Source organism: Acidobacteriota bacterium (assembly GCA_003225175.1).
Taxonomy (GTDB): Bacteria; Acidobacteriota; Terriglobia; order Terriglobales; family Acidobacteriaceae; genus Gp1-AA112.
Genome location: QIBA01000050.1, coordinates 57672 through 115342, shown reverse-complemented (window position 1 = coordinate 115342; position 57671 = coordinate 57672). Strand labels below are relative to the sequence as shown.

Sequence of the window (57671 nt, the reverse complement as noted above, 5' to 3'; positions counted from 1 at the left end):
ATTTCCGGCGAGGAGTCAGTGGAAGAGGCTGGCGAACGCATTCTGGAGCTGATCCTTAAAGTTGCCGGCGGCGAGACAAGGACCAAAGCGGAACTCCTTGGACAAGACGATTTCATTCCCTGGAAACGAGGTGTCTCACTCTGAATCCGAACGGTAACAATTCGGCCTTATTTCGGCTCGACGGTAAGACCGCAGTCATCACCGGTGGCGCCAGCGGTATCGGCCAGGCGATCGCCGTTTGTTTCGCTCAGCAGGGCGCGGCGGTCCACATTCTCGAACTCGACAAGACCAACGCCGAGCAGACTGTGACGACGATTCGCGACCAGGGCGGCGCCGCAGAGTGGCACACGTGTGACGTCTCAAGCCAGCAGCAAGTCAAAGATGTGTTCTGCAAGATTGGGGCCCGCAATGCGATCCATATCCTCGTGAACAATGCGGGAGTTGCGCACGTCGGCAAGCTCGAAACTACCAGCGAAGAAGATTTCGAGCGCATCTTCCGCATCAACGTAAAGGGCATTTATAACTGCATGTACGCGGTCATCGATTACATGAAGACGGGCGGCGGAGGAGTCATCCTGAATCTCGCTTCGATCGCCGCCACCGCCGGATTGGCCGATCGCTTCGCGTACTCCATGAGCAAGGGGGCAGTGCTCACGATGACCTATTCGGTGGCGCGCGACTACGTTACTCAGAACATTCGCTGCAACTGCATTTCCCCGGCGCGTGTTCACACCCCTTTTGTCGATGGCTTCGTCCGCAAGAACTATCCCGGCCGCGAGCAGGACATGTTTCAGAAGCTGGCCCAATCGCAGCCGATGGGCCGGATGGCCCAGCCCAGCGAGGTAGCGTCCCTCGCGCTGTTTCTCTGTTCCGACGCCTCCAGTTTCATAACCGGAACCAATTACCCGATTGATGGAGGATTTCTCAACCTGCACGGCTAGCCCGTAGGGCAGGATTCTTTCATGCAGATCGACGCCCACCAGCACTTCTGGCGTTATGACCCGGTACGAGACGGCTGGATTACAAACGAAATGACAGTCCTGAAACGGGATTTCATGCCGGAAGAATTGATTCAACGAATGAACGAAGCCGGGATTGATCGGGCGATCGCAGTTCAGGCGGATCAGTCAGAACACGAAACCAAATTCCTGCTCGATCTGGCGGAAAAGAATTCCGCCATCGCCGGCGTCGTAGGATGGGTGAATTTACGTGACCCCAGGATCGAGAAACGGCTCGAATATTTCTCGCGTTTTCCGAAGCTACGCGGATTTCGGCACATCGTTCAAGCCGAACCCGACGATCGCTTCTTGATGCGCGATGACTTTCAGCAAGGGATACGCGCTCTTGCTTGCCACAACTTCACCTACGACATTCTTATTTATGCGCGGCAGCTTCCGGTAGCGGTCGAGTTTGTTAGCCGATTTCCGAGGCAGAGGTTCGTGCTGGATCATCTTGCCAAGCCATCGATCGAGACCGGCGAAATCGATACGTGGGCCCACAACATTCGCGTGCTGGCACAATCCCGAAACGTGCACTGCAAGTTGTCCGGCCTGGTGACCGAGGCTGATTGGAAGAGCTGGAACGCTGAGACTTTTCGTCCGTACCTCGATGTTGCATTTGAGGCGTTCGGCACCGATCGGCTCATGTTCGGCTCTGATTGGCCTGTGTGTCTGCTGGCCGGCAGTTATGCGCAAGTAAAAGACGTCATCGAGAGCTACACCCGCGATCTCTCTGTGACTGAGAAAAAAAAGATCTTTGGGTTAAACGCCGCTCGATTCTATGGACTTGCAGCTTAAGGATAAGGTCATCGTCATTACCGGAGGCGCGAAGGGGATTGGCGCGGCGATCACGCGCACCAGTGTCGACGAAGGTGCAGTTCCGGTAATCGTTGATCGTGATGAAAAGACATTGCGGCAAATCGAGAAAGAGCTGAAAGCGAAACACAAGCAAGCTGTTTGTATTCAGGCAGAGTTGAGCAAGCCGGAAGAGTGCAGGCGAGTTGTCTCCGAAGCTCACCGACAGCTTGGTCGGATCGATGCGCTGGTGAACAACGCCGGCGTCAATGACAAGATCGGGCTCGAAGAAGGGAGCCCCGAGAAATATGTCGAATCTCTGGAACGCAACCTTCTCCACTACTACAACATGGCGCACTATTCGCTGCCTTATTTGAAAAAGGCGAGCGGCGCGATCGTCAACATCAGTTCCAAAACGGCGATCACTGGGCAAGGCGGAACTTCAGGCTATGCCTCTGCCAAGGGAGCCATCCTGGCACTCACACGGGAATGGGCGGTAGAGCTCCTTCCCTATGAAATCCGCGTCAACGCGATCCTCCCAGCTGAAGTGATGACGCCGCTTTATCGCCAGTGGCTCGATACTTTTTCGAATCCTGCTGAGAAGCTGGCAAGTATTACCGCAAAAATCCCGCTGGGCAAGCGGATGACCCTTGCCGACGAGATCGCCTGGACCGCGATCTTTCTGTTGAGTCCACGCTCGGGCCATACCACAGGACAGCAGTTGTTCGTGGATGGGGGTTATGTGCATCTGGATCGCGCAATCACTTAGAGAGGCCGCACTGCATGTCGACTCGATCTCAAGCCGCCATATCAGCGCACATTACGGAGCGAAGATTTCTGAGGCCGTTTGTACTGATTACTTCGCTCTTTTTTCTGTGGGCCTTTGGCGTAAATCTGAATGACATCCTGATTCCACGGTTTAAAACGGCATTTGCACTCACAGATTTTCAATCTTCATTTATCCAAGTCGCATTCTTTGGAGGCTATTTCCTAGCCGCTTTTCCCGCCGGCAAATTGATGGAGCGCATCGGCTATAAGCGCGGCATATTGTTTGGACTGTTGCTGTGTGCAACAGGCGCATTGCTTTTTCTGCCGGCTGCTTCGATCGGCGTCTATGCATTCTTCCTGGTTGCACTCTTTGTGATGGCCTGCGGCCAGAGTTTTCTTGAAGTTGCGGCCAATCCTTACGTGACCGTTCTCGGTCCTGCGGCGAGTGCAGAGCGGAGATTGAACTTCGCGCAGTCGTTTAACGCTGTCGGGGCGACAATCTCTCCTCTGCTGGGCCGTGCGCTGATTCTCACAGGCGTGGAATACACTCCGGCGCAACTTGCTCTGATGAGCGCTGGACAGGTGCAAGCCTATCGCGCCGTTCAGGCAGGCACGGTCAAGGTGCCCTATCTATTGATAGCCGGAATATTCCTGGTAGTCGCTGCTGCCACTTATTTTACGCATCTGCCTGACGTGATCGAGGAAGCAGACAAATCCACTGCCGCGGAGCTGCACTCCGACTCTGTTCTTTCACATCCTCATTTGGTGAAAGGTGTGATCGCCCAGTTCTTTTACGTAGGAGCGCAAGTGGGAGTTGCCAGTTTTGTGATTCGATTTGCGCAGCACACGGTGCCCGGTATGACTGCCGCTATCGCTGCATACTACCTGCTCGGACACCAGTTCGGATTCATGATTGGGCGCTTTACTGGATCGGCGCTGATGAAGACCATTGCTCCTGCGCGCCTGCTTTCGATCTTCGCCATAGGATGTCTTGCCTCTGTCTCGCTAGCCCTGCTTGCTCATGGCAGCCTGCCGGTATGGGCCGTCGTGTAGATCGGCTTCTTTCACTCGATCATGTTCCGGACCATCCTTGCGCTTGGAATCAAGGATCTGGGACCGTTAACCAAGCGGGGCTCCTCGCTCATGGTAATGGCGATTATCGGGGGCGCGATCTTCCCTGCCATCATGGGACGTATCTCCGACGCCACCAATATCCAAACCGCCTTCATCGTTCCGCTGATCTGTTATCTGTACATCCTGTACTTCGCTGTCGCGGGGTACAAGCATTCTGGAGCATCGAGTATTCGTCCGGCGGTCGAGGCGCAACGCGCATGAATCGGCGCTACTGCCTCACTCTCGATCTCAAGGACGATCTCCAGCTGATCGCCGAATACAAGAAATATCACGAGAGGATCTGGCCGGAGATCACGCAGAGCATCACGCAAGCGGGAATCGAAGATCTTGAAATCTATCTACTTGGCACCCGGATGTTCATGATTATGGAAGTGAATGACCGTTTCTCATTTGAAGCAAAGCGAGCCGCCGATCGCAAGAATCCTAAAGTGCAGGAATGGGAACAATTGATGTGGAAGTTCCAGCAGCCTCTCCCCGAGGCGAACCCAGGGGAAAAGTGGTTGCTGATGGAACGCATTTTCAAGCTTGAGAAGTAGCTCACTGTTTCAAGAAAAATTTCCCTCACAAGGACTCCCCAATGAACGATAAGACTATCTCCCGGCGAGCGTGGCTGAAAGGCGCTGGCGCTTCGCTAGTCACGGCAGGAGTGCTCAAGGCGCAGACCGCGACCCAGCCTCCCGCCCAGCAGATTCCTGAAGGACAAACCTCCATTCACATGCTCGATCCACAGGAGCAGGTTGGCGAGCCGCCGGCGATCGCCGCGAATCGCGAGCAGCGCATGCAGTGGTGGCATGCGGCAAAGTTCGGCATGTTCATTCATTGGGGGCTCTACAGCGCGCGAGCTCGTCATGAATGGGCGATGGAGAATGAGGCAATCCCGATTGAGGAATACACGGCGCTCACGAAGCAGTTCAAACCAAAGCCGAATGCGCCTCGCGACTTCGCGCGGCTGGCCAAGGCAGCTGGACAGAAGTACATGGTGATGACAACGAAGCATCACGAAGGATTCTGCCTGTGGGATACAAAATTCACGAACTACAACGCCGCCAAACAAGGTCCGGGACGTGATTTGGTACGCGAGTACGTGGAAGCAGCTCGCGCCGAAGGCTTACGTGTTGGCTTCTACTACTCGCTGATGGACTGGCATCATCCCGACGGGGCCAACTGTGCAACAGACGAAGCCGCACGCAGGCGATTCGTCGATTACACCCACGGACTCATCCGTGAGCTGCTCACCAACTACGGAAAGATCGACGTTCTCTGGTACGACGTGGCCTGGCCTCTCGACGCAGCAGGGTGGGAGTCAGTCAAGATGAACGAAATGGTCTTCCAGCTTCAGTCGGAGATCATCGTGAATAATCGCAATAAACTGCAGGGAGATTTCTCCACTCCCGAACAGCGCATCTCTGCAGAAACCGGCGGTCGCGCGTGGGAGTCCTGCATGACGCTGAACGATAGCTGGGGATACCAGCGTGCGGACGATAACTGGAAGAACGCAAGAACGGTGATTCGCAACCTGATCACATGCGCGCGCGACGGCGGCAATTATCTCTTGAATATCGGTCCGCGAGCAGATGGTTCCATCCCGGAAGCGTCGGTTCGCATTCTGCAGGAAGTCGGCCAGTGGATGAGCAAGAATGGAGACACGATCTACAAATCCGATCACTGCGAACCACGCCGTTCCGCATATGCCAGCTACACGCGCACCGGGAACACATTATTTATGCATGTTCATTACTGGCCCGGCGGCGACGTGAATATGTGCGGCCTGAAGGTGAACGCGAAATCCGTGCGGCTGTTTGCGAGCAATCAGAAAGTCGAATTCAAGCAGGATGCCTATCAGCTCCACATGTATAACCTGCCGCAGCAGGCGCCGGATCATCCCGTAACAACGCTGGCGATCGAGTGCGATGCGGAACCGACGCAGGACAACATCTTTGTCCGCAATGAGAAGCCCCGGGACGGAGTGTAAGGATCGCTTTGCGCACTCTAGAGACGTGTATGCTACGTCTCTACCATGCAGCTTGGCCCCTTATAGTTTTTTGCACCTCTACGCAAAAGCCCGGCTTGGGAGTATCTTTCGTAATCGTGAGGAACTCCCTAAAAGAGTTCCTCGTTTTGAGGGGTTGAATGAACATCCTTCTGCTCTCGATGCCTGATTCGTTCGAGCACATGCCCACCGTGGCGATCCGCATGCCCAATGGTGCGCTCACCTCGCTAGCCGGCAATGTTGACGGTCATCATCGTGTCGCGGTGGCCGACCTGATTCTTGTTCAAAAAGAGGTGCGCTCGACTGTAGAACGACTTATTGGTGAGATCAAACCTGACTTGGTTGGGATGTCGGTAATGACATTCCAACGCAAGACCGCACTGAAGATCGCTGCTTTGATCCGATCACTCATACCGGATGTGCACATCGTCGTCGGCGGCTATGATCCAAGCCTCGCGCCGCAAGCTTACATGGACCTGGGATCAGGGGTGGACTTCATTGTGCACGGCGAAGGTGAAGTCACATTTCGGGAATTAGTACGAGCCATTGAGAATGGCCGCAGCTTGTTCAACATCGCAGGCTTGTCCTATCGCTGCGAAGAGAAGTGGCACGAGAATCTCCCACGTTCTGTGCACAGTTTGGAGGATGGCGAAATCCGATTGCCGAATCGCAGAGCTCGCGTCCTTCACGGTTACACAATGCTGGGGCGCCAAGTAGACGTAATCGAGACATCGCGCGGATGCACCTTCGACTGCAGCTTCTGTTCGATCATACAGATGCGGGGACGCAACTTTCACACTTATTCATTTGATCGCGTGCTGGCTGATATCCGCGACGCCCGCGAACATGGGGCGCAGACACTCTTTCTGGTCGACGACAACATTACGCTGAATGTTCATCGTTTCGAGGAGCTGTGTAAAGCGATCGTTGCGGCTGATCTTGACGACGTCGAGTACATCGTTCAGGGCATGACTTCAGCCATCGCGAATTATGGTGAAACGCTGGCTCCGCTCATGCGAAAAGCCGGATTCAAGTACGTCTTTTTGGGAATTGAGAACATTCTTGAGGACGATCTTCAGTTTCTCCGCGCCAGCTCGAAGAACATCATGCGCGACAAGGGAAAGAAGGTTGGGAACGCGACGCTGCAAGCTATCGACTATATCCATCGCAACAAGATGTACGTAGTTGGTGGACTGATCGTCGGAAATCCCAATGATACGCGCGAATCCGTCGAGGCGAACTTGAGCTTTGCCCGACGCTACATCGATTGGCCATACATTCAGCATCCCACACCGTATCCCGGCACACCGATGACCGAAGACTTTCGCCAGCGCCAGCTCATCATCAACGATCATGTTGAGGAGTACGACGGCACCACCGCCATCGTACGATCAGAGAAGTTGGAAGCGGAAGAGATTGAATTTCTGCGTTGGCGTGCAGAACGATGGATGAAGGCTGCCCACTTTCCAGTCGCGCTATTCCGCAATCCGAAGTTCGTCTTGCGGCAAGGTAGAAAAATGCTCGCTCACACATTCCGCGGATGCACTCTGAAAACCGTCCTGGGATTGGAAGATGAGCGGCAGGCCTTCCAGCGCTACCGTGCGATTCGACGAGCCGAACGCGCCTACGTGTAGAAGACGTTCTGCCCGTGCCGCGCGCTAAAACTGAAATCTAGAGCTGATCTCATCATCTAAAGGACTTACAACACTAGATCTTATGGAATCTCGTCGTGATATCTCATGATACAGGTGAGATATCTCATCCGGTCTCACCGTGATTTCATGAGATATCACATTCATCTCATCTCCGCGCGTTCTGCCAATTCCCATTTCGAGACACGGCGAGGCCTTTCACATTCTCTTGGTGCGACGAAACGCGGCGAAAGTCAATATGAAACTGCGGATCAGTGTGGATGGGAGCTAGTCGGTCCTCGTGCCGGCTTCAAGTGAGACGAGACTTACATTGCGATGTCCTGCCGCTAGTTTTTTGGCCGCAGCTTCGTATTTCGGATCTTTGTAAACCTGTGCGGCTTCCAGCAATGGCGCTGCAATCTCATCCGGACGCATATTCTCAATCTGCCTATAGGGCCACTGCTTCTCTCCCATGGCATAAGGGAGAAGATAATCGAGGGCCTTTCGTATACTCCGGCCATCGGCGGTCTGGAAGTGCCATAAGTCAACCCCGACTTGATCAGCGAGGGTAGCCAGCTCGGTGAGAGCACGCAAATTGAACGCGCTATATCCAAAGGATTTTGTGCGTGCAAGTTCAAGTGGCTGCCTGCCATCGGGTTCAATTTGAGTTGCGATGCGCTTCTGGGCAGCTTTGCCTGCGATCTCATGAGCCAGATCGCGATGTCCAACGAACAAAGCGAAGTCAACGACCTGAACGTCGTAAAAGCTGCCGTGGTTATTCTTGGCATTTGATTCGTCTTGTCCATGCTTGCTCGTTTGCAGCCAGTCGAGGAAGCTCTCAAACCATTTTCTCAGTCCAGATTGATCCTCAGTCTTCCAACTGCTGGAACCTTCTAACAACCCGGCAGCATCCACGACCGCTGTAAGCCCGTGCGTTTCGATAATGCCGATTCCGCGGCCAGTGTTCACGCCGCGTATCCCCTGAGCAAATTCCAGATTGGGATTCATTTTCGTTTTCGGATCGAGAAACCAGGTGCGCAACAGCAAGGCTGCCCGCGCAGCGTAGTCTTCATTGCCAGTAAGGTAATAGGCAAGCGCGAGTGCGCGCGTGGCATTGCACATCTTGCTCATGTTTTCGTGGTCGGCGATCTGCTTGATCTCGGGATTGCGCTCGCCATCGCGGCGAATGTACGGCAACCGATTGGGGGTATCTGGATTCGGCCAGAAGTACGGAGCGAGGCTCATGTAATCGTGTTTGTCGCCGCTGGAAGGAGTCGCATTCTTCTGCATTACAGAGAATGGGCCTTCGCTCATGGCTTTGTCGGCCTCAGCGCGCGCGGCTCGAACTACATCACTTCGCTTGTCAGCGTGAACCTGGGCGGATTGACGCTCCTGCTGGAGCACTCTGGCGTTGAGCAAGAAGACTCTCGAGAGTTTGACATCAGCAGGCACTTGAAGAATTAGGACTAAAAACAAAGTCAGAAAGTACATGATCGATTCCGTGGTTCCGGCCGCCCTCGGCCGGGACGCTGCTCAAGAGTTCTATGATGCTCGGGTAAAACAAGCCACGTGCAGACGCGACGCATGGTCCTTACAACGCATTAGCTTGTTAAGCCGTGTACCGGCCGAGGGCGGCCGGAACCACACAATCTGAAAGCTTACTGTGCATCTAAAGCCATCAGCGTCTCAAGCAAATAGTACTGCCCGTAAATCAGCATGCCGTCCGCTGGACGCGTGCCGCTGCCGTGTCGCAAGATTCCTGGAGGTGAATTATCTCCCGGATATGCGGGAGTCAAATAGCGATCAATTAGGGAATGTGTAATGCGATCGGCCTGACTGCGGTAAAGCTGAGCCTTTTCTCCATTTTGCATGAGGCCTGCGAGTTGCAGCAATCCTCCCGCTGCGATCGCAGCGGCCGATGAATCCCGATTTCGGAACATTACGCCTTCATCGTAGAAGTCATACCAGGGAACGCCATCTTCCGGCAGCTCCGAAAGAATGTAGTCGGCAACTTTCTGCGCAGTCGCGAGCAGACGCGGATCGTGACTCTCGCGATAGGCCGTCGCGAAGCCATACAGTGCCCAGGCTGTTCCCCGTGACCAGCTCGTCTCCCACGAGTATCCCTGATGTGTGTGGTAGAAGACACGCTCGCCTGGCTTTGCGTCGTTGGGAAAGGCAAACGGCTGGTCGGGACTGGCTCCGCCTCCATGCAAACGAAACTCTTGCCGATTGTCACCGGGATTGTAGTGGACCGACTGGATCACGGATCCATCCGGCCGAATGAACCAGTCAGCGGTCCGCAAGGCATGTTTGAGTCCGACATCTTTATATTTGGAATTACCGGTTTCACGGCTCGCCCACCACAAAAGCTGGAGGTTCATCATCGTATCGATGATGGAGTCGTCTCCGTTTTTTCCCCAGGCGGGAATCAGCTCCGTGGTTGGGTTGTACATATCAAGGAGGTGATCTGCGCCGCGAATCGCGCTGTCTCGGAGCTTTTGATCATGAATCAGCTGATAACCGGCCACGGACGAATAGAAGTAAAGGAAGCCAGTATCGTGATTCTGCTGCGCTTCCTTCCCCAACATTGGGGATGTCCAAAGCTCCGCCCATCGGCGATATTTCTCGTCGTGAGTGCGCGCATACATCTTCCACAGTTCACCTACCCAGAACCCACCAGTCCAGAAGAATCCTTTCTGGGTTTTCCATTCTCCCGTTTGGTTGTTGCCATCCGTAAAGAATCCGGAACCCGTCGAGGCGCCGACGATGGCAATCTGATCCAGCTTAAGATCGTTCTTGTGTTTTTCCGCAGTGCGATCTATCTCCTTCTGGAGGAGATCTATTGCTTGCTTGTATGTGCGTGAGCTTGGCGGATGCAGGGTATCGGCTGGCGCCGACTGCAGTTCTGGTGAACTAGAGAGAATCTTCACCGTCGCCGGGGACTTCATCCGTGCAGCGATGTCCTTCACCGTCGCCAGGAGTTGATCCTGATTTTTGATTGCATCCACTCCGGCTACGCGAGCGACATGCTCGCGCGGTTCGCGTGCTCCGACCACGGGTACAGGATTATTACTGCCTTCCTGGTCCCATGCGGCGAGAGAGTACCAACTGGCAGCTCCATTCTTCAGCGGGAAGGTGAACAGATAATCTTTGCTGTCCTTATTGGGAATGGCTTCGGAGCCGGGAGCCATGATAATGGCTAATCCTAAATTGGTTCCGCGCAAAATTGGAGAGACTGCTTTATTTCCGCCTTCGACCGCCTGTTCTCCCCACATTGCGAGCCATAATGGATCATCATCAGCTCGCGAGCGAACTTCAGGAATTCCCTGCTGCTGAGTGAGGCCAGTGGCGAGAGTCAGATCGCCGGCATCTGTGGATGTGACAGTCTGAAGAAAGCCGCGCTCACCAGCCCACTGTGTCGCACGCACGCGCAGGTTCACGCTCTTACCCGCGATCCTCCACCCTTGATAAGTAAGCTCCACGATCGCGCGTACCGGACCGGTAGAAATGATGCGCCAACTGCGATTGTCCACCTCAGAGATGTGCTGCGCCTCTCCATTTACCCATGCGCCGGGAGCGCCGATGCCGAGCGCGTCGGCCACCAGGTAGATGTCGCGGCCGTCGGGCGAGTAGTTGTGGTAGATGTATCCAGGAGTGGCGTAGCGTTCCAGTTGCAAAGTGGGACGTGGCTTGCCGTAAAGATCAATGGCATTGCGCTTGTCGAAGTAAAGACGAAACGACTCTCGCTTCGACTCCCAGCCCATACCATCAATCTTCTTCGTGAAGACAGCGTTGGTTTGGGGCTCGTAGTCACCTCGCAAACGAAAGATGCGATCCGGCGGGCCCCAGGTGATTGTCACGATTCGCGTCTGATGAGGCCGCAGATCGATCTGGAAGGCCAGCTCGTCGGGCTTCAGGTCGCCGTCGATATCGTCGACCTGCGAGGGGAGCTCCTGGGTACGCAACGCCGCCGCATCTTCTGCAACTGTGCTTGCGTCTGTGGCCGTCACGATATGTGAGCCAATGTAGATATCCGGCGCGACTTTTCGCAGCTCAGCCACCGAAAGGACGATGTTTTCGGCTGAACGATTCTGATCGGTTGGATTGGTGATCGCGATTTTGATGCATTTCAGATGAGGTTCCGCCCAAAGTGGGCCGATGACGCAGAACAATGCTGCGCAAAGCCAGGGAGCTTTCTTGAGTTTCATTCTCTTCGGTCTTTGAATACGAATCAGACACTCACACAGCCGTCAGCGCTGGCTTCTCCGCCTCGCGTGTCTGCCGGACAATAGCTAGATATTTTTTTGCGAGTTCAGTGATCTGTCCTGTGTCGCCAGTGTTAAGGGCTGCGGGCAGAATTAACTCGCCACCGACTCCGAGCGCGGCTGCTCCAGCGCGGATAAAGTCGGCGGCGGTATTCAGATTCACGCCGCCAGTGGGTACCAGCGGAATCTGTGGAAGTGGGCCACGCAACGATTTCAAATAACTTGCTCCTCCGACAGCGCTTGCAGGAAAAATTTTGACGAAATCTGCTCCACCTTTCCATGCGGCGATTACTTCTGTGGGCGTGAGCGCTCCCGCCATGATGACTTTGCCGGCATCATTTGCAGCTTTGACAGTCGCAAGATCGAAACCGGGAGTCACCAGGAACTCCGCGCCCGCCTCGAAACACTGGCGAGCAGCATCTGCATCCAGCACTGTACCGGCTCCGACGAGCACCTCATTCCCAAGGTTCTTCACAAGCTGTCTAATTGCATCAAGAGCGCCGGGCACGGTCATCGTCACTTCTAGAATGGTGATGCCACCAGCCGCTACTGCGTCCGCCGCCGCCAAAGCTTTTTTCGCAGACGCTGCCCGGATCACCGGAACGATTCCCACTTCCCGTACTCGTGCGCGAACCTGTTCCCTGGTCATTTTCTATTTGGCCTCAGCTTCAATAACCGCTGGCTCCAGTCCCGGGACCAGCAGGTGGATAACGAGCAGTGCAGACAAATATGCAGAACCCGCAATAAGCATAAGTAGTGAATAGCTGTGTGTGTATTGAAGGTGATAACCAGTGAAGCTGGCAATGCACATTCCCCCTACAGCACCTCCAAAACCTCCAATGCCAACCACTGAACCGATGGCACGGCGCGGAAACATGTCGGACGCCGTGGTGAATATGTTGGCCGACCATCCCTGATGCGCGGCCGTTGCCAAACTGAACAGCGCAACCTGGGGCCACAAACCAGTTAAGTGGGGAATGAACACTACTGGGACCACACACAACGCGCAAATCAGCATGGCGGTCTTACGCGCTCTGTTCGCGCTCCAGCCTCGCTTGAGGAGGCTGGATGAAAGCCAGCCTCCAGAAATACTGCCAACATCAGCCGCAAGATAAATGACTACTATCGGCGGGCCGAGTTTGGTCAAAGTCAGGCCATGAGCTGAGGCGAAGAACTTTGCCAGCCAGAACAGATAAAACCACCAGATTGGGTCCGTCATGAACTTACCAATCGCGAATGCCCATGTCTGACGGTGCCGCAACAAGTGCGCCCAAGCAATCTGCGTGGTCGGTTCGACTGGTTCACTCAGGATGTATTGGAGCTCACTAGCGGAGATTCGCGAGTGCTCCTGCGGACGCCGGTAAAGCACAAGCCACAGAAGCAGCCAGGTTGCGCTAAAAAATCCGGTGAACAGAAAAGCCCAACGCCAACCAAGGTTCACTGCAATCCACGGAACCGTAAGCGGCGCAACGATGGCTCCTACATTGGTCCCAGAGTTGAAGATGCCGGTCGCGAGCGCTCGTTCCTTTTTTGGGAACCACTCAGTAACGGTTTTTATCGCAGCCGGAAAGTTACCGGATTCGCCCAAGCCCAAAAATCCACGAGCAACAGCGAATCCAAATGCGGAATTCGCTAATGCATGCCCCATAGCCGCGAGGCTCCAGATGCAGATGGAAATTGCATACCCCAGGCGCGTCCCCAGTCGGTCCATAAACCGGCCCATGAGGAGCAGTCCCAGCGCGTACGTGGTTTGAAACGTGGTGACGATATAGCCGTACTGGATCTCATTCCAACGAAAAATTTTCTGCAGGTCCGGCGCGAGCAGGCCGAGTACCTGTCGATCCATATAGTTGATGGTGGTCGCAAAGAACAGCAGAGCGCAGATACCCCAGCGATAATTCCCGCCAGCACTGGCTTGAACGGCGGCCCCAACCGATGGCGGCGCGTACGCTGACTGATCAACCTTCGTCTGATGCAACTCGCGCTCCTTTATGTGTTGCCGCTTTCACCTGCCCATCCAACCACCATCAACAACCAGAACGTGACCGTGAACGTAATCACTTGCTCGAGATGCAAGGAATACGGCAGCTCCACAGATATCAGCCGGCTCTCCCCATCGCTGCGCCGGAATTCGCTCGAGAATCTGGCGATTGCGTGTCCCATCTCTCTGTAGAGCAGCCGTATTATCCGTACGCATGTAACCAGGCGCGACGGCATTCACGTTTATTCCCTGCGATGCCCATTCATTGGCCAAAGCTTTCGTTAACTGCGCCACGGCTCCTTTTGAGGCAGCGTAAGCCGGTACTGTGATGCCTCCCTGAAAAGCCAGCAGCGAGGCGATGTTCACGATCTTTCCGCCAGACCGCCTCGCAATGAATGATTTGCCCGCAGTCTGGCATAGTTTCCAGAGCGAATTCAGATTCACTTGGAGGACAGTCGTCCAATCCGCATCGCTGTAGTCCACCGCGTTAGCACGGCGAATGGTCCCGGCATTATTGACAACGATGTCTACTGGCGCAAGTTGCTGCGCCTTCTCAAACAGAGTCTCTGCCGCTCCCGCCTGCGCCAAATCAGCTTGAATTCCTGTTGCCCGCCGCCCGAGCCTCTCGATCGTCTTACAGGTTGCCTGCGGAGAACGGGAATTGCCGTGACAAACGACGTCGGCTCCGGCTTCCGCAAGCGCGATTGCCATTGCTGCACCGAGCCCGGCTGATGCCCCAGTGATTAGTGCCGTTTTGCCGTCAAGTCTAAATTGTTCGAGGATCAATTTACTTTCTGCTCGCCTCGAGCCCTGAACCCGACTGACTGAACTCCGGCTGTACGTTCACGACGCCAAATTGCCGATCTTCCTTCTCCCGGTGCGCAGCCATCGCCCACAGGAACCCAATGCGATGTCCAGGCGCGGCCACGTTGGGATGATAGCCGCGCGGCATCAAGACCGCGTCGCCATCGCGCACGATCGTGGCTAACTCCGGCTCTTTCGTGTCGGTATAAACAAACTGAATGCCGAATCCCGGCGGAGGCATGTGTGTGTATACGTACATTTCCTCCAGCATTGCGGCGTGCTCATGCGGAGGCCAGCTCGTCCAGTTACCCGGTTCCGAAATGGTAAGACCTGCGAGGAGACGCCCCGCCTGGACATTCTTTCCGATCAGAATATTGAGATCGCGAGTGGTGGCCGCTCCGCCTGCCGTGAAATGGAGCGATTTGTCGTTTTTCACATCGGAATAGCGCACGATGTGAAGTGGATACTTCTGGTCCACCTCCGCTGAGAATTCCGCAATGTCCGCCGAGCTCTGAGTTTCAAGACTAATAGCTGAGCCGCGCGGAATGTATACGGAATCCCGTTCCCCTAAACTGAACCGTTCCGAACCAACTGTGACGTGAACTTCTCCCGACAGACAAATGAACGCAGTTTCCTGCTTCCCATTGTCAAACTGCACTTTCGGGGTGCTCTTGTCCAGGATGATTCGCGCGTAGCACAGATGCTTCATCGTGCTATTCGCCGGAGTAATGAAGACTTTGCGGCCTTTGTGCGCATTGGTCCTGCGAAAGACATTGCCCTCACGAGTGACCGGCTCATCAAAGATCTGGGGCTGAGTGCTCATGATTCCTGCTCCGCTGACGGCGTGAAGAGCTGCCGCGAATAGAGATTGCGAACGAGCCGTACCGCGCGAGTGCGAGTTCACGCTATATAGCCCGTTCGTTTCCGGCCTCCATTATCCGGTTAGATGAATGGAAACCGCTACCGAGTCGTCAAAGGCCGTGCATGGTGAACTTCCGTTCAACAGGCTTTCCATTGGCGGGATTGTGCCCTGCTGGTGTTTTGAACCGCACGAACGCATTTGAATCAGACTTATTTTCCATGTACCGCATTGCAGTACGTCGTATCGCCTTAATAAATGGGCACACAAAAACTCGGCTCTCGCCGAGTTCTGCCCAACTTAAGCCCTAATTTCTTGAGCCTGGACTACCTGGCTCATACTTCCAGCAATTGCCGCTGGAATTGTCCGCATTCCTAATTCTCTCGACAGCGCGTGGGCTACATTGACAATCGATTGTGCCACCATGGGAATCTTCTCGGCTGTCATGCGAAATGTCGGACCTGAAACGCTGATTGCTGCTATCGGATGCTGCCCGAATCCCCACACCGGGCAGCCGACACAGCAAACGCCCTCTTCGTTCTCTTCATTGTCGACTGCATATCCCAGTTTGCGAACCTTTGCCAACTCAGCACGCAGCTCGAGCATGTTGCTAAGGGTCTTACGCGTGAGCTGGCGAAAGCCGTGCTTCTGGGCGGCGATTTCAACCTGTGCCTCCGGCAGAAACGCCATCATTGCCTTGCCAACCGAGGTGCAATAAGCCGGATTTCGCCTTCCAACGCTCGACGCCAAGCGCACGCTGCGCGCGGGTTCCACCTTGTCGAGGTACACGACCTCGCCATCATCGTAAACACAAAGGTGGACTGTCTCGCCGGTGTCGAGAACCGCGCGTTCAAGATATGGACGCGCGCGCTCGCGCAGATCGAGTTGGCCAATAGCCTTGGTACCAAGCTCAAAGAGCTTCAGGCCGAGCCGATACTTGCCGGTGTTTGAATTTTTTTCGATGAGGCGATGGCGCTCGAGCACCATGATCAGGCGGTGTGCCGTGCTCTTGTGCAACTTCAACATCTCGGAAATTTGCATGAGCGTGAGATCCGGTCCCTGATGGGAGAGAACCTCCAGCAAGGCCAACGCCCGGTCCACTACCTGGATTTGGTAAGGAGATCGGGAATCCCGCTTTGTCTTAGTATGTGACACGGCGACTCATTATATGGGAGGAAGAACTGCAGTCAAGCCATATGGGAGGAAGAATTGCAGTCAAGCCGAAACTTGCTGTATTTTGTTGCTGAAAACGAGCCGCCGGGCGCCTTTTCAGTTATAGACAAGATGCTCTTCACTTGCGAGCCGCAACCACTCCGCTTGGCCCTGCGCTCTTGCGCAATTGTTCGTTCATGATCAGGAAAGCGCCCATCCCGTGAAGATCGTTTGTTTTGCGCGCTCTGCCCAAATAAAAATCGAGATCTCCGACATTAGTTCCTTCACAGATGTTTGGCATCTCGATCGTTGTATCCGGATTTCGCGTGATGCTTGCCAGCACGCCGCGATACCCCTTCTGCGCGAATTTCTCATAATCCTTGCTGACGTATCCGCGCTCCACCGCGCGCGAGATCGTGTACGTGTACATCGCTGAACTGGAAGTCTCGAGCCAATTGTCGGGCACGTCTCCGCGGTTGACGACTTCAAACCAGAGACCGGTCTGCGCGTCCTGATACTTCGCATACGCTTTCACCAGTTGTTGGAGCTGCGCAATGAGTGCGGGGCGCTGCGGATGGTCATTCGGCAGCATGTCAAGGATGTCTACCGTTGCCACACCGTACCAACCCATGGCTCTCGCCCAGAATTCGGGAGAATGATGGGTTACAGGATCTGCCCAGGGCTGCTGGCCGCTTTCGTCATAGGCGTGGAACATCAGTCCCGTTTTGGGATCATTCTGATGTTTCGCGTAGAGCAGAATCTGCTTGGTAGCCTCGTCGTCAGCGTACTGGCTGTCGTTAAAAGTTTGCCCATAACGAACCAGCAGCGGCATGGACATAAAAATTCCGTCGAGCCATGTCTGCCATTGCCGAGTGCTTCCATGCCAGAATGCGCCTTCTTTGGTGCGTGGATACGTATCGAAGCGCTCACGAATTTGGGTCGCAGCCCGTTTATAGCGATCGTCTTTGGTTTCGCGGTAAAGAATCACGAACAGATTTCCTGCCATCATAGAATCCAGGTTGTCGAGTCCGTGCTTCAGTTTGCCGTCGGCGTCGATGTACGAGTCGACCCAGCCCTTGATGAAATCGAGATACGCAGGATTCCCAGTGCGCTTGTAGACGAGGTATTCGCCGTAGAGAAAGAGTCCGCGTTGGTACGACCATGGGCCAAAGTCCGCTGGATTCTGATAGGGACCTGTGATGGTCTTGATAGCTGCGACTGAATAGTCGAAATCTGCCGGCGCGGGCAGTCTGCTGAAATCAGTTGGATTTCTCTTCAGCGGCGCATAACTCTTTTCGAAATTGTTGCGCGAATTCTGGATCGTAAACGATCCGTCAGCTTGCGCCACCAGCTTGAAGTAGTTTGCTTCGGAGTCGTTCACGTTCGCAATCAGATTCTCTGCGCTGTTGTGAGCTTTGTCGGAATCCATCGCATAGTGAAGCTGCCAAAGATCTTCAACCCCGGGGGTTTCGTGCACTGTTTGCCATGCCTGAGGGCTGCCGCCCTTGTGAGGACCGTTATTCATGATGGCCACGCGCGGATGGATGGCTCGCACCAGCGCCTTCGAGTTCGATTGATCGAGGCCATGATGGCTCACGAGAAAGACATCGACTCTTCCGATGGGATTATTTGGGCAAACCATGGCGATTTCCGCCTTCTTAGTGAGGTCACCCAGATCCAGGAATCGGAACTTGCCATAAGTGACGAGCACGCCGAGAGAAGCCGAATTCTCGGTTGGATCTTCAGGGGGCGCAGGCTCAGAGGCGCAGAACGAGTTTGATTGTCCACCGCCTGGCAGAGGATGATTGATGTGCTGCCGCGCCGCAGTAAGCACCTGGACATCGATTCCGGACATAGGAATCCGATCACTAGGCTTTACAGTCAAGCGCTTACCGTGCATTTTCGAAATTACAGCGAGATACTCGTTATATCCAGTCCGCGTTTGATCGGCATCCTCCATGTTGTCGCCATGGTCAATGAAGTTTGCGATCTTGATTCGATCTGCGAGCTGAGAGACACCTCCGACATGATCGCGATGGTAGTGCGTGATCACTAGGTAATCGATCTGCTGGACTCCAGCCAGCTTTGTCGCCGCAATGATGCGATCGGCGTCCCTGCCTTCGAATCCCGGCCAACCGGTATCGACCAACATGGATTGACCTGAGGGACTCACGAGCAGCGTCGCTTGGCCGCCTTCAACGTCGAGTGAGTAGATTTGAAGCGCCTTGCCTGGCGTCTGTGCGGCAAGGTATGACAAGAAAAGTAGAACAAGCAGAAGTGGCAGTCTTGCCTGGCTGTGAACTCGCATTTTTTTGCCCATAAGAAGTGATGTGTGAACCTGCTAAGGATTTTTCACCTTCACTACGAAATACAACAGCGTACCCTCCACATCTTTCATCCAATGCGGAATGCCTGCAGGAATCACAGCCACATCTCCAGCGGAGAGCCGCCGTGTTTCGCCTCCCTCAATCGAGTCGCCGCGTGGTTCGTCAGGATTCGTCGCTTTTTCGCCGATCACCCTTCCACCAGTAACCAAATTCGTGCTGCCCTGCACAATGTAGAAGACGTCGGTATAACTGCGATGTATCTCAACGTTTCCGGATTCTGTGCGGTGAGCAGTCATCACTCTGTAATTGTTTTCCGTGGCGAGCGTGCCGCCTTTGGCAAACGATGCCGAAACATCGTCTTTGGAGAAGTACTTCACATTTCCACTGGCAGAGGGCTGAACCGTCGCGCTAGGCTTTTCCGAGCTGGCGCCTTGAGCGAGGGCCATAACGCCGGCTGTCAGCAACGCCAAAATTCCGCTTACGTGAGACACGCTCATATGCATTGATCTGACTCTCCTGAGGATTTCACAGCACAAAATGACGAATTGATTCCAAACAGCAAGAGAGTGTACGGAATCTTCCAAATAAAATCTTCAACAAAGCTGTAGAAATCCCGCAATACGAGATAGGCACTCATGGTCCAATCAGCGGAGATTCGCGTCCCCTACCACGAACTTATCGATGTGCTCGCCCGCATCTTAATGAAGGTGGGATTCACCGGGGATCGCGCCCGTCGCGCTGCCGGCCTGTTTGCCGATGCGAGTCGCGACGGAGTGTATTCCCACGGCGTGAATCGTTTTCTGCGATTCCTACGCGCACTGCGCAGCGGAATCGTGGATCCGCAAGCCACACCAGTACTGATGTCACCATTTGGAGCGCTCGAGCGGTGGGACGGACGTTTGGGTCCGGGCATGTTGAACGCGCAGCAGTGCATGGATCGTGCAATCACGCTGAGTCGTACCCATGGCATCGGCTGCGTGGCCCTTGCGAATACCAATCACTGGATGCGCGGTGGGAATTACGGATGGCAGGCTGCAGATGCGGGCGTAATCGGCATCTGCTGGACGAATACGATGCCTAATCTGCCGCCCTGGGGTGCTAGCGACCCTCGACTGGGCAACAATCCGGTGATCATTGCAGTTCCGCGCAGGGAAGGTCACATCGTCCTCGACATGGCTATGTCGCAATTTTCTTATGGAGCGATCGAATCGTATCGGCTTAAGGGAGAGAGGTTGCCAGTGCCGGGCGGTTTCACTGTGGAGGGCGAGTTGACCAGCGATCCCGCAGCGATCGAAAAATCCTACAGACCATTGCCGATCGGCTACTGGAAAGGATCGGGACTCGCGTTGATGCTCGACCTGCTCGCCAGCTCGCTTTCTGGAGGCAAGGCTACACACGAGATCCCAGGCGACCCGGAACAGGAAACGCGCCTCTCCCAAGTGTTCATCGCCATTGATCCTGCTTCGATTGGTTCAGCGGAAAAAGTAAATGAAATAGCAGATGCCATCGTCGAGGATCTGCATCGGGCGAAGAACAAGGGAGAGCCCGTGCGCTATCCAGGCGAACAGGTGCTGAAGACGCGCGGCGAGAATCTTGCGCAGGGCATACCTGTGAATCCCAACATCTGGAGCGACATTCAGCGGCTTTAGGAAGAATGGCAGGGTTGTGCCACTCTGGTCCGTCGGTCAGTGCTATCGAAGAATCTTTGCTATAACTCCTGCGAACGTGCGACAAATATAGTTGCGGTCACTTTTGGGACGACTGAATGGAGCGAAGAAAGCAGCAACGCCGAAAAGGGCAAAGGCGCGCAGCACGCGACCGTCGTTTGAGACCTGCTTATAGTGGCCCGGAGCATCGTGTGGCTGATCGCCGCAGCGGTCTTGATCGCCGCAAGCTCGACATGATCGTGGACTATCAGGTTCAATCGATTCCTATTCTGCGCTGTTCGGGGCGTATCACGATCGGTGATACCGTCACCTACTTTTCTTCCAAATGCCTGGAGATGATGCAGCGAGGACGTCCGACTTTTGCCCTCGATCTAAGCGGCATCAACCACATCGACAGCACCGGGATCGGGAGGCTTGCCTCCCATTTGACCTCTGCCCGAACGCGCGGCGGTGACCTGAAGCTGGTTTCCCCATCGCGTAAGGTCGAAAGTGTGCTGCGAACCACCTGCTTGTACGATCTCTTTCACATATTTTCGAGTGCTCAGGAATTGGCGGAGTTCAGCACGGTCCATCGCTGACGACGGAAGCGACTGGATCAGGAAATTGGCGGATAATAGTGAGAACTATGTCCATCGCCAGCCCGCGTGCGCACAATCTGTTGTCGATACAGAACTTCACTTCCGAACTCCGGAAATTCGATCCTTCAAGTTTTGAGCACGTCCATGTCGTGCAGTCCTTTTTGCGCGAGCATCCAGTTGACCCCAAGACACTTTCCCCATATCTCGCCTGGGACTGGCAGCACTACACTCGAAACCTCATCGACAAGAGCAGTCTCTATGAATTAGTCGCGATCTGCTGGGAAGTTGGGCAGGGGAGTTCGATTCATAATCATCGTGATCAGAATTGTTGGATGGCAGCGCCGATCGGCGCTTTGAGGGTTCAAAACTATCGAGTGCTTGCACAGGATATTGACGCCGGCACATGCAGGATCGAGCCCACTGACACTTTGGAAATGAATCAGAGCAATCCCGTCGCCGTCGATCCGAAAGAACCTGTTCATCGAGTCTACAATCCGGCCGAACTAAAGCAGCGTGCCGTGAGCTTGCACATTTATTCACGTCCTTTTGATACTTGTGTGGTCTACTCAGATCAGCAAGGCACTTGCGGCGTCATCAAGCTCCACTACACGACGCAGTACGGTCATTGACTTGGTCTGCGTGAGCTGGAAAGTCAGCTTGCGGTATCATTAGTGCTTTATCCCAAATTGGAACCAAGCGCTATTTTCCCGGGATAAGAGGCGGTCCGCATGCAACCGACAAATTCACTTGAACGTATGTAGAAGGATCGGTAGAGTGTTCTTGATGATCACCTCTGGTCACACTCCGCAATCGTCCGGCACGCACCACGAACCAAACCTCTACGCAAAATAATTCCTACAAGATTTAGGGAACATTTTCGTTCCACTTCCGTCTCACTAATTAGGCCGATTCAATCGATAGGAGTAGCTGTCTCATGGAGGATTCATTGCAATTGAACCTGGAAATCCTTGCAGAACAGGGAATCGCACTCATCCGTTGCCGCGGAAAATTGAAGTTCGGAAAAGAGTCTCAAGTATTAAAGGAATGTGTCGATAGTATGCTCTCGCAATTTTCGATTTGCGTGTTGAGTCTCACGGCCATTCAGCAGATTGATGCACGCGGATTGGGGACCCTGGTTGCCTGTGTGGAGAAAGCGCGTTCCCTCGGCTGCCTGTTGTTGATTGGCGGAGCCTCGGAGGTTGTTCGCGATCTGCTTCGAATTACGAAACTGAACACCGTGTTTGAAATTTATTCGTCTGAGTTCGACGCGATGCAAGCTTGCGGGCAAGCCGCATGAATTCATGGTAAAGGTTCGCAGCCGGGCGACTTGACAGCTCGCATTCGTCGTTTGAGAATTCGCGGGTGTCTTTCAGCGCCAGGCTTGCCGAAATTGTGCTGCCGGATAGTGACGGCCTGCAGGTAAAGTTAAGCACCCTGTGGGTCGACAATCCGGCAGTGATTGTCTTCCTGCGCCACTATGGCTGAATTTTCTGCCGTGAGCACATTGCGCAGTTGAGCGCAAATCAGCAGGCATTCGTCTCAAGGGGAGCACGCCTGGCATCGATCGGCCTCGGCGATATGAACTATGCCCGTCTTTTTCGGGAGGAAACCGCCATCACCTTTCCGTTACTAGTCGACGAGCGGCATGAAGCCTACGACGCAGCTCAGCTACAGCGAGCGTCAGTATTGCATCTACTTCGTAAGGACAACGCGATTGCCCGCAAACGTGCAAGAGAAGCTGGATATCGTCAGCACCGTTTTGGAAAAAATCCTTTTCAACTCGGAGGCAGCTTCGTCTTCGGGCCCGGCAATGTTGATCACTACACCCACATCAATAAGACTTTCAGCGATAATGCTCCTATTCCCGAATTACTAGCGGCTCTTCCGTAGTTTTTTCTTTATATACCGACGGAAATAAGCAAGAGGCCGGCGCCGCCTTCTGTTCTTTATTTGCCTCCCCTGTTCTCTGTCCCCTGTTCTCTGTCTTTTATCTTCTGTAAGCTATGCCGCATGCAAACTGCCCTGCTCAGAGTTGTTCTGATTCTCATCTGTGCTTTACCGGTTCGCGCAGCGACCTTTTCAGTTGGGACCGCGAGCGCGGACTCTGGTCAAAAGGCGACCGGCTATCTTGAAGTGCCGGCCGGATCGGATGCTGCCACGAGCATTCCTGTAATCGTAGTAAATGGAAGCAAGCCGGGTCCCATTTTGGCGCTTGTCTCCGGAGCGCACGGCACAGAGTACGCATCCATCATCGCGCTGGAGAAGGTTATCCAGACCATCGATCCCACGCAACTTTCAGGAAAGCTGATCATCGTTCCGCTCGTGAATCTTGGATCCTTCGAGAAGAAAGTGCCTCACGTAAATCCCATTGACGGCAAGAGCATGAACCGCTTTTATCCTGGCAATCCGAACGGCACGCAAACCGAACGCGCATCCTGGCTGATCACTGAGGAGGTAGTCGAAAAATGCGACTACCTGATTGACCTGCATGGCGGAGACCTCGACGAGAGTCTGCGTCCATATTCCTATTGGTCCAAAACAGGAAACGAGAAGCTCGACGCAGCTTCGCGCGGAATGGTGCTCGCCTTCGGCCTTGATCACATCATCGTAGTAACCGATCGGCCGAAAGACCCCCATGCATCGCGCTATCTTGACAGCACGGCCAGCACTCGTGGCAAACCTGCGATTGCTGTTGAAGCCGGCTACTCGGGGACTACAGAACCCGAAGACGTGCAGAAGCTCGTCGATGGCTGTTACAACGTGATGCGAAATCTGAGAATGCTCGCGGGCGAGGCGACGCCCGTCGAGAGGCCCGTCTGGATTGGAAGAGTCTCCAGTGTCACCAGCCCGAACGCAGGCTTCTTTTATCCACTTGTGAGGCGCGGCACCTACGTAGCTGAAGGAATGAAGATCGGCTACGTGACCGACTATTTCGGCAAAACAGTATGGGAAGTGCGGGCGCCCACATCAGGTGTGGTTCTCTACATCTGCTCTGTGCCCTCGATGAAGAAAGACGATAACGTCGCGAATATCGGCCAAATAACAACAGAGCCATGATCGAGCGAATGGGCAGTTCCTAGCGGTGCTGATGGCTGGGAGTCTTCCGAAAATCGGCTGATTACTTTGAAAGCTGTGAGGACGGATACTCCTTGATCAAAGGTTGTGACAAGAGGTCGATGCTTCGGTCACTGTCGTCGTAATCGGACAGAGACGTTTCGTCTCGGCCTGATTTGCCGCCAAGGAAATTCAGCAAAACAGTGAACGCAGCAGCGATCGCCAGATTCAGCGCCAACGCATTTACGGCGGCGTAGGAGGAGAGGGTCACACCTGCAAGATGCAAGGGAAATACAGCCGTGAGTTTCTGGGAGATCACCATTGCCGTTCCGGCGACCATGCCTGCTGCCCATCCAGCCAGCAGCGCTCCTGAAATGAACCAGCGTGTGAACAATCCGAAGATCACCGTAGGAAGTGTTTGCACGATCCAGATCCCGCCGAGCAATTGCAGATTGATCGCATATTGGGTTGGAAGGAAAAGTACAAACAGAAGACCGGCTACGCTGAGCAGAAGCGAGAGCAGCTTTGCCAGCCGCGTTTCTTCGCGTTGGGAGAGATCGCGCCACAGATATTCGCGGCAAATGTTGCGCGTGAACAGACTGGCCGCAGCGATTGACATGATGGCTGCGGGGACCAGAGCTCCCACCGCAATCGCAGCAAAGGAGAATCCTGCGAACCACGAAGGAAAAATCTTCACGAACAGTGCTGGAACCACGTAGCTCGATGAGCTAACCGAAACTCCCGCAGCCAGTGCTCCGTAGCCGAGCAGAGCCAGCATTCCCAATAAGAGACTATAGGCCGGCATCAGAGCCGAATTTCTTTTGATGACCGCTGCGCTCGACGAGCTGAGCACGGCCGTGATGCTGTGTGGATATAGGAACAAGGCCAATGACGATCCGAGAACCAGCGTCGAGAACGGCAGGTACTGCCCCGGCCGCAGCACGAGCGACGCGGGATTGGGCCGGTTTCCAAGCGCCGCGGCGGCGGAGTGGAAGATATTTTCGTATCCGCCCAGTCTTAGCGGGAGCCAGATAATCGCGGCCAGAACGACAATGTAGATCATCACGTCCTTGATGAACGCGATACTCGCCGGAGCGCGCAGCCCTCCCGTGTAGGTGTAACCAAGAAGCAGCGCAAAGGCGATTACAAGCGGCAGTTGTCCCATCCAGCCGTTCCCACTCAAGCCTAAGGCACCAACCGAGACCTGGATTCCAATCAACTGCAGGGCGATGTACGGAACGGTTGCGAGAATTCCGGTGACCGCGATCGCCAAAGCGAGCCAGTGATCACCATATCTTCCACGCACGAAGTCAGCCGCAGTGACGTAGTGATGCTTCCTGCAGACGGCCCAAAGACGAGGCATCGTGAGATACGCGAAGGCAAATGACACGGTGCTGTACGGCAGCGCGAAGAATCCGGGTGCGCCTGTGCCATAGACCAAAGCTGGGACCGCGATGATCGTGTACGCGGTGAAGAGATCGCCGCCCAGCAGGAACCAGGTAATGATGGTTCCGAACCTGCGCCCGGCGAGGCCCCATTCTTCAAGTAGATTGAGATCACCTCGTTTCCAGCGGGTCGCCATAAATGCGACCGCGCTGATGATGATGAGAAAAAATATGAAGACCGAAACAGCGGTCCAGTCCAGAGTCGCTTTCATCGGCCGCTCTTCCGGTAGACGAGAAATGTGATAGCGGCGCTGAGCGGGATCCAGAGAAACTGATACCAGTAGAAGAAGGGAAAGCCCCAGATAACCGGAGTCGTGCGCGAATACAGCGGGGTACACAGCAGCGCGATAAAAGGAATCGCGAGCAGCAGGAGCCACTTCCGATTTGTTTGGCGAGCCATCGGCACTGCCAAAGATACTGGCAATTCTGATTTTTGTGGAGAGGTATTACAGCGAGGATTGAATTCGCCTGGGCAGAAAAAAGCCGGGAATTAACGGGTTCCCGGCGTCAAAGTTTTGCTGAATCGCGATCAGAAATCGTGGAAGTCGAGTTCGCGAGGCTCGCCGTTCTCATCGAAGAGGTCGGCAGGATTGGGCGCGGCCGCACCGGCAGTCGCGGTCGAATTGGGTTCCAGCTTGCGATCGGCCTTCTTCTTCGCTTTCTCTATCTGTCTCTCGCGCCTGGCACGTTCTCTTTCGCGCTTTTTGAATGTCTGGCTTACGGCCATGGAATAGTCCTCCAATCAAATGAATGTAAAAACGAATCGACGCGCTACCCCGCGGAATCAGGATCTAAACAGCGCCCAATGATCCCGCGGTTTTAGGCTGAGAGGCGCCACGCAGCCGAAGGCGGCCGCAGCTCTTCAATTCAGCCCCCGATTCATTCTAGCCTGCTGCGTAACGTTGCAGTACTTCGCCCGGCAGTCTCACCATCTTTGATCCTGGCATGACGGCAGGCGTTCCCTGTACTACTACAGGTCCTGAACGCTCCTCGGCGGCAAGTTCTCCGTCGACGCGCACCCGCTCAATTTTGAGTCCCAGCGTGCGCTCGATGGCGCGGAAATCAGAGCGGTCCTGATGAGCCACAAACACCGAGGCAGTCCCGGTGGCGCCGATACGACCGGTGCGGCCGACACGGTGGATCAAATCCTCTGCAAGCTGCGGCAATTCGTAATTGATTACGTGTGCGACCGCGTCCACGTGAATCCCCCGTGAAGCTACATCGGTCGCGACAAGAATCGGAACCGCCCCATTCTGGAAATCCGCCAACGCGGCATTGCGCTGCGACTGCGATCGGTCACCATGCAGCATCCCGGCCGCAAGACCTGCTTTGCGGAGCTGACGCGTGAGCCGGTCGGCTCCACGCTTCGTGCGCACGAAGACCAGGCAACGCCCATCCTCCTCGCTCAGCAGCCGCTGCAAGAGAGCTAGCCGCTGGTTGGACGCAACTTCGAAGGCCTGCAGCTTCACGCTCGCGGCAGGTTTCGAGGTGGAACCAAATGCGATGCGCAGCGGATTCTGCACGAAGTCTCCGACGATGTGCGCAACCGCCGGATCAAGCGTCGCCGAGAAACACAGTGTTTGCCGAGTCTTCGGCAGTGTTTCTGCAATCCGTCGGATCGCGGGCAAAAAGCCCATGTCGAGCATGCGATCGGCTTCGTCGAGCACCAGCACTTGGACATCGCCGAGCTTTACCAGCCGGCGGCGGAGGAAATCCTCGAGCCTACCGGGCGTGGCAATTACGAACTGCGCAGTTTTGAGTGCTGCGATCTGCTGACGTTCGGAGGCGCCGCCAATCACCAGAGCCCCCTTGCGCAGCTTTCGGCCGCGCAGTTGATCGAACTGTTGTTCCACCTGAATTGCCAGTTCCCGAGTTGGGACTAATACCAGCGCATGAATCCCTGCGCCGCGAGTCTGGAGCAAGCGTTCCGCTATCGGAATCAGGAATGCGAGCGTCTTTCCCGTTCCAGTCTGAGCTGTGGCGAGTAGGTCTTTGCCGGTCAATGCGGCAGGGATCGCGCTGCTTTGTACGGGAGTTGAGGTATGGAAGTTGTTGGTTGAGAGCTGCTCCTGAACATACTTCGAGATAGGGAGCTCAGAAAATTGTGGAGTCAATATGTCTTCTTTCTTCAGAGTACAGGGTCAAGGGCGGGCACGGAGGCTCCGGCATCCTCGACAATGGACGTTGCGGCTGCCGGTGCTACCGGCAAAGATTGTCCGCTGATGGCTTCAAGAGCCTGGTTAATTGTTAGATGCATGCCAATTGAACTTCGGACCATGGTTCGGGCAGAAGATGAGGCGAGATGACAAAGCTCAAAGCGGTTCGCAACTTTGTCGTTGGCGCGAAACACAAGATCGGAACGCATAAGCGTCTCCTTGCGGCACAACGTGCGCCGGAGGGAGGACCCTCCGGCCTGAAATGTGGTGAGATGCGAATTAAAGGGCGCGAACTTCTTCGGCTTGAAGACCCTTCTGACCCTTGGTCACTTTGAACTCCACGCGCTGGCCTTCGGCCAGACTGCGGAAGCCGTTGGCCTGGATGGCGGAGTGATGAACGAAAACGTCCTCACCGCTCTCTCGCTGGATAAAACCAAAACCCTTGGCATCGTTAAACCACTTCACTGTTCCTTGTTCCATTGATAGATACACTTCTTTCGTTAACTGAATTTACGTTGAATTGATGCGGAAGTTACAACTGGCAGGAACTGCGTTTCAGGCGGGACCGTGCTCAAACGTCCGTGTCGAATTGAACGTGAGACTAGTATAGCACAGGTGCTGATCCCTTCCAAAAACTGCTATTGCAAGGACATCGCGACGATGTTCTGGAAGGATCGCGCAATCCGCCGCTCGAGCGCCGCTCCCTTTTCCGGAAGCATCACTTTGCTGAGGACACCTTCGTTACGTTTATAAAGCAACACCTCGGACCGCTTTGCACGCGTCCGATACAGAGCTAAAACATCATCATTCAAGGCTACGACATGAAACATGGGAACTCTCTCCTCACAAAAAATTTGCTGAACAACTAGCTGCAGACCGTGGGAGCGATCACCGCATTCTGTCTGAGCTTCATGCTGCCAAAGGAGGCTTTCCTGAATCCTTCCTTCGATGGCGCGCCGCGCATTGTGATCGGCATTTGGAGGAGTTCTCTTCTGCATCGATCGAGCGTTGCCATGGCTTGCCAGAGGTCGACTGTTCCACGCATCCTCCTGCCCGGACCGCCAACTACGCGGCTCGAAAAGATGTAGAACGCGGCATGCTGCAAGATCCGAATTGCATCATTGTTGGTCATTGCAGTTTTCATCTCTACGGGGGAGAGGGGCACGGCTGCTGCCATGGAATAAGCCCTTTGCAATCAATGTATTCGACTGTTTTTGGCAGTGAAAGACTGTCTTAATTTTGGACAGTGTTCCAGATTCTGGACAGCGAACCAGGCATCCGCAAGCTCAGGAGTTTGGTGTGAGGCATTCAGGAGCCCTTTGCTGAGCTTCCTTCCGGGACCTCGTCAAGTAAATTATAAAGCGTGGATCTGCTGATTCCCAGAATTTCGGCAGCCCGCAGCTTGTTTCCACCAACCATCTCCAGGACACGACGAGCATGGTTTCGCTCGACCTGCTGCAGTGACATCATTGGGGAGTCGACCTCCGAAGCTTCCCGACGGAGAAGTTCAGAAGGAAGATGGCAGGTGTCGATCATGGGCCCTTCGGACATCATGCACGCATTCCCAATGACGTTCTCCAATTCGCGTATGTTTCCCGGCCAGTAATATCGCGATAGAACGTTCTGCGCGCGCCGGCTAATGCCGCCAATGTTTTTGCCGTATTCAGCGGCAAACTTCTCGACGAAATGCCGCTGCAGCAACGGTAGATCCTCTTTACGTTCAGCAAGCACGGGAAGCTTGATCTCCACGATCGAGAGCCGGTAATACAAGTCTTCGCGAAAACGCTTCTCACGAACTTCCTGTTTCAGATCGCGGTTCGTCGCAGCGACAATCCTCACATCCAGCTTTCGCGCCACAGGCGAACCTACGCGTTGAATCTCGTGTGATTGCAGAACGCGAAGCAGCTTAGCCTGAAGGCTTGGGGAGGTTTCCCCGATCTCGTCCAGAAAGACCGTGCCTCCATTCGCATGCTCAAACAGCCCCAGTTTGTCCTGATTGGCTCCGGTAAAGGCACCTTTGACGTATCCAAACCACTCGCTTTCGGCAAGGCTTTCAGGGACGCCGGCGCAGTTACAAACTACGAACGGACCACGCGCGACCGGCGACATCTGATGCAAGGCCCGCGCCACCAACTCTTTCCCGGTTCCGGAAGGACCGCCGACAAGAACAGTCCGGAAATGCGGAGCAATGCGGCGCAAGGTAGAGAACACCTCGAGCATTCGTGGACTCCGAGCCACCATCCCCTCAAATTTGAAAGATGAGACAAGTTCCCCGTCCAACTGGAAGGTCTCGCGCTTGACTTTCATCTCTTCGATCAACTTGCCCACGCGCGCGCGAAGATCGGCGATGGAAATCGGCTTTGTAAGATAATCGGCGGCTCCCTTTTGAATCGCCTCCACCGCCGAAGAGGTAGAGTAATCACCCGTGAACAGAAACACTTCAATCGCAGAATCAAAATTCACCACCATCTCCAGAAGCTGCATGCCACCGATTTTTGGCATGTTCAGATCAAGGAAAACAATCTGCGGCCGTTTTTGCCTAATGAGATCCAGCCCTACTTCGGGATCTGTCGTGGTCAATACGCGCAGATCCATGTCAGTAAAGACGTCGGTGAGTAAATCAAGGGTTCCCTGCTCATCGTCCACAACGACGACGAGCGGCTGGCGGGCATCTGGCACTGGTTCAGGAACTCCTTCCCTGGGGAAAGCCGCTGGAATCAGCAGTGGCTGCAGTCACCTTCTTGTTGCCAGGACCAAGGCGTGCCAGTTGATAGTAGGGCCTGCACGCGGGCGTTGTCGAGGTGTAACAGTGATGCACAGTTACCAAAATGGAACAGATTTCAATCCTGCGGAGCCGCTGTTCCAAAGTGGCACCCGATTCAAGGAACTACACTCGATGATCCAAGCACCTGATTCAAGACGCTGGCAGATGGCTCTAAGTAGCCGGGTTCTCATCATCACGGGCGCCGGGCTTTCAGCCGACAGCGGGCTCCAGACCTTCCGCGGAACTGGAGGCTTGTGGCGAAGCTACAATCCAACGGCCTTGGCCACGCCCGAAGCCTTTGCGCGCGATCCGAAGCTGGTCTGGGAGTGGTATCAGTGGCGCAGAGAAGAGGCGCGCAAGGCAGAACCAAACGCAGGTCACATGGCCATTGCTCAGCTAGCGGCTCGCAATCAGGACTGCCTCGTCGTCACGCAGAATGTGGATGACCTGCACGAGCGCGCTGGAACTCCAGTGAATCGCCTAGTACACGTTCACGGCGATTTATTCCTGAATCGATGCGTGGATTGCGCCTATTCAGATCGTGAACGTATTGCCTCATCAGAGCTGCCTCCAAAATGCCCACAGTGCGGAAATTCCTTATTGCGTCCAGGCGTCGTCTGGTTCGGAGAATCGCTCAACTCAACAGTGATCGAAAACGTCACAAATTTTCTTCGTCGCACCGAATCCGGTTTGGTGCTCGTAGTCGGCACAACCGCAACTTTTTCGTACATCATCGATTGGGCGCTGCGTGCCAGGCGCGCCGGAGGACTGCTGGTAGAAGTCAATCCTGAAGAGACAGAACTCTCTGCAGCAGCCGATATCGCATATCGCAAACGTGCTGCAGATGTGTTGCCGGCACTGCTGAGCGCCTAAGCTGCTGCCGTACAGTCGCTCAGGAGCCTGGAACCTCAGCAGCCCGGAAGCTGCCCTGATAAACTTCTTAAGAGACCAAAGACGTACTGCATTCTGATGCCTCAACCCAGATCCAAAGCTGACACCATCCTCGCGCAACAAGAACTTAATCCCATGGCCATCTTCGCGCCAATTGTCGGATGGCTCATTCCCGGGGCCGGCCACCTGATCCAGCGACGCTGGGTTCGCGGCCTGTTGCTCATGGTTTCTGTCTTCGCCATGTTCGTTCTTGGCGTGCTGATGGAGGGCAAGGTTTATGGGGTGAATGGCGGCGACTTACTTGACATGCTTGGCTTCGTCGGTGATCTTGGCGCCGGCGGTCTGTATTTTGTGACGCGCTTAATGGATTGGGGTAAGGGTGCTATCCAACTCGCTTCCGCCGACTATGGAACAAAGTTCATCATCGTCGCCGGACTACTCAACGTAATGAGCGCAGTAGACGCGTACGACATCGCTATCGGAAAGAAAGAATAAGCATGCAGCTCTCACATTTCAGTGCAGCGGTCGTCTTCGCTTTCTTCGCCTCGATCGTTTTCGGCATCACCCAACGTACCGCCCCGCGCGAGATGGTTCTCTATGGCGCCAAGTGCTTCGCCTTCTTCGCCGGCGGTACGATCCTCGCCAGCTGGTTAATGTGGGTGATCAAGCACTGAGCACCGGCTCTGTACTCAGCGACAACCAGAAGCGCCGTAGGTTAACAGTTTTATCTTCGCCTCGCTTAATTAGTTGATCGCTGCCAAGAGAAAGGGAGCGCCGGGCGCCTTCGCCCGGCGCTCCGCTGTTGTCGATCCGTCAGCCTTTCGCTTCCTAGTGCAGGATGGTCGTAGCACAGTACGTCGAATCCGAACCGAAGGGTCCGCCGCACTGCCTGGTTTGCTGGAATTGATCTGCCTGACCGAAGTCTTTTCTGGTATCGGCGTAATCCACACCGTAGTGGAGGCCGCTCACGCCCAGCGAATACCACGGATAAATGCAGAACGGACCACCGTAGGCCGAGCAGCTCTTGGCCACCTCGGCCTTGCCTCCCTGATTGCTTACTACTGCCCAGCTCTTGGGAGCCGAGCCGTCACCGAAGGTGACAGCTTTGATCTGGATCGGTGAAAAGCCCGCCCACGGAGAGGCGTCGTATGAATCGCAGATAGTCTGTCCCGGCACGCAGAACTGACCGCCGGTAGTGAAGACCGACGCGTGCCCAATCTCCCAGACGAAGCTGTTAGGCGTATCGGAAACGCCTCCCCATGACAACGCATTCCCAAGCTGCTGACTGTCAAATGACGGCATCAGCGGCCCTCCTTCTGACGGCGAATTAAGAATGATCGTCCCCTTGCGCGCCGTGTTCAAGTCTGTGACTGTAATGTGAAAGCCATCAGCCGCGGGCGTCACAAAAAAATGGATGGTGACGGCATCGCCCGCATGCATCACAAGAGGGTTTCCTGGATTGGCACTATCTTCCAGCATCGCATTGAAGGCTGCAGTTTCATTGAAAATGCCGGCCTTTCCAGTAGGAACGATCTTCCAAACCGGAGAACACGCAGTGTAGGTATTGGGTGCGTAGTTCACTGCAAACGCACCATCACTGAAGCACTTTGCCACCAGCGAGTCAGGATAGAACTGCAATTCAAGAAACGCCTGGCCGAATACGCTTTTGGGATCGTTGACGGTGCCGCCAAACCAGAAGGTCGGGCCCACGTCTGAGACAAGCGATGTTCCATTCATCGGAAGCACCACTGTCCAGGTCAGGTCGCGCGCGGAACCGGGAGCGCTCGATACGGGATCGAGTTCCGGCTCATCGTGCCCACTGCAACCATTCGAATAGTTAACTTCAAATTGATCCTCGATGTATTGCGGAAGATGTGCATAACAACGGGTAACGGTTTGTCCCTGCAGCGGCAGGGAGGCAAAGACTGCAATCGCAGCAAACAACAGCAGGATGCTGGCTCGTTTCATGAGCTCCTCCAGAGAATGAACGTGCCTTACCCGCCTTCACAAGCGAAGCGAAAGCGGCCAGAAAGTTTACCCCAAAAAGTCAGATCGCGGGATTGGTTCTGCGGGTTGGGACGGGCGTGCTTAGCAGCTTAGAGGCTTTAGGAGCTTTTTCGGCACGATTCTCGCCAGCTGGCTAATGTAAATCATCAACCACTAAAGAGGACCAGCCATCGTGACCTTTGCCTTTATACGTCGTGTCCGAAGCCTACCCTGAACACACTCGAAGCGTGTTAGCACCGTGTTTTTGTGTTTTTAACTCTGCCCATACCTGCATTATCATTTTGGCGCTTTAAATAGGAATGGACCCACTAGGACCAGACACGTTCGCCCCCACCTCCTTTCCGGGCAAGAAGGTGGAAATTCCCGGTTTTGCACTTCTTTTCTTCCTGCTCACATTTGGCGTCACGTGGGCGTGTTGGATTCCTATCGTCATTCTTCCCATTCCGGCACACACCGTCAGCCGGGCTGTGCTGCTGTTCATCGGAATCCTCGCACCGGCACTGATGGCTATCGCGCTGACCGCGTGGATGGAAGGTGACAAGGCACTGCGCACATTACTTGCCGGCATGTTTCGATGGGAAGTGGGCGGGCGGTGGTATGTGTTCGCCGTCGGTTACACGCTGAGTATCAAGCTCCTGGTTACGCTGATGTATCGACTCGCCACTGGCGCATGGCCCCGTTTTAGTAACGTGCCGCTGTACATTATTCCATTCGCAATCCTCATCTCCACTCCCGTCCAATCGGGCGAGGAAATCGGATGGCGCGGTTACGCACTTCCCCGCCTGGCCGCATGCCTCGGACTCGGCTGGGCCAGCATCATTCTAGGAATCATCTGGGCCTGCTGGCACCTGCCACTCTTCTTCCTTCCTGAGAGCGACACTTACCATCAGTCCTTCATCGTGTACATCACGCAGGTGACGGCAATCTCAGTTGCGATGGCATGGCTGTGGGAGCGAACAGGCGGTAGCCTTCTGCTTACCATGCTCATGCATGCGGCGATCAACAATACTCAAGACATTGTTCCCGCAGCGGTCCCGGGAGGCACAAAGACATTCGGCTTCAGCGCATCCACACTTTCCTGGCTCGCAACCGCCGTGTTATGGATGTGCGCTGCGTACTTTCTCGTTCGCATGCGAGCAGTAAACGCAACCCGCAACCCTGCCGTATGATTCCAAACTGCCCATGAAAAGCGTCGACGAAGAATGGCGTGAGTTCACTGAACAGTACGCGCAAATGAGCGAAATCGGCCTCGAGGCATTGGCCGACGAGGCATACGACCTAACGGATATGGCGCGAGAATTGCTCCGCGCCGAGATTGCGCGACGCGGGCTGCACTTGCATCTTCGCGACCAGCCTGCTCCGCCCGACACTTCCGCGGACATGGAGCGAGCGGCCAACTTTGATTCTTCCGAATTGGATCTGGTGAACGTAGCCAGGATCTTCGACTTGGAAGATGCAGCTTGGTACAAAAACGTGCTTAACAACGCCGGGATCCCGTCCTATTTTGGTCCAGACAACGTGGAAAGTGTCGAAGCACTCAAGGCAGCCTTTGAGGCCGAGAAGAGAGCGTCGAACAAACGAGGCTACGAGGCGGGAATCGAGTGCAAGGTGCCGAGCGATTACCAGCAGCCGGCGTATCAGGCTTTCGCTCAAGCTCCGCACCGGCCCAATCCCGAGATAAATGCGGATGCTGAGGCGGAGGCGGACTACCTCGCCGTCTGTCCTCGCTGCCATTCTCCCGAAATCGTGTTCCAGGGTCTTGAGACCAAAGCAGGCGGCGAATCAGATGTTGATTCAAAGTATCTCTGGAGCTGCGACCCGTGCGGTTACCAGTGGCAGGATGACGGAGTTGAACAACAGGGAAGCGCTGCGAGCTAACCTTCTGTTGGCCCTTCCGTGCTCATCCTACTGCACTACAATTTCTCGGCCATGCTCAACAAGATTGCCATTGTCATCGGCATAGGCTTGACGACCCTTGCCCAAATAGAGGCCCAAACTCAGCCACAATCGCAACCGACTCAGTCACAAGTTGCGCAGCCCCAGATGCCGGCGTTCACTCTCAAGCCAATCAGTAAAGGCGTTTATGCAGCCATTTCGGCGCGCGCGGGCGGCAATACCGGATTCATCATCGGCGACAACTGCGTGCTGGTGGTCGATACCTTCATCAGCCAAGCGCCGGCGCGCGATCTGCTCACGGAGATTCGCAAGGTCACGAATCTCCCTGTGAAGTACGTGGTCAACACCCACTACCACCTCGATCACGTCGCCGGGAACGCCATCTTCACGGAAGCGGGAGCAACAGTAATCGCGCATCGCAACGAGCGCGCCTGGGTACGCACCGAAAATCTAAAGTTTTTCCAGCAGAATGGTGCAACGCCAACAGCCGAACAGCGCGCACAAGTCGCCGCACTCGTCGAGCCGCAGATTACTTATGACCATATTCTTGAAGTGAATCTTGGCTCTCGCCTAGTGCGAGTTGTCTATTTGCCCGGACACACCGGCGGCGATTCAGTGGTCTACATTCCCGATGCAAATGTGGTATTCGCCGGCGATCTCGCCTGGAACCAGCGCATTCCCAATTTGATCGACGCCACCATGTCAGCGTGGGTCGAAACCCTCGACAGAATGGTGGCTGCACATCCGAATGCCACATTCATTCCTGGGCACGGGGACGTAGCCACGCCGCAAGACCTCAAGACGTTCCGCGATTATCTGGCGACATTGCGAGCAAGCGTTCAGAAGGCGCAAGCGGCAGGACAAACCGGCGACACCCTGACCCAAGCCGTCCTCGCCAGTCTCAAGCCGAAGTATGGCGCATGGCCCGGTTTCGAACGTCTTGGTCCGCTCAACGTCCAGCAAACTGCTGCGGAGCTCGCCGGAACCAAGAAGATACCGCAAGCCGAGTGATGCCAGAATTTACGCCGATCCATGTCCCATTCCAGCATCGCCAATTTCGTGGACTGCAAGAATGTCGCCTTCGGCGCTAGTCTCGTCCACCGATAATGTTTTCCGACTCGCTACAGGCGATAACCGACCAGCGTTCCCGGCGTAGTTTGCAGGAAGAGCATGTCGGCGATGTCGTCGACTGCGTATGCAGGCTCCTTCTCTTTGCCGAGATTCACTTGCGCTTTGGGTTTTGCAGTGGCTTTGTCGATCTGCAACAGAACGTTGCCGTGTCCATCGGGCGCGCGGGTCAGCATGAACATGAATCCGGGTAGGTCGAGTGAGGCTTTAAAGCGCTTCGTCGCCATGGCTGCTGACTGTTTGGAATAGCCTTCAAGCTGCTTGCCGCCTTGCGTGTATGCCGCGGCGAGCTGGCTGGCGGCTCGTTGCGTTCCCGGATCGTTCGCCTGTTGCGACGCTTGTGCGAAAGCATCACCGTACGCAGATGCGGCTGCGCCATAGAGTCCGGCACGAACGGCGTTGAGCGCATAGAGCGCACGAAGAAGTCCCGGAAGCTGCGGCGCCGGGTAATAGACCTGCTGCTTGATCTGTCCGTCGCGCGCGACAATCACTAGGTTCTGCGAAGAGGTGAGCACGATTCCTTCCGGCCGAATTTCCATTGCGGTCGGATCCTCGCCGCCTTGAAGCTTGATTTCACTCCCTAACGCGCGGAAGGTTCCGGCTTCGCGGTCGACTGCGTACAGGCGGTGGTCGCGGTTGGCGAAGACGTAGAGCGTTTTCCCTTCTGCCGCATGATGCAGGTAGTAACGCGCCGCCTTGTAGTCGCTCGAGCTCAGCGGCTTGCCGCTTTCGATTGCGTCCTTGAATCGCGGCTCGCCGCTTTCGAGATCAATGACGTTGACTTCAGCATTGATCGTGGCGTCGGGACGCGACACATACAACAGTCCTGCCGGCGTGAGCTCTGCATAGTCGAGCTGCCCTTTGATCTTGGCATCTTTCTTGAGCCGCAGGGACGCGCTGGCGACCTCGAGCACGTTCACGAAGGTGCGCGACTCGGCGTCGACAGCGAGCACCACCGCATTCCCGGCGATCATGGCGTCAATCACGGTGCCGTGCATCCGGATCGGCTTCGGCGCAATGGTTGTTCCGTCTTCATAACGAGCCACGTTCAGGCCGGTTTGCACAACGCCGTTTACGATGCGAACGTTGCCCGTCGCCTCATTTTGCGGCGGTGCTTCGGGGAGCATCACGATCCCGGCAGGATGCTGCACGATGTCGCGAATGCGGCCGTCGACTTTGGCAGGTTTAGCCCAAAGCGCCTGGCCATCTGCCAGGTTGTAGGCCATGAGGCTATCGTCGAAGCTCACGTAGATGCGATTGGATTTTTCCAGCGACGGATAGAGGCGCACATGTCGAGCGGGACCGCCCATGCGCGGTGTGGGAAGCGTTGCGGACCACTTCACTGCGCCGGTGCGTGCATCTAATGCCCGCAGTCCCATCAACGTGTAGACGACAATCATGTCGGGTCCGGCCTGCAGGACCTCGAGTTCCGTTCCGCCTGCAGCGATCTGCGTGAGTCCTTGCATCAGCGCGCCAAATCCTCTCCGCTTGGGCTCGCTCGGCGTAAACAAAGAATCATTCACCCACAGCTGCTGCCCGCTGGCCAGATCAAAGAGCCCCACAACCGCTGGTCCGGCCGCGCGGGTTCCATGCACGAGGAGCGTTCCACTTTGGGGGAGGACGCGCCGCGTGGCTACCTGCGTAAGATCCAGCTTCCGCGAATCGAAGATCCCGGCGCCGGTGACTGGATCAAAGATCATCAGCAGCCCTTGCCGCTTCGCCTCCATGAGAAGTGAGCCCTCAACCGGCTGGATGCTGTCTGCTGCAAAGCCACCCAGTTCGGGCTTGTCCCAGGCGACTCGGCCACGGTCGATGTCGACGCCCGCGAGTGTGCTGTCGGTGGAGACCAGGAGAGCGCCTGCCGGCGTGATCTGCTGCCAGTGAATGTCGCCATTCACCTTCACCGTCCAGGCGGCCGTTGCTGCTGAAGCAGCCGTAGTCTGCGCGTACGCGTTCGCGGCGAATGCGATAGTAAGAAACAACAGCAGGACCGTACGGTGCCTATGACCTGGGAAGAAGGCCGTCATAGCAATCTCCTGTGGAAACAAATTGTCGAAGGGAGGACCAACGCTTATATTCCTCGATGTCGAATCGGGAAGCAAAACACCAACAGACATGTCCTGCCAGAAAGTGGGACTTCTTCCATTCCTAATTCATTGCCTGGTGCTTTTTCTCATCCGACAACCGAAGCCATATGGAATGGTATTCAGGCGGTTGCAATTGGAAGAATGTTAATTGTCTCCGGCATAATTGGTCCTCAATCGACCGGGATCTCTCAACTGCTACAATTTCGCGCGCAACTCAGGGTCATTATCAGATCACAAGCTTGGAGCCAATTAAGCATGCGTTTCAAATCGCGGTGGCTGCGCCCTTTCAGCTTTCTAGCAATTATCTTCGTAACTTTTCTCACGATTTCAGCGCAGCAGAGAACCCCTCCAGATCCAGAGTTAGTGAACAAGAGAGAGACCACGGAACGACAGCTCGAGTCCATTGCCATTATCGAGCGCAAGCTGATGGTGCCGATGCGCGATGGAAAGCGCATGGCCGCCGACGTGTATCGTCCAAAAGATAACTCAAAGAAGTACGCAACGATCTTTGTCCGCACGCCATACAACTTCAACTTTTGGGATGTAAAGAACGGAATTCCTGCAGATATGACGGCTCCGCTGGAGGCGGTGAGGCGCGGATATGCCTTTGTGGAGATGAACGAGCGCGGTCATTTCTTCTCCGAAGGAAATTACGACATTCTCGGACCACCGCGAAGCGATGGCGATGACGCATTTACCTGGATGAGCTCGCAAACCTGGTCCAACGGGAAGGTTGGAACCATCGGATGTTCGTCGACGGCGGAGTGGCAGTTAGGAGTGGCCGCCATGGCGAATCCTGCTTATGCAGCGATGATCCCCATGGGATTCGGAGCAGGTGTTGGCCGCGTGAAGCCGTACTACGAACAGGGCAATTGGTTCCGCGGCGGAGCTGTGCAGATGCTGTTCATCGCCTGGCTTTACGGAGAGCAGAACCAGGTGCGTCCGATGTTTTCCCTCAATGCTTCACAGGAAGACTTGATCCGCGTCTCGAAGAGTTTCGATTTGGCCCAGCAACTGCCGACAGTGGATTGGTCGAAGGGATTGCGTCATCTTCCCGAAATGGACATCATCAAAGCAGCCGACGGCCCACATGGCATCTTTGCCGATGACATGCCGGTACCGACGGGTGGGGCAATGATCAAGCGAACGCCGAACGATCCTGCATGGTACAAGGGTGGGCTCTGGCACGATGATATGCCCGTCAACGTTCCCGGCCTGTGGTTCATGTCCTGGTACGACGTGTCAGTCGGGCCAAACTTGGCTGCATATAACCATGTGCGCAAGACCGCCAGGCCCGAGATCGGCAATCAACAATATGCTGTGATAGCTCCTACGCTGCACTGCGGATACAGGCGAGCGACGGAAGACACAGTAGTCGGGGAGCGCAGCATGGGTGACGCTCGCCTCGATTATGACGCGCTGACCTACGGATGGTTCGATCACTTCCTGAAAGGGGAAGACAATCACATCCTCGAGAAGCTGCCAAAGGTCCGCTATTTCACTATGGGAATCAACAGGTGGCAGACCTCCGACACGTGGCCTCCGCACGGGGCTGAGTCTTTAACGTTCTATTTGTCGAGCGCAGGTCACGCCAACACTCTCGATGGCGATGGCGTTCTACTAAGCGTACCCTCCACTCAAGACAAGCCTGACAGCTTTATCTACGATCCGATGAGTCCCGTGCCTTCTTATGGAGGAAATGTTTGCTGTACGGGAAATGCTGTGAGTGGAGGCGCCTTCGATCAACGGGGAATGGAAGCTCGTAACGACATCCTGGTGTACACCACCGAACAGTTCAAGCAAGGAACCGAAGTGAGCGGACCGCTCGATGTGACACTCTATGTCTCGTCGGACGCGAAGGATACCGATTTCACCGTGAAGGTCATTGATGTTTATGCGGATGGAGCTGCATATAACCTCGACGAGAGCATCCAGCGAGCGCGTTATCGCGAGGGATATGAGAAGCCTCCCGTGTGGATGGAACGAGGCAAGGTGTATAAGCTCGCGTTCCAACCTCTCACGACCAGCAATTACTTTCTTGCCGGCCATCGCCTGCGAATTGAGGTTTCAAGCAGTAACTTCCCGCGCTTCGATCGCAACCTGAATACCGGAGGGAACAATTACGACGAAACTAAAGGCGTGGTCGCGCACAATGTTTTGCATCATTCCCGAGAATATCCATCGCAGATCACAATCTCAGTGGTGCGAGGAAGGACGGGGACTTCGGGTAGATAAAATTGGTCGGGTGAGCTTTTACAAAAAATCGGGACAGCGCACACGCTGTCCCGTTATCTCGTTCTGATGGTTAGCGACGGCTGTAGTACCGGCTGCTGTGTCTGTTGTTACTCTGGAAGCCTGAAGGATACGGATATCCGCCATTGTCGTATGGGCCGTTGTATCCGCCATTCCCGTCGTATCCGCCATTACCGCCATTGCCGTAGTAGCCGCCGTTATCCCCATAGTACGGCGCACCGTCGCCGTAACCGTTATAGCCGTACTGGTTGTAGTACTCGCCTTGACGCCGGCGCTTGTCGATGGCGTACCCGGCAGATGCGCCCGCAGCGGCGCCAACCCACGTACCGGTCGAGCCGCCTACTTTGTGTCCGATATACGCTCCAGCCGCGGTTGATCCTCCGATGATGGCAATGCTCTTCCAAGTGTCGGAACTCTGGGCTTGAGCGGGCTGCATCGCCCCCAGGGTGACAGCCGCAATGATCGCTAAAGCGATGAAACGGCTGCTCTTAATGGCCCGAGCCGCGAGTTTCGTGAATCTTTCCGAGATACTGGTGTAGGTCATGCCCCTCTCCTCAACTCGATGAACCCCCGGCTGGTCCCAATGTTGCGGAGATATTGCGTCGAGTAAAGAAATGTGAATCAGCATCTCTCAGCCACTTCGGTCGCCTGGATAGTGTGGAAGAGCGAGAGATAACCAGTGAATGCATTTCACCGGCGTCGCGCGTCTTCAAACAAGCTCGATCCTGGCACTGTGGCCGGAAGCTGTGCCGAGCTTGCGGTCGCGCGTGAGAAGCGGAGCATTTAGGAGTTCCGCCAATGCGACATACACGGCATCGTAGGACGTCAGATTGTGGCGAAGCTGCCAAACGCGCGGCAAGAAGGGCCTGTGCGGATGCCGCATCACACGGGCATCCACTAGGTCTTGCAAAGCTGATTCAGCCCGCAACGGGGAAATTGTCCCGTTGCCAGCCAATTTGCGCAGCACTTGAGCAACTTCAAGATCTAGCAAGTGTGGAGCGTGCACGTTCTGAGGTCGAGCAAAGATGCGCTTCTCGATTTTCAGGCCCTCAGGTGTGCGTAGAAGCCAATCGAGCGCCGCAGAGGCGTCTAGAACGATCACCGAGAGTCGCGCTCTTCACGAACTGCGCGAGCTGTATCGAGTTGCGCGGTGACGGCTTCGCGATGACGGAGCCTTTCTCTAAGCTCTGTCCATGTGGGCCGGTCGGCGATTTCCCGGATTTCGCCCAACAGATAGTCGGAAAGAGACATGCCCAAACTCGCAGCACGGGACTTTAGTGACCGATGCAGGACTTCCGGAACATTTCGCAACTGAATCATCTTGGACATGTGAAAAGCATACTTTCATGTGACGCACATGTCAACCGGAACTACTCCGCATTTGTCTTGCTGCCTCATAATGGAATATTCCCGTGCTTCTTCGGCGGGTTTTTCTCGCGCTTGGTGTCGAGCATCTCCAGGGCATCGATGAGCCTTTTGCGGGTTTCGCGTGGACGGATTACGGCATCGATATATCCGCGTTCGGCCGCGACGTAGGGATTGGCGAAGCGCTCGCGGAACTCTTCGATCTTTTTATTGCGCTCGCGTTCGAGAATCTCGACGCGTTCGGCTTCCGTCTTCCCCATTTGGGCCGCGCGTTCCAGCTCACGCTTGTACACAATATTCACCGCGCCTTCGGGACCCATGACTGCGATCTCGGCGGTTGGCCAGGCGTAGTTGACGTCGGTGCGGATGTGCTTTGACGACATAACGCAGTACGCTCCGCCGTAGGCCTTGCGCGTAATGACTGTCATTTTGGGAACGGTGGCTTCGGCGAACGCGTAGAGGAGCTTTGCTCCATGCCGGATAATGCCGCCGTACTCCTGTTGCGTACCGGGGAGGAACCCGGGAACGTCTTCGAAAGTGACAAGCGGAATGTTGAAGGCATCGCAAAAGCGCACAAAGCGCGCTCCCTTGTCGGATGCGTTGATGTCCAGCACGCCGGCTAGAAATGCAGGCTGGTTCGCAACGATTCCCACCGATCTGCCATTCAGGCGCGCGAATCCGACAACCAGATTTTTCGCAAACAGCTCCTGCACTTCGAAGAAGTAGCCATCATCAACCACGCGGGCGATTACGTCTTTGATGTCATAGGGCAGATTCGATTGCGGGGGAACGATGGTGTCGAGCTCCGCGTCGCCGCGATCGCCAGGGTCGGTGGTCGCGCGGCGCGGTGCATCGTCAATATTGTTCGACGGGATGAATGTCATCAGCTCGCGAATCATCGAGAGGCATTCGGCGTCATCGTGCGCGAGAAAATGCGCGACTCCCGAGGTCTCGTTATGCGTGGCGCCGCCGCCGAGCTGGTCTTTCGTGACTTCTTCATGCGTGACCGTCTTGATCACATCGGGACCGGTGACAAACATATAGGAGGTCTTATCGATCATGAAGATGAAATCTGTAATGGCCGGTGAGTAAACCGCGCCACCGGCGCAGGGGCCCATAATCGCGGAAATTTGTGGAATCACTCCGCTGGCGAGCGTGTTGCGCAGAAATATGTCGGCATAGCCTGCCAGCGACATCACTCCTTCCTGAATGCGCGCGCCACCGGAATCGTTGAGTCCAATCATGGGAGCCCCAACGCGCATTGCCATCTCCATGATCTTCACGATTTTGCCCGCGTTGGCTTCCGAGAGCGAACCTCCGAACACGGTGAAGTCCTGCGCGAAGACGAAGACGAGGCGGCCTTCGATGCGTCCGTAGCCAGTAACAAAGCCGTCGCCGAGCACCTTCTGCTGGTCCATACCGAAGTCGGTGGCGCGATGCGTTACGAAACGATCGGTCTCCTCAAACGTGCCTTCATCCAGCAGAAAATTGATGCGCTCGCGCGCCGACAGCTTGCCTTCTTTGTGCTGGCGCTCGCGCCTCTCCTTCCCTCCACCTGCTTCGGCGGCTGCTTCGCGCCGCTTCAGGTCATCGAGCTTTTGTTCGAGGTTCATGCTTTCGTTGCTGTCAGTCCGAAGGAGCGGCGCCCTTTGCCGCGAGAGAGGAATCCCTATCTATGCCGATAAACTTGTGATTCACCATTGTTCTTTTCAGACTTCTGCAAGATACAGCATCTCGGGCGAAAATAGGATTCCTCACTGTCAGCAACCGGCGGTTCGGATGACAACAGAAATCTAAACTCTTGCCCAATGCCCTTGCTCGACTTCCTTCAGCGGCAAATCTGAGTATTGACGTGCTTCGACCATGGCCAGAGCCTGCGAACGACTGCTGTGAAGCGTGGGGATGGCCTTGAGCAATCCCCGTGTGTACTCGTGCGCGGCGGCTGTGAAGATTTGTCTGGCGCTACCGCTCTCGACGACCTGCCCGCGATACATTACGGCAATTCGATCCACAACCTGAGAAACCACTCCCAGATCGTGGGAGATGAAGAGCATCGAGAGTCCAAATTTTTCGCGAAGCCGCGCCAGTAGCTCGAGGATCTGCGCCTGCACGGTCACGTCGAGAGCCGTAGTCGGCTCGTCGGCGATCAGCAATTGCGGGCGATTCGCGATGGCCATAGCGATCATTACACGCTGCCGCTGCCCGCCGGAGAGTTGATGCGGATAATCACGCGCTCTGCTTGCGGCATTCGGAATCGCAACTTCGTCGAGCGCTGCCACGGCGCGCGTCCAGGCTTCCTTACCGCTGACGTTGTCATGCGCGAGAATGGCTTCGGCTACTTGATCGCCTACGCGCATCAGCGGATTCAGGGCTGTCATCGGCTCTTGGAAGATCATGCTGATTGCCCGTCCACGGAGCTGGCGCATCCGCTCCGGTATTGCTGGGAGCAGGTCTTCTCCAGCGAAACGGATTGTCCCGCCAATCCGAGCCTGAGGAGGCAGCAGTCGCATGATGGCGAGGGATGTAACCGATTTTCCGCTGCCGGACTCGCCTACTAATCCGAGGGACTCGCCGGTCGCGATCGAAAAGCTCAGGTCGCGCACGGCCGCGATTGAGCCAAAGGTGACGTCGAGATGCACAATCTCGAGGAGCAGCGTAGACATGCTCTGCTTTCATACCACACGAACGCTCCGGTCACCCAGTTCATCCCGGCAGCTATAATTCCTCGTTTTCAGACGCTTCGGAAGGGGCTTCACAAGAATGCTCGATCGCAGACGTTTTCTCGCAGTCTGTTCGCAATTGGGACTCACTTCAACTTTGTTTCCGGGTGTGCTTTGGGGCATGGCCGAACCGCAGGGCAAAGTCACCAAAGAGATGATCGGCAGCGCCGCCCAGATCGCCGACGTCCCTATTCCCGACGATCTCCGCGATGCGATGCTGGAGAGCCTGGATCAAAACAGGAAGAACTACGAAGACATTTACAAGCTGCACATCGCGAACTCGGTAGCGCCGGCGTATGTATTCGATCCCGTGCTCCCCGGCATGAAGTTCGAGACGATGAAACGCCCCCTGCGCATCTCTGCCGCTCCGGCGCTGAACGTCAGCGGCGCTCCGAAGAATATTGAGGATGTTGCCTTCTACAGTGTCCGCCAGCTTGCGGAATTAGTCAGAACACGAAAAGTCTCTTCTGCGGCGCTCACGGATATGTATCTCGAACGCCTGAAGAAATACGATCCGATGCTGAAATTCGTAATTACGCGCACGGAAGATCGTGCTCATGCGAAGGCGCAGGAAGCGGATCGGGAGATCGCAGCCGGCAAATACCGTGGTCCGCTGCACGGAATTCCATGGGGCGCAAAGGACCTGCTGGCGGTGAAGGGTTATCGCACGACATGGGGCGCAGGCGGATTTGAGCAGCAGAACATTGATGAAGACGCCGCCGTCGTGAAGCGTCTGGACGCCGCCGGCGCGGTGCTCCTCGCGAAACTCACGCTCGGCGCTCTGGCGCAGGGCGACAAATGGTTCGGCGGCATGACGCGTAATCCATGGAATCCACATCAGGGTTCCAGTGGATCTTCCGCCGGATCAGCTTCCGCCACTGCCGCAGGTTGCGTCGCATTCGCTATCGGATCAGAGACACTCGGCTCGATTTCCTCTCCGTCCACGCGATGCGGCACTACGGGACTGCGTCCAACCTTCGGCCTCGTGCCGCGCACAGGAGCCATGGCGCTCTCTTGGACGATGGATAAGCTCGGTCCTATCTGTCGAAGCGTCGAAGACACTGCGCTGGTACTGCACGCAATCTATGGTCCTGATGGAAGCGACCGTACCGTTCACGACGTCGCGTTCAATTGGGACGTAAATCTCGACTGGCGCAAGCTGCGCGTCGGCTACTTCAAGGACGAGTTCGAATTCAAACCTCCAGCGGAACCTCCTGCCGAGACAGGTCCCGTTACTCCGGAAGAAGAGAAGAAGCGCGAGGAGCGAGCGCGCACGCGCGAACGTAGCCAAGCTATGCGTAAGTACGATCAGCAGTTCACTGAGGCGGCGATCGCGAAATTGCAGGGCATGGGTGTGAAACTGATTCCGGTCGAACTGCCGAAGATTCCTTACGGCGCGATGCGCTCGCTGCTCCTCGCCGAAGCTGCGGCAGCATTCGATGACCTGACGCGCGCAGGACGCGACAAACTGCTCACTGAACAATCCCCAAATGACTGGCCTAACTCATTTCGTGTTGCGCGCCTCACGCCGGCGGTCGAGTATATCCAGGCAAATCGTGCACGCATGCAGGCCATGGAGATGTGGAGGAAGCTGTTCGAACAACTCGACGTAATTGTCGCACCGACTTTCAGCCAACAACTCGTGGCGACGAATCTCACGGGACATCCTGCCGTCATTATCCCCAATGGATTTCGCGGCCCGGATGCACCGAAACCGCCTCGGAAGGACAACGGCATCGACGATGGCGACGGAGGACCTGGCACGCCAGTGAGTCTCACCTTTCTGGGGCCGCTGTATGGGGAAGCGAAATTGCTGGCGTTTGCAAAGGCCTATCAGGACGCGACGGGTTTTCACTTGAAGCATCCCGACCTGGACGCAGCCATGGCTGAGCTCAAGCTCTAGATCGTCGTAGCTCGAAGGGCGGCAGAATTACTCGCGCAGCGCCTTCTCAATGGCAAGCTTCTCCTGCAGCAGCGCAGTAAGAGCGCCGGCATCATTCTTTCGCTCCGCTTCCGCGATATTCGTGTTCAACTCGCGCTTGCGACGCTCCATCTTCCTCCGGCGCAGCGCCTCGATCGCGGACTCAACAAGCTCTTGGGTCATCTCGTCTGATTCCCGCATGAGTATTTGCGCGAGCAGCCGCTGATCGGATTCGGAGCCAGTAGAACCTTCCAACGGAGAGAGTAGCGATTCCAGCAGAGTCTGCGCTGGGAGGCCTTCGATGAGCTCTTGGGCCGCTAGCACATCAACGGCTGCGTGCCGCAACTCATACAATTCCGGCGCTCCCGGCGCTAGTAAACGCACAATAATCTTCTCCGCCTCGCTGATCTGCGGATCGCCAGGGGGCTTGATAGCCACGCCGCGATTTGTCGCTGCATGGCGAAGCTCCTGGCGTAGCAGAGCGGAATCGATTCCCAGTCGCTGCGCAACATCGTTCGCAAGTTCATCGCGGACGATCGCCTGCGGCACACGCCTGATATATGGAAGCAGATAGTTCACTGCTTTTGCCTTGCCCTCAGGAGTCCTCACAGGGAAGGTGTTGATCGCGCGCCCGATGAGATACGGGAAGTACTTTGGCGAGTGCATCAGCGCTTCGGCATAAGACTTTGCCCCTTTGCGGCGGATAAACAAATCAGGATCGAAGCCGGGTTCGAGCGTGAGCACCTTAATGTCGAACTCTTCTTCAATCAACATGGATAACGACCGCTCGGTGGCCGCGGCACCGGCCGTGTCGGGATCGAAGTTGACGACCACCTGTTTTGTGAATCGGCTCAGGAGCCGGACCTGCGCTTCTGAAAATGCTGTTCCCGAACTGGCAATTACATTCTGGAATCCGGCCGTGAAGACCGAAATGCAATCTACGTTGCCTTCAACCAGAATCGCGTATCCAAGGTGACGAATCGCGTCTTTAGCTTTGTCCAGGTTAAAGAGCACGCGCCCCTTGGAGTAGACCGGTGTCTCGGGTGAATTCAGATACTTGGGGCCGGACTTTTCATTCGTGTCGAGTGTGCGGCCGGTAAAGGCAATAACTTTCCCCTGCTCGTTGCAAATCGGGAACATCACCCGGTTACGAAACTTGGAGTACAGCGGACTGGGGCTTGCAGGCGAAGACGCTGTGGTCTGTGTCTGGTTGTGGCTTTGCGTCTCATCCAGCTTCCACGACATGAGTCCCGAGAGCTTCAAAAACTCTTCATCAGCCATACCACGAAGGCGATCGCGCAACAGGAATCCCGAATCGGGAGCATAGCCAATACGAAAACGGCGAAGCGTCTCTTCGCTCAGGCCGCGATCTGCCAGGTACTCACGAGCGCGGGCACCTTCCGGACGGCGCAACTGCTCTTCAAAAAACGCACAGGTCTTCTCATGCATATCGAGCAGCACGCCGCGTTGTTTGGCCTCGAGCGCCTCACCCGGTCCTGAATACGTCTGGCGGGGCACCGGGATGTCCATCTTCTCGGCTACGCGCCGCACCGCTTCCGGAAATGTAATGTTCTCGATCTTCTGAACGAAGGTGTAGATGTCGCCACTCACACCACAGCCGAAGCAGTGAAAGAACTGCCGGGTGGCATGCACGGAGAACGAAGGAGACTTCTCTTTGTGGAACGGACAGAGGCCGGTGAAGTTCTGCGCGCCGGCTTTCTTCAGGGGAATGTAGTCCCCAATGATGCGAACGATGTCCGCCTGCTGCTTCAGATCCTGGGAGAATGTGCTTGCTGTGGCCACTGAACAAAAGTCAATTGTCGCGGAGTCGCACGATCACAGGGTACAAGAAAGAAGAGCTGGCTCTGTGAGTAAGCTGTGGGAAAGCCGCTTTGCGGTGGGAAACCGGGCTAGAACCTCTCCATAATCAACATGTGAGGCGCGGCCACCCCGGATCAGCCCAATGTACCGAACTTAGGTCGGTTACTTTTGTTCATGTTTACCCAACGCACTTGCATGTACTATCGGCCGGCGTAAAAGCATGCCACCATGAGCCGATTATGTTTCGAAAAGTTCTTTCGCCTCTTGTCCTTTGCCTGCTGGCTGCGCTGAGCGAGCACGGCTTTGCCCAATACTCTCTGACCTGTGCCTCGGAAGATGGTCGCCGGCATTATTGCGCGGCCGATACGCGCGCAGGCGTCAGCCTGCAGCGGCAGCGCAGCAAGTCAGTATGCACTCAGGGTACGACTTGGGGATTCGATCAAAACGGGGTTTGGGTCGACCGCGGATGCCGCGCGGATTTTCTCGTCAATACTCCCTCATCAGTCCGCGATCACGATCGGGATGGGGATCGAGATCACGACCGTGACAGAGATCGGGATCGCGACCGAGATCAGGATCGCTACCGAGATCAGGATCGCTACCGCAATGATTGGCGGCGCCCTGACGAAACCATGCAGCTTACGTGCTCTTCGAATGATGGTGAACGACACTACTGCGAGAGCGACATTCAGGGTAAGGTCACGATGACCAGGCAACGCAGCGGCTCTCCCTGCCGTGAGGGTTACAGCTGGGACTATGACCGTCGTGGTCTGTGGGTTGACCATGGATGCCGGGCTGACTTCCAACTGACTGGCCGCCGCACAACCTTCGCCGGTGGTGGAGGATCTCCCGCCTATGTAGGCACGATGCGATGCTCCTCTGATGTCGGCACACGCCAGGGCTGTCCAGTCGATACCCGAGGTGGAGTCAAGCTGGTTCGGCAAATCAGCGAATCATCATGTCGACTCGGTTATAGCTGGGGTTATGACCGGGAAGGCGTCTGGGTGGATCATGGATGCCGCGGCGAGTTCGAGGTTGGAATCCGCCGATAACTCGCGTCCTCTCACAATTTCATGCGGAGACTGACGCCTGGTCTCCGCAACCTCTTCCGATCCGAATCACATTTGCTCAGAACGGATCGCCTTCGCGTTCCTAAGGCGCAGGCCTTCCACTCCGAAATCTTTACATTCTGTAGACATTTCGGTGACAAACCGAATTTTGAGTGCGGCTATGGTGATAGGCAGTTCAGGGGAGTCCTCTTCACATGCAGCCACTCAAAATCACTCGATTCGATGTTTCCGGTGTTTCCGAACAGAGGAACCTGGGCGCCGTTCTGACCAACCGCGCGGACGATCGGACGTTCGCTCAAAACTTTGCTCCATCTGACAAATCTAAGCAGTTGCGTCAAGGCAACCCAGATGCCACATCGCTGGTCAGAATTGTGTGTAAGGGCAGACTCGTATCACTGCCCGCCTCGGACATCGAATTCATCAAATCTGCAGCTAACTACATCGAAATACATGCCGCTGGATTGAGTTATCGGGTTCGCTCCACGCTGAAACAGTTCCACAATCGCCTCAGCCCGGCAAATTTCGTGAAGATCCATCGCTGCACGATCGTGAACCTTAATTACGTAAAGAACTGCCGCCCCATCCGGCGCGGCGACAGCCTGCTCACGCTGCGCATCGGAAGAGAGTTGATCGTTAGCCGCAAGCACAAGGAGGCTCAGAACTCTTTGCGAGCCCTCGCTTAGAGGTTTGCCAGATACTGATACCCACGCGCCGCTAATGCGGGTCGTAGGTAGAGCTCGCAGCCGGGTCATACTCGCGACCGTATTTATTCTTGTGCTGCGCCAGTTTCTCGATCGAAGGCACTTGAATCACCCCGAGCTGGACCGGCTCATCTGAAACTGTAATGCGACGAGAGAGTTTTCCCATCTCATCGCTGCTCAATCCCTCTGCCCAGATCTGCAGGAGATATTCCCCGGGCTTAACCTTGGCAATTCTCACTGAGCCTGAATTCTCCGCCAGCGAGTAGTACGGGGTATCGAGGGAAATGACGATGGCGTTCATCTGTGGATGAATGTTGCAGAAAATGTAGCTCACCCCAGGACGATCAAACTTCACCGAGCGGCTAGTCCCGGATTCATAAAGCCCGAGATCGAATCTCTTTCCTTCGAACAAAGAAAATACATTATGAAAAAATGGATCCCGATTCGGGAACTCGACCGTCGACCCTGGAGGAATGACGAGCAGGTGCGGAGAAAAAGTCTTGTTCTTTTGCCTGAGCACTGTATGGATCGGCGGTTGTTTCAGGGATGCAGCCTGCGCTCCGTTCAGCGGCGTTAACGAAATCACTATCCCTGACGTGTCCTCATTCTTGTCCGATCCGACCTGCACCCTTCCTATAACATCGGCGGCTTCAAGACGAGCCGACGACGAGGCGCAGGTTGCAAGCACAAGAACAAGAACGAAGACTTTGCTTCGAATCATGTAAATCAGAACAGCAGCCCTATCCCCATGCCGATATTCTCCACGGATGCCGTTTCTTGCCCTGGTCTCGACGCGGCAATATGACGATACTCGAGCGAGAAGAGCAGGTCTGAACGCGGTCTGTAAATCAAGCTGGCCATCGCGCTTCGATTGCGCCCGAGTCTTGGATAAAAAAGGCTCTGTACTGCCGTGACGGACCGCAGTTCATTTGAAAACGGATTGTCCAGACCAAAGCCGCCGTTGAACTGTACGACCGGGCTCGCCTGATAGCTTGCCTGCGCCCATCCCCCAATCGTGTCTAATCCACGGACAATTGCCAATCTGTTTTGCAGAGCATCGGTTGAAAGAACACTCGTTCCTGAGCCTCCGCCGAAACCTCCGAGGGCACGTCCGCGATAGAACTCACCCTTGATACTGAGGCGGCGAACCAGAGGAACCTGCCAGTCGGAAGTCGCGGCCCAGCCATCAACCCCGTGATTTGCTCCCCAATTCTGGCGGTTGAAGTACCCGCTTGCGCCAATTGAGAGCGGCCGGTCTTCATCGACCGATCGTGACCAACCAATGCGGGCCGCGTACCCAGGCTGCCTTGAAGCTTCGCCGGCTTGAGGCAAGCGCTCGAACTGTGAGCTTGGGGGCTCTCCAGTGAGTGCATCAAGCACACTCGCAGCCAGTGTTAGTCGTTGCGAATCTGGCAAGTCGAACCAGTGCTGTACCTGGATTTGTGGCGTCCAGGTCCAAAGATTTCCGCTGTAGGAGAATTCGGGTTGCGCGAGTGAAATGAGCGATGTCGGCGACAGCGGCGAGAATAATGGGGAATCCTGTCCGGCGCTCAACGAAGTGCGCGACCAATTCAGGCGCACGTTTCCCGTGCGCAGGCGCATAAGGCCGAATGTAGCCCCATCTGCCGTATTGGGAAATCCACCTGCAAAATCGAATCTGAGGTCCCCCGAAACCCGAGCCCCTGCCCATTCCGGGCCAAAAGCTTCAACACCAAGCTGCGATTGCCGCAGCGTTCCCGCAAACGAACCGCCACCATACGAGATACTTGTTGGTGGCGCGATGCCGGGACTGTCCACACTGTAGGGCACTCCACGATTGCTGAACATATTCAGCATCGCCAAGCCGGAGAGGCGAACGCGATATCTCGATCCGCTCTCCACTTTGGTTTGATATTGATCATCGACCTTCCCGGTAAGCAGTTCATACTGCTCTTCCAGCTTCGACAATTTTGCAGACGCCGATCTGCCGGATGTCTGATCCGGTTCTTGATTCGTTGCAGCAGTCTCGGCTGCCGCTGGTGGAAGTTCTGATCGCGCTTCCGCATTCGAGATCAGTTCCAGCCGCCGCTTGAGTTCTGTCGTCTCCTCACGGTAGCGACTCGCTTCGCCGCGCAGCTCCTCAACCGAGGTTTCCAGCCTCGCAATTTGCCTTTGCAGCTCTTGAACGACACTGGCCAATTGCGCTTCTGAATTAGAAGGATTTGCGGGCGGCGCTTGTTGAGCCACAGTCGTCCCGCAAGCGAGGAGGATAGTGATCAAGAGCCGGGTAATCTGCGCATCCATAGACTTGAACTCCTTTTCTGAATGAGCGAAGAGAAGAACTTTTTTACTACGGGGTCACGGCGGCGGTGTTGCTGGTCCCAAAGCTCACACTCGGTTTCCTGGGACCAAGTGGCAGCATGACAAGGAAGGTAGTTCCTTTTGCGGAGCTGCTTTCAAGAAGCAAGTCTCCGCTGTGGTCCTCAACGATCTTCTGCGCCACGGTTAAACCTAATCCGGTTCCATTGGCTTTTCCCTGAGTGAAGAACGGCTCAAAGATCCTGTGCTGCAGATAGTCCGGGATGCCGCGTCCGTTATCTGTAACGCGGATTTCGATGTTGTTCCTGTTTTCCAGCAGGTCGACGCTGATTTTCCCGGTGCTGGGCGACACCGCCTCGCACGCATTCAGCAGCAGGTTATGAAATACCCTTTCCAGCTTCCTGATGTCATAGGCTCCTTCTGAAGTTCCGTTCGCTCCCATTTCGATACTGATATCACGGAATTCCGATCGCATACGGATGGTATTGATCGCGGAACGGACCGCCTGTTCGGGATGTGAAGGGTTGAGACGAAGCGACTCTCGCGTCCGGGAAAACTCCAGCAGTGAATCGATCAGTTCGTTCATCTGATGAACGGCGGTTTGAATCTCCAGGTACAGCTCTTCCCGTTCTGAACTTCTGCGGCGATCATCGCTCAAGAATTCCGCGTTCGCAATGATCGCAGATAAGTGGTGTCTCAGGTCGTGCGATATGGAGCTGGCCATGCGACCGATGGTCGCGAGGCGTTCACTATCAATCAGCTGGCGCTGACTCTGCTGCAGATCGGCCCGCATTCTTGCGAACGCTGACGTCAGTTGTGCAACCTCGTCTCCACCGTAGGGCGTCACCGGAAACTCGAAGTCCGACTTTCCCAGGGCACGCACACCTGCGACGAGCGATCTCAGCGGCTGCGTAATCGTTCGCGAGATGATCCACACCAGCCCGGCGCCAAGCAGGAGCGCGATACCCCCAAGAAGGACGAGAACCCGATCGAGGTGGCTTATGAACCAGCTCGACTGGTCGAGCGATTTAAGGACGGTCAGCCGCACTGCAACCGGGACGGTGGAAAGTTGAACCTCCCTCGCCAGGAAGCGTTCGTTGTTCAGCTGAATCTGCTGCGCTTTTACCGCCGCAAAAGCCGCGGAGCGGTTTCTCTCCAACTCTGTCTCCTGAATGGCAGTCAGAGTGGTTTGCATAAACCGATCGTCTGCCCGAAAGACGACTTCGCTGGCGGCAACCTCGCTTAATTCGCGGGTAACCTTCTCATCGATCTCGGAGCCTAACGCCAGAAAACCAACTACTCGGTTTAACTCTTTCGGCCCCAGGTAAATTGGGCGGACGGCAACCTCAAACAAATGTCTTCCACAGCTCCACCAAAGCGTGGGGCTCGATGAAGACATGGATTGCGACAGTTGCTGTTGAGTTTCGGCGAGCGGAATGTCGATCGAATTCGCCTGAATCGCAATTACTTTTCCATTTGCATCGGCGAGCACGAGCAAATCACTGCCCGAAGTCCGCCAAATTCCCGTGGAAACGTCCTGGATCGTGACTGCGTGCTGCGTGGTCATAAGCGCCCGCACAATTGGCAGGTCGGCTATCAAATCACCGGAGTGTGCGAGCGTGCTCTCTCGCTGGCGCTGTACGTTTTGGAAGGTCGCAACGGAGTTCTGCAGGTCTTGAACAATCTGCGCGCGTATGTGGCTCGTGACCACACGCCTGACGACCACCAGGCTCGCGGTGGTGAGGCCACCGGAGATCAGCAGCAAGGCAAGCAGGAATTTTGCACGCAGGGTCACAAATTTGTACTAGGGAACAAAGCGATATCCAACTCCGTGCACAGTGAGAAAGTGCGCCGGATTGGCCGGTTCCGCCTCCAGCTTTTGCCGGAGTTTCATGATGTGGTTGTCCACCGTTCGTGTGCTGGGATAATCGCTGTATCCCCAAACCTCGTTGAGCAGCTCGTCGCGCGAAATTACGCGCTCACGATTCTCAACCATGAACCTGAGCACCTTAAATTCCTGCGCCGTTAACGGAATCGGCTCACCAGAACGGGAGAGTTGCATGCGCGTGAAATCGACGTCCACCTGACCAAAGACGAAACGTTCCTCGAGTGGCGCCCTTCCCGAGCGACGCAACGCGGCCCGTACTCGCGCCAGCAACTCGCGGGGCGAAAACGGCTTGGTGACGTAGTCGTCAGCCCCGAGTTCCAGCAGGAGCACTTTATCCGTTTCGTCGGAGGTCGCGCTCACGACGATGATCGGAACGGATGTCGACAGCCGCTTAATCTCGCGACACACGTCTCTTCCGCCCATTCCCGGCATCCGCAAATCGAGAAGCACGACGTTCGCAGGCCGAGCTGAAAAAGCCTGTACACCGCTAAGCCCGTCGCCGGCGATCTCAACGGCGAATCCCTCGGGCTCAAATAGCCGACTCATTGATTTCTGGACCTTTGGATCGTCTTCGATCACCAGAATCCGCTGCATTGAAGAGGGAAATCTCCTGCAATAGTGTACGAAAACTAAACTCTGCAGCTACCCACAGCAACAATTCGGTAGGGGCGAATCGGCCCAACATCGGTCGGCTCGGACTTGGAAGTGACCTTCAGAGGCGTTTAGGTCACTGGACCTGGGTTGAAAGGAGCCAAACTGTTGTGTAAGCCCCAATGATCGGCCCAAGTGCGTTTGCGGCCGCTGGCAACGTCAAGAACGAATTGGAAGATCTGCCATCCCACATCTTCGATCGTCGCGGACCCGGTGGCGATACGACCGGCATCGATGTCGATGAGGTCAGGCCACCGTTCAGCGAGGGCAGTGCGAGACGAGACTTTGATCACCGGAACCATGGCAAGTCCATAGGGACTCCCCTCACCTGTGGTGAAGATGTGGACGTTCATCGAGGCTAGTTGTTGCGTGCCGCAGATGAAATCGCTGGCCGGCGTTGCCGCGAACACAAGGCCTTTAGTATTGACGCGCTCTCCATGGGTTGCAACCGCTGCAAGAGCCGATGTTCCGGCTTTCGCAATAGATCCCAGTGCCTTCTCCACAACATTGGCGAGGCCGCCGCGCTTGTTGCCCGGCGTGGGATTGGCAGTTCGATCAGTTGCGCCTCGAGCGAGATACTCGTCGTACCAACGCATCTCGCGGATCAGGTCCAGCGCAACCTGCTTGCTGGCCGCGCGCGGAGTGAGCAGATGCACTGCGTCGCGTACTTCGGTGACTTCGGAAAACATCACGGTCGCGCCGGCACGCACAAGAAGATCGGCAGCGAACCCAACCGCAGGATTGCAGGTTACGCCTGAAAATGCATCACTGCCTCCGCATTGCAGGCCGACAACCAGCTCTGATGCGGGCACCGTCTCGCGCTGCCGGCGATTCAGTTGCTCCAGTCGCTTCTCAGCCGCCCGCAGGATCGCGGCAACCACTTCGGCAAACCCGTGCTCATCTTGCATGCGGACTACAAGAGGATCATTTTCCAAAATGGGTAATCGTACGAAGTTGTGATCGGGGAACAGACGGTCAGGCTGAAGCTTCTCGCATCCCAGGCTCACGACCAGCGGCGCCGCTCCGAGATTGGGGTGTGTACCAATATGCCGAAGTGTGCGGATCGGAATCTCCGCGCCTGGAGCTTCAAGCGCGACTCCGCATCCATAAGTGTGCGTAATCGCAACGGCGTCGTCCACATTTGGGAATCGAGGAAGCAGTTCGCTTTTGATTCTCCGAACAGCGTAGTCGACTGTAGGCGCGACACATTGCACCGTCGTGGTGATGCCCAGGATGTTCTTGGTTCCAACGCTGCCATCCGGATTACGAAAGCCCTCGAAGCTCTGCCCTGTGAGTGGAGGCTGCGGCTTAGCGAAAGCAATCGTTTGCCCGTAACGAACCACAGGTGCGCCGGGATCGACCGCCTCCAGCGCGATTTTGTGTGCTTGCGGAATGCTCTCGCGCAGTGTAAGGCCGCTCAGGAGTTGCGTGCCGGCCCGAAGTCCGTTCGGGTCGACAACAATCCCAACGTTATCCACCTCATGCACTCGGAGGTACGGCGGCGCCGCTCGCTCAATGCTCATCGCGAGCACATCTTACAACGCAGCGCGCAGGCAGAGACACAGCATGATGAGTCTCTAGTGTTCGTAAAAACAGGCGTTTTATCTCACCATACGAATCTCTTTCTCCTGACGTATATTGCAGGGACGCGAAAAGGAACGAGGAGTGGATATAACCGGAGATCAAGTCGCTCTTTGCGCTCTGTACATCGACATGGGCACTACGAATACCCGTGTTTGGCTTACGTCCGGAGATCGGATTATCGCCAGAATAAGCGAAAAGATAGGAATCCGCGACGCTACATGCGACGGTGGACAAGGAATTCGAAAAGGCTTGGAAGAGCTGATCAGGAAAGCATGCCGCGAGGCTGAAGGAACAGCGGTGCCTTGTGATTCACCCGGCTACATCGTGGCAACCGGCATGATTGGTTCTAATTTAGGACTCGCAGAAGTACCGCATATTCAGGCTCCGGCGGGAATTTCAGACCTTGCGGCTGCGGCCCAATGGCGTCACTTCCCTGATATCTCGGATCTTCCTTTCCTTCTCATTCCCGGAGTGCGCTCTGGTCCTGCGTGCCCCGATGCGACCTCAATCAACCAGGTAGACATAATGCGAGGAGAGGAAACTGTTTGCGCCGGCCTGGTGACGCTGGGAACGATGGCATTACCGGCAGTTGTGCTGAATCTGGGGTCGCACTGGAAGGCGATTCAACTGGATGGCAACGGAAGAATTCGGGCAAGCGTCACTTCACTTTCTGGCGAGTTGATTCATGCGGTGCAGTTACACACAATTATTGCCGGTTCCGTGCTTCGCGAAAGACCAGCAAGACTGTCGCCAGAATGGATCGAAGCCGGCATGGCAGAGCACCGTCAATCGGGTCTGGCACGGGCTTTGTTTTGCGCGCGCCTTCTTGACCTGACACATCAGGGCAGCCCCGAAGATCGTCTGGCGTTTGTTGTAGGGGCATTCATCGCGTCGGATTTGGATGCTTTGCTGGCTCGAGGTTTGATTGGTACGCACACGCAAGTTGCTCTGGTTGGACACTTGGCAATTTCAGAAGCATGGCAAACAGCTCTATCTCGAGTAAACATTCAAGCCACACTCGT

53 protein-coding genes and 3 pseudogenes (2 of these 56 cut by a window edge) are annotated in these 57671 nt (G+C 55.5%); 25 read left to right on the top strand and 31 right to left on the bottom strand.

Annotation, left to right across the window (positions count from 1 at the left end):
- From DMG62_14105 to DMG62_14070, 8 genes and pseudogenes are all read left to right on the top strand, one after another.
- Positions 1–144: the final stretch of an altronate hydrolase gene (locus DMG62_14105; GenBank protein PYY22403.1), read on the top strand. It extends 1521 nt beyond the left edge of the window; the window shows 144 of its 1665 coding nt (coding positions 1522–1665); its start codon lies beyond the left edge, outside the window; the stop codon is at positions 142–144.
- Positions 141–941 carry a short-chain dehydrogenase gene (locus DMG62_14100; protein ID PYY22402.1) on the top strand — a complete coding sequence of 267 codons (801 nt, stop codon included), beginning with the start codon at positions 141–143 and terminating at the stop codon, positions 939–941. The genes DMG62_14105 and DMG62_14100 overlap by 4 nt, the downstream gene beginning before the upstream one ends.
- 21 nt (positions 942–962) lie before the next feature.
- Positions 963–1796, top strand: coding sequence for an amidohydrolase (locus tag DMG62_14095; GenBank protein PYY22401.1), 834 nt, complete (start codon positions 963–965; stop codon positions 1794–1796).
- Entirely contained in the window at positions 1780–2562 is a 783-nt protein-coding gene (locus DMG62_14090; protein PYY22400.1) for a short chain dehydrogenase, read from the top strand. The genes DMG62_14095 and DMG62_14090 overlap by 17 nt, the downstream gene beginning before the upstream one ends.
- 50 nt (positions 2563–2612) lie before the next feature.
- A pseudogene (fucP, locus tag DMG62_14085) lies at positions 2613–3896 on the top strand (L-fucose:H+ symporter permease).
- Entirely contained in the window at positions 3893–4231 is a 339-nt protein-coding gene (locus tag DMG62_14080) for an L-fucose mutarotase (protein PYY22399.1), read from the top strand. The pseudogene fucP and the gene DMG62_14080 overlap by 4 nt, the downstream one beginning before the upstream one ends.
- 41 nt (positions 4232–4272) lie before the next feature.
- Positions 4273–5667: an alpha-L-fucosidase gene (locus DMG62_14075; GenBank protein ID PYY22398.1), complete on the top strand. Its 1395-nt coding sequence runs from the start codon at positions 4273–4275 to the stop codon at positions 5665–5667.
- Positions 5668–5825: 158 nt separating this feature from the next.
- Positions 5826–7319, top strand: a complete 1494-nt coding sequence (locus DMG62_14070; protein ID PYY22397.1) for a B12-binding domain-containing radical SAM protein — start codon at positions 5826–5828, stop codon at positions 7317–7319.
- A gap of 285 nt (positions 7320–7604) precedes the next feature.
- On the opposite strand, the gene DMG62_14065 is transcribed toward DMG62_14070, so the two are convergent.
- The 9 genes and pseudogenes from DMG62_14065 to DMG62_14025 form a co-directional block, all read right to left on the bottom strand.
- Positions 7605–8807, bottom strand: a complete 1203-nt coding sequence (locus DMG62_14065) for a hypothetical protein (protein ID PYY22396.1) — start codon at positions 8805–8807, stop codon at positions 7605–7607.
- A gap of 167 nt (positions 8808–8974) precedes the next feature.
- Positions 8975–11524, bottom strand: coding sequence for a hypothetical protein (locus DMG62_14060; protein PYY22395.1), 2550 nt, complete (start codon positions 11522–11524; stop codon positions 8975–8977).
- 31 nt (positions 11525–11555) lie between these two features.
- Positions 11556–12230, bottom strand: coding sequence for a 2-dehydro-3-deoxyphosphogluconate aldolase (locus tag DMG62_14055; protein ID PYY22394.1), 675 nt, complete (start codon positions 12228–12230; stop codon positions 11556–11558).
- A 3-nt stretch (positions 12231–12233) separates the two neighbouring features.
- Positions 12234–13559: an MFS transporter gene (locus DMG62_14050; protein PYY22393.1), complete on the bottom strand. Its 1326-nt coding sequence runs from the start codon at positions 13557–13559 to the stop codon at positions 12234–12236.
- A 27-nt stretch (positions 13560–13586) separates the two neighbouring features.
- Positions 13587–14348 (bottom strand): 2-deoxy-D-gluconate 3-dehydrogenase, encoded by a 762-nt coding sequence (gene kduD / locus DMG62_14045; GenBank protein ID PYY22392.1) that lies wholly within the window; start codon positions 14346–14348, stop codon positions 13587–13589.
- Between the two features lies 1 nt (position 14349).
- On the bottom strand, positions 14350–15189 hold the full coding sequence (locus DMG62_14040; GenBank protein ID PYY22412.1) for a hypothetical protein: 840 nt from the start codon (positions 15187–15189) through the stop codon (positions 14350–14352).
- Positions 15190–15525: 336 nt separating this feature from the next.
- Positions 15526–16380 (bottom strand): IclR family transcriptional regulator, encoded by an 855-nt coding sequence (locus tag DMG62_14035; GenBank protein ID PYY22391.1) that lies wholly within the window; start codon positions 16378–16380, stop codon positions 15526–15528.
- A gap of 1282 nt (positions 16381–17662) precedes the next feature.
- A pseudogene (locus DMG62_14030) lies at positions 17663–18697 on the bottom strand (MBL fold metallo-hydrolase).
- A gap of 21 nt (positions 18698–18718) precedes the next feature.
- Entirely contained in the window at positions 18719–19207 is a 489-nt protein-coding gene (locus DMG62_14025; protein PYY22390.1) for a hypothetical protein, read from the bottom strand.
- A 132-nt stretch (positions 19208–19339) separates the two neighbouring features.
- Between DMG62_14025 and DMG62_14020 the strand changes: the two genes are divergently transcribed.
- The 6 genes from DMG62_14020 (at position 19340) to DMG62_13995 (ending at position 24006) form a co-directional block, all read left to right on the top strand.
- Positions 19340–20353 (top strand): 3-dehydro-L-gulonate 2-dehydrogenase, encoded by a 1014-nt coding sequence (locus DMG62_14020; protein ID PYY22389.1) that lies wholly within the window; start codon positions 19340–19342, stop codon positions 20351–20353.
- 116 nt (positions 20354–20469) lie between these two features.
- Entirely contained in the window at positions 20470–20949 is a 480-nt protein-coding gene (locus tag DMG62_14015) for a hypothetical protein (GenBank protein PYY22388.1), read from the top strand.
- A gap of 47 nt (positions 20950–20996) precedes the next feature.
- Complete coding sequence (locus tag DMG62_14010; protein PYY22387.1) at positions 20997–21578, top strand: hypothetical protein; 582 nt, start codon at positions 20997–20999, stop codon at positions 21576–21578.
- Between the two features lie 305 nt (positions 21579–21883).
- Complete coding sequence (locus DMG62_14005) at positions 21884–22246, top strand: hypothetical protein (GenBank protein ID PYY22386.1); 363 nt, start codon at positions 21884–21886, stop codon at positions 22244–22246.
- A gap of 188 nt (positions 22247–22434) precedes the next feature.
- Positions 22435–22839, top strand: coding sequence for a hypothetical protein (locus DMG62_14000; GenBank protein PYY22385.1), 405 nt, complete (start codon positions 22435–22437; stop codon positions 22837–22839).
- A 120-nt stretch (positions 22840–22959) separates the two neighbouring features.
- Positions 22960–24006, top strand: coding sequence for a succinylglutamate desuccinylase (locus DMG62_13995; GenBank protein ID PYY22384.1), 1047 nt, complete (start codon positions 22960–22962; stop codon positions 24004–24006).
- Positions 24007–24067: 61 nt separating this feature from the next.
- Here DMG62_13995 and DMG62_13990 read toward each other — a convergent pair whose 3' ends face one another.
- The 9 genes from DMG62_13990 to DMG62_13950 form a co-directional block, all read right to left on the bottom strand.
- On the bottom strand, positions 24068–25660 hold the full coding sequence (locus DMG62_13990) for a sodium:solute symporter (protein ID PYY22383.1): 1593 nt from the start codon (positions 25658–25660) through the stop codon (positions 24068–24070).
- Complete coding sequence (locus tag DMG62_13985) at positions 25657–25848, bottom strand: hypothetical protein (protein ID PYY22382.1); 192 nt, start codon at positions 25846–25848, stop codon at positions 25657–25659. Before DMG62_13985 ends, DMG62_13990 begins: the two co-directional genes overlap by 4 nt.
- A gap of 129 nt (positions 25849–25977) precedes the next feature.
- Positions 25978–26175, bottom strand: coding sequence for a hypothetical protein (locus DMG62_13980; GenBank protein PYY22381.1), 198 nt, complete (start codon positions 26173–26175; stop codon positions 25978–25980).
- 157 nt (positions 26176–26332) lie between these two features.
- On the bottom strand, positions 26333–27562 hold the full coding sequence (locus DMG62_13975) for an ATP-dependent helicase (GenBank protein PYY22380.1): 1230 nt from the start codon (positions 27560–27562) through the stop codon (positions 26333–26335).
- A gap of 14 nt (positions 27563–27576) precedes the next feature.
- Entirely contained in the window at positions 27577–27813 is a 237-nt protein-coding gene (locus DMG62_13970) for a hypothetical protein (GenBank protein PYY22379.1), read from the bottom strand.
- A 70-nt stretch (positions 27814–27883) separates the two neighbouring features.
- The gene (locus DMG62_13965; GenBank protein ID PYY22378.1) at positions 27884–28084 is read right to left on the bottom strand and encodes a cold-shock protein; all 201 of its coding nucleotides are present in this window, start codon (positions 28082–28084) and stop codon (positions 27884–27886) included.
- A 158-nt stretch (positions 28085–28242) separates the two neighbouring features.
- Entirely contained in the window at positions 28243–28434 is a 192-nt protein-coding gene (locus tag DMG62_13960) for a hypothetical protein (protein ID PYY22377.1), read from the bottom strand.
- A gap of 35 nt (positions 28435–28469) precedes the next feature.
- Entirely contained in the window at positions 28470–28736 is a 267-nt protein-coding gene (locus DMG62_13955) for a hypothetical protein (protein ID PYY22376.1), read from the bottom strand.
- Between the two features lie 176 nt (positions 28737–28912).
- The gene (locus tag DMG62_13950; GenBank protein PYY22375.1) at positions 28913–30322 is read right to left on the bottom strand and encodes a sigma-54-dependent Fis family transcriptional regulator; all 1410 of its coding nucleotides are present in this window, start codon (positions 30320–30322) and stop codon (positions 28913–28915) included.
- Here DMG62_13950 and DMG62_13945 point away from each other — a divergent pair.
- On the top strand, positions 30198–31241 hold the full coding sequence (locus DMG62_13945) for a hypothetical protein (GenBank protein ID PYY22374.1): 1044 nt from the start codon (positions 30198–30200) through the stop codon (positions 31239–31241). The genes DMG62_13950 and DMG62_13945 overlap by 125 nt on opposite strands.
- A 96-nt stretch (positions 31242–31337) precedes the next feature.
- Positions 31338–31754 (top strand): hypothetical protein, encoded by a 417-nt coding sequence (locus DMG62_13940; GenBank protein ID PYY22373.1) that lies wholly within the window; start codon positions 31338–31340, stop codon positions 31752–31754.
- A gap of 333 nt (positions 31755–32087) precedes the next feature.
- Here DMG62_13940 and DMG62_13935 read toward each other — a convergent pair whose 3' ends face one another.
- Positions 32088–33227, bottom strand: coding sequence for a hypothetical protein (locus tag DMG62_13935; protein ID PYY22372.1), 1140 nt, complete (start codon positions 33225–33227; stop codon positions 32088–32090).
- 338 nt (positions 33228–33565) lie between these two features.
- Between DMG62_13935 and DMG62_13930 the strand changes: the two genes are divergently transcribed.
- Genes DMG62_13930 through DMG62_13920 form a run of 3 tightly spaced genes read left to right on the top strand, consistent with a single transcriptional unit; the run spans position 33566 to position 36173 of the window.
- A complete protein-coding gene (locus DMG62_13930; GenBank protein PYY22371.1) occupies positions 33566–34435 on the top strand; it encodes a hypothetical protein in 870 nt (289 codons plus the stop codon).
- A gap of 13 nt (positions 34436–34448) precedes the next feature.
- Entirely contained in the window at positions 34449–35144 is a 696-nt protein-coding gene (locus DMG62_13925; GenBank protein PYY22370.1) for a hypothetical protein, read from the top strand.
- An 18-nt stretch (positions 35145–35162) separates the two neighbouring features.
- Positions 35163–36173, top strand: a complete 1011-nt coding sequence (locus DMG62_13920; protein PYY22369.1) for a hypothetical protein — start codon at positions 35163–35165, stop codon at positions 36171–36173.
- Positions 36174–36283: 110 nt separating this feature from the next.
- On the opposite strand, the gene DMG62_13915 is transcribed toward DMG62_13920, so the two are convergent.
- On the bottom strand, positions 36284–38407 hold the full coding sequence (locus DMG62_13915) for a hypothetical protein (protein PYY22368.1): 2124 nt from the start codon (positions 38405–38407) through the stop codon (positions 36284–36286).
- Between the two features lie 225 nt (positions 38408–38632).
- Between DMG62_13915 and DMG62_13910 the strand changes: the two genes are divergently transcribed.
- A complete protein-coding gene (locus DMG62_13910) occupies positions 38633–40612 on the top strand; it encodes an acylase (protein PYY22367.1) in 1980 nt (659 codons plus the stop codon).
- 70 nt (positions 40613–40682) lie between these two features.
- Here the strand turns inward: DMG62_13910 and DMG62_13905 are convergent, their stop codons facing one another.
- From DMG62_13905 to DMG62_13885, 5 genes are all read right to left on the bottom strand, one after another.
- Positions 40683–41174: a hypothetical protein gene (locus DMG62_13905; protein PYY22366.1), complete on the bottom strand. Its 492-nt coding sequence runs from the start codon at positions 41172–41174 to the stop codon at positions 40683–40685.
- A 165-nt stretch (positions 41175–41339) separates the two neighbouring features.
- A complete protein-coding gene (locus tag DMG62_13900) occupies positions 41340–41732 on the bottom strand; it encodes a VapC toxin family PIN domain ribonuclease (GenBank protein ID PYY22365.1) in 393 nt (130 codons plus the stop codon).
- Positions 41729–41959 carry a hypothetical protein gene (locus DMG62_13895; protein PYY22364.1) on the bottom strand — a complete coding sequence of 77 codons (231 nt, stop codon included), beginning with the start codon at positions 41957–41959 and terminating at the stop codon, positions 41729–41731. The genes DMG62_13900 and DMG62_13895 overlap by 4 nt, the downstream gene beginning before the upstream one ends.
- Positions 41960–42024: 65 nt before the next feature.
- Positions 42025–43608, bottom strand: coding sequence for a methylmalonyl-CoA carboxyltransferase (locus DMG62_13890; GenBank protein ID PYY22363.1), 1584 nt, complete (start codon positions 43606–43608; stop codon positions 42025–42027).
- 180 nt (positions 43609–43788) lie between these two features.
- A complete protein-coding gene (locus DMG62_13885; GenBank protein PYY22362.1) occupies positions 43789–44658 on the bottom strand; it encodes a peptide ABC transporter ATP-binding protein in 870 nt (289 codons plus the stop codon).
- A 97-nt stretch (positions 44659–44755) separates the two neighbouring features.
- On the opposite strand from DMG62_13885, the gene DMG62_13880 reads away from it, so the two are divergent.
- Positions 44756–46618, top strand: a complete 1863-nt coding sequence (locus DMG62_13880; protein PYY22361.1) for an amidase — start codon at positions 44756–44758, stop codon at positions 46616–46618.
- A 27-nt stretch (positions 46619–46645) separates the two neighbouring features.
- Here DMG62_13880 and dnaG read toward each other — a convergent pair whose 3' ends face one another.
- Complete coding sequence (dnaG, locus tag DMG62_13875) at positions 46646–48439, bottom strand: DNA primase (protein ID PYY22360.1); 1794 nt, start codon at positions 48437–48439, stop codon at positions 46646–46648.
- Positions 48440–48696: 257 nt separating this feature from the next.
- Here dnaG and DMG62_13870 point away from each other — a divergent pair.
- The 3 genes and pseudogenes from DMG62_13870 (at position 48697) to DMG62_13860 (ending at position 50210) form a co-directional block, all read left to right on the top strand.
- Positions 48697–48951: pseudogene (locus tag DMG62_13870) on the top strand (hypothetical protein).
- A 138-nt stretch (positions 48952–49089) separates the two neighbouring features.
- Positions 49090–49509, top strand: a complete 420-nt coding sequence (locus DMG62_13865) for a hypothetical protein (protein ID PYY22411.1) — start codon at positions 49090–49092, stop codon at positions 49507–49509.
- A 212-nt stretch (positions 49510–49721) separates the two neighbouring features.
- Positions 49722–50210, top strand: a complete 489-nt coding sequence (locus DMG62_13860; GenBank protein ID PYY22359.1) for a hypothetical protein — start codon at positions 49722–49724, stop codon at positions 50208–50210.
- 31 nt (positions 50211–50241) lie between these two features.
- On the opposite strand, the gene DMG62_13855 is transcribed toward DMG62_13860, so the two are convergent.
- The 5 genes from DMG62_13855 to garD all read right to left on the bottom strand — a co-directional run bounded on the left by DMG62_13855 (position 50242) and on the right by garD (position 56588).
- Positions 50242–50949 carry a hypothetical protein gene (locus DMG62_13855; GenBank protein ID PYY22358.1) on the bottom strand — a complete coding sequence of 236 codons (708 nt, stop codon included), beginning with the start codon at positions 50947–50949 and terminating at the stop codon, positions 50242–50244.
- A gap of 5 nt (positions 50950–50954) precedes the next feature.
- A complete protein-coding gene (locus tag DMG62_13850; GenBank protein ID PYY22357.1) occupies positions 50955–52511 on the bottom strand; it encodes a hypothetical protein in 1557 nt (518 codons plus the stop codon).
- A gap of 46 nt (positions 52512–52557) precedes the next feature.
- On the bottom strand, positions 52558–54321 hold the full coding sequence (locus DMG62_13845; GenBank protein PYY22356.1) for a two-component sensor histidine kinase: 1764 nt from the start codon (positions 54319–54321) through the stop codon (positions 52558–52560).
- Between the two features lie 9 nt (positions 54322–54330).
- Positions 54331–55008, bottom strand: a complete 678-nt coding sequence (locus tag DMG62_13840; GenBank protein PYY22355.1) for a DNA-binding response regulator — start codon at positions 55006–55008, stop codon at positions 54331–54333.
- A gap of 128 nt (positions 55009–55136) precedes the next feature.
- Entirely contained in the window at positions 55137–56588 is a 1452-nt protein-coding gene (gene garD, locus DMG62_13835; protein PYY22354.1) for a galactarate dehydratase, read from the bottom strand.
- A gap of 190 nt (positions 56589–56778) precedes the next feature.
- Between garD and DMG62_13830 the strand changes: the two genes are divergently transcribed.
- On the top strand, positions 56779–57671 hold the 5' portion of the coding sequence (locus tag DMG62_13830; protein PYY22353.1) for a hypothetical protein. Its footprint extends 103 nt past the window's final position; 893 of the gene's 996 nt are visible here — the first part of the coding sequence; it begins with the start codon at positions 56779–56781; its stop codon lies beyond the right edge, outside the window.

Coding starts and splice junctions, on each gene's coding strand:
- DMG62_14095 (PYY22401.1), top strand. CDS start 963: ATGCAGATCGACGCCCACCAGCACTTCTGGCGTTATGACCCGGTACGA.
- DMG62_14090 (PYY22400.1), top strand. CDS start 1,780: ATGGACTTGCAGCTTAAGGATAAGGTCATCGTCATTACCGGAGGCGCG.
- DMG62_14080 (PYY22399.1), top strand. CDS start 3,893: ATGAATCGGCGCTACTGCCTCACTCTCGATCTCAAGGACGATCTCCAG.
- DMG62_14075 (PYY22398.1), top strand. CDS start 4,273: ATGAACGATAAGACTATCTCCCGGCGAGCGTGGCTGAAAGGCGCTGGC.
- DMG62_14070 (PYY22397.1), top strand. CDS start 5,826: ATGAACATCCTTCTGCTCTCGATGCCTGATTCGTTCGAGCACATGCCC.
- DMG62_14065 (PYY22396.1), bottom strand. CDS start 8,807: ATGTACTTTCTGACTTTGTTTTTAGTCCTAATTCTTCAAGTGCCTGCT.
- DMG62_14060 (PYY22395.1), bottom strand. CDS start 11,524: ATGAAACTCAAGAAAGCTCCCTGGCTTTGCGCAGCATTGTTCTGCGTC.
- DMG62_14055 (PYY22394.1), bottom strand. CDS start 12,230: ATGACCAGGGAACAGGTTCGCGCACGAGTACGGGAAGTGGGAATCGTT.
- DMG62_14040 (PYY22412.1), bottom strand. CDS start 15,189: ATGAGCACTCAGCCCCAGATCTTTGATGAGCCGGTCACTCGTGAGGGC.
- DMG62_14025 (PYY22390.1), bottom strand. CDS start 19,207: ATGCATATGAGCGTGTCTCACGTAAGCGGAATTTTGGCGTTGCTGACA.
- DMG62_14020 (PYY22389.1), top strand. CDS start 19,340: ATGGTCCAATCAGCGGAGATTCGCGTCCCCTACCACGAACTTATCGAT.
- DMG62_14015 (PYY22388.1), top strand. CDS start 20,470: ATGGAGCGAAGAAAGCAGCAACGCCGAAAAGGGCAAAGGCGCGCAGCA.
- DMG62_14010 (PYY22387.1), top strand. CDS start 20,997: ATGTCCATCGCCAGCCCGCGTGCGCACAATCTGTTGTCGATACAGAAC.
- DMG62_14005 (PYY22386.1), top strand. CDS start 21,884: ATGGAGGATTCATTGCAATTGAACCTGGAAATCCTTGCAGAACAGGGA.
- DMG62_13995 (PYY22384.1), top strand. CDS start 22,960: ATGCAAACTGCCCTGCTCAGAGTTGTTCTGATTCTCATCTGTGCTTTA.
- DMG62_13990 (PYY22383.1), bottom strand. CDS start 25,660: ATGAAAGCGACTCTGGACTGGACCGCTGTTTCGGTCTTCATATTTTTT.
- DMG62_13985 (PYY22382.1), bottom strand. CDS start 25,848: ATGGCTCGCCAAACAAATCGGAAGTGGCTCCTGCTGCTCGCGATTCCT.
- DMG62_13980 (PYY22381.1), bottom strand. CDS start 26,175: ATGGCCGTAAGCCAGACATTCAAAAAGCGCGAAAGAGAACGTGCCAGG.
- DMG62_13970 (PYY22379.1), bottom strand. CDS start 27,813: ATGCGTTCCGATCTTGTGTTTCGCGCCAACGACAAAGTTGCGAACCGC.
- DMG62_13965 (PYY22378.1), bottom strand. CDS start 28,084: ATGGAACAAGGAACAGTGAAGTGGTTTAACGATGCCAAGGGTTTTGGT.
- DMG62_13960 (PYY22377.1), bottom strand. CDS start 28,434: ATGTTTCATGTCGTAGCCTTGAATGATGATGTTTTAGCTCTGTATCGG.
- DMG62_13955 (PYY22376.1), bottom strand. CDS start 28,736: ATGACCAACAATGATGCAATTCGGATCTTGCAGCATGCCGCGTTCTAC.
- DMG62_13945 (PYY22374.1), top strand. CDS start 30,198: ATGTCAGTAAAGACGTCGGTGAGTAAATCAAGGGTTCCCTGCTCATCG.
- DMG62_13940 (PYY22373.1), top strand. CDS start 31,338: ATGCCTCAACCCAGATCCAAAGCTGACACCATCCTCGCGCAACAAGAA.
- DMG62_13935 (PYY22372.1), bottom strand. CDS start 33,227: ATGAAACGAGCCAGCATCCTGCTGTTGTTTGCTGCGATTGCAGTCTTT.
- DMG62_13930 (PYY22371.1), top strand. CDS start 33,566: ATGGACCCACTAGGACCAGACACGTTCGCCCCCACCTCCTTTCCGGGC.
- DMG62_13925 (PYY22370.1), top strand. CDS start 34,449: ATGAAAAGCGTCGACGAAGAATGGCGTGAGTTCACTGAACAGTACGCG.
- DMG62_13915 (PYY22368.1), bottom strand. CDS start 38,407: ATGTCTGTTGGTGTTTTGCTTCCCGATTCGACATCGAGGAATATAAGC.
- DMG62_13910 (PYY22367.1), top strand. CDS start 38,633: ATGCGTTTCAAATCGCGGTGGCTGCGCCCTTTCAGCTTTCTAGCAATT.
- DMG62_13905 (PYY22366.1), bottom strand. CDS start 41,174: ATGACCTACACCAGTATCTCGGAAAGATTCACGAAACTCGCGGCTCGG.
- DMG62_13895 (PYY22364.1), bottom strand. CDS start 41,959: ATGTCCAAGATGATTCAGTTGCGAAATGTTCCGGAAGTCCTGCATCGG.
- DMG62_13890 (PYY22363.1), bottom strand. CDS start 43,608: ATGAACCTCGAACAAAAGCTCGATGACCTGAAGCGGCGCGAAGCAGCC.
- DMG62_13885 (PYY22362.1), bottom strand. CDS start 44,658: ATGTCTACGCTGCTCCTCGAGATTGTGCATCTCGACGTCACCTTTGGC.
- DMG62_13880 (PYY22361.1), top strand. CDS start 44,756: ATGCTCGATCGCAGACGTTTTCTCGCAGTCTGTTCGCAATTGGGACTC.
- DMG62_13865 (PYY22411.1), top strand. CDS start 49,090: ATGCAGCTTACGTGCTCTTCGAATGATGGTGAACGACACTACTGCGAG.
- DMG62_13860 (PYY22359.1), top strand. CDS start 49,722: ATGCAGCCACTCAAAATCACTCGATTCGATGTTTCCGGTGTTTCCGAA.
- DMG62_13855 (PYY22358.1), bottom strand. CDS start 50,949: ATGATTCGAAGCAAAGTCTTCGTTCTTGTTCTTGTGCTTGCAACCTGC.
- DMG62_13850 (PYY22357.1), bottom strand. CDS start 52,511: ATGGATGCGCAGATTACCCGGCTCTTGATCACTATCCTCCTCGCTTGC.
- DMG62_13840 (PYY22355.1), bottom strand. CDS start 55,008: ATGCAGCGGATTCTGGTGATCGAAGACGATCCAAAGGTCCAGAAATCA.
- garD (PYY22354.1), bottom strand. CDS start 56,588: ATGAGCATTGAGCGAGCGGCGCCGCCGTACCTCCGAGTGCATGAGGTG.